General features: G+C 58.1%; 41 protein-coding genes (1 of these 41 running past the window's edge). 21 read left to right on the forward strand and 20 right to left on the reverse strand.

The features are described from left to right. The 3 genes from BV390_RS21845 to BV390_RS21855 form a co-directional block, all read left to right on the forward strand. Positions 1 to 1,868: the 3' portion of a TonB-dependent receptor gene (locus tag BV390_RS21845; RefSeq protein WP_085397332.1), read on the forward strand. Its footprint begins 256 nt before the window's first position; the window shows 1,868 of its 2,124 coding nt (coding positions 257–2,124); its start codon lies off the left edge, out of view; its stop codon occupies positions 1,866 to 1,868. Between the two features lie 8 nt (positions 1,869 to 1,876). Continuing rightward, positions 1,877 to 2,890 (forward strand): ABC transporter substrate-binding protein, encoded by a 1,014-nt coding sequence (locus BV390_RS21850; protein WP_032699874.1) that lies wholly within the window; start codon positions 1,877 to 1,879, stop codon positions 2,888 to 2,890. Positions 2,891 to 3,220: 330 nt separating this feature from the next. Beyond that, a complete protein-coding gene (locus tag BV390_RS21855; RefSeq protein ID WP_085397333.1) occupies positions 3,221 to 4,630 on the forward strand; it encodes an MFS transporter in 1,410 nt (469 codons plus the stop codon). Between the two features lie 140 nt (positions 4,631 to 4,770). On the opposite strand, the gene BV390_RS21860 is transcribed toward BV390_RS21855, so the two are convergent. Then, positions 4,771 to 5,652: a LysR family transcriptional regulator gene (locus BV390_RS21860; RefSeq protein WP_032687767.1), complete on the reverse strand. Its 882-nt coding sequence runs from the start codon at positions 5,650 to 5,652 to the stop codon at positions 4,771 to 4,773. A 186-nt stretch (positions 5,653 to 5,838) separates the two neighbouring features. Between BV390_RS21860 and BV390_RS21865 the strand changes: the two genes are divergently transcribed. Both BV390_RS21865 and BV390_RS21870 read left to right on the forward strand, forming a co-directional pair. Then, positions 5,839 to 6,639 carry a helix-turn-helix transcriptional regulator gene (locus BV390_RS21865; RefSeq protein WP_064793771.1) on the forward strand — a complete coding sequence of 267 codons (801 nt, stop codon included), beginning with the start codon at positions 5,839 to 5,841 and terminating at the stop codon, positions 6,637 to 6,639. 83 nt (positions 6,640 to 6,722) lie between these two features. Continuing rightward, positions 6,723 to 7,343 (forward strand): LysE family translocator, encoded by a 621-nt coding sequence (locus tag BV390_RS21870; protein WP_080718635.1) that lies wholly within the window; start codon positions 6,723 to 6,725, stop codon positions 7,341 to 7,343. Positions 7,344 to 7,389: 46 nt separating this feature from the next. Here BV390_RS21870 and BV390_RS21875 read toward each other — a convergent pair whose 3' ends face one another. From BV390_RS21875 to BV390_RS21895, 5 genes are all read right to left on the reverse strand, one after another. Next, positions 7,390 to 9,690 (reverse strand): FdhF/YdeP family oxidoreductase, encoded by a 2,301-nt coding sequence (locus tag BV390_RS21875; RefSeq protein ID WP_085397334.1) that lies wholly within the window; start codon positions 9,688 to 9,690, stop codon positions 7,390 to 7,392. A gap of 214 nt (positions 9,691 to 9,904) precedes the next feature. Further along, positions 9,905 to 10,822, reverse strand: a complete 918-nt coding sequence (locus BV390_RS21880; RefSeq protein ID WP_032699878.1) for a bestrophin family protein — start codon at positions 10,820 to 10,822, stop codon at positions 9,905 to 9,907. Positions 10,823 to 11,178: 356 nt separating this feature from the next. After that, on the reverse strand, positions 11,179 to 12,135 hold the full coding sequence (locus BV390_RS21885) for a Dyp-type peroxidase (protein ID WP_047664879.1): 957 nt from the start codon (positions 12,133 to 12,135) through the stop codon (positions 11,179 to 11,181). A 209-nt stretch (positions 12,136 to 12,344) separates the two neighbouring features. After that, the gene (locus tag BV390_RS21890) at positions 12,345 to 13,214 is read right to left on the reverse strand and encodes an oxygenase MpaB family protein (RefSeq protein WP_032696230.1); all 870 of its coding nucleotides are present in this window, start codon (positions 13,212 to 13,214) and stop codon (positions 12,345 to 12,347) included. A 127-nt stretch (positions 13,215 to 13,341) separates the two neighbouring features. Further along, the gene (locus BV390_RS21895; RefSeq protein WP_049264374.1) at positions 13,342 to 13,773 is read right to left on the reverse strand and encodes an OsmC family protein; all 432 of its coding nucleotides are present in this window, start codon (positions 13,771 to 13,773) and stop codon (positions 13,342 to 13,344) included. A gap of 340 nt (positions 13,774 to 14,113) precedes the next feature. Between BV390_RS21895 and hpaD the strand changes: the two genes are divergently transcribed. The 4 genes from hpaD to BV390_RS21915 all read left to right on the forward strand — a co-directional run bounded on the left by hpaD (position 14,114) and on the right by BV390_RS21915 (position 18,887). Further along, entirely contained in the window at positions 14,114 to 15,127 is a 1,014-nt protein-coding gene (gene hpaD / locus BV390_RS21900; protein WP_049264375.1) for a 3,4-dihydroxyphenylacetate 2,3-dioxygenase, read from the forward strand. A gap of 88 nt (positions 15,128 to 15,215) precedes the next feature. Next, positions 15,216 to 16,451, forward strand: a complete 1,236-nt coding sequence (locus tag BV390_RS21905; RefSeq protein WP_049264376.1) for an MFS transporter — start codon at positions 15,216 to 15,218, stop codon at positions 16,449 to 16,451. A 54-nt stretch (positions 16,452 to 16,505) separates the two neighbouring features. Beyond that, positions 16,506 to 17,795 (forward strand): FAD-dependent monooxygenase, encoded by a 1,290-nt coding sequence (locus BV390_RS21910; RefSeq protein ID WP_085397335.1) that lies wholly within the window; start codon positions 16,506 to 16,508, stop codon positions 17,793 to 17,795. A gap of 45 nt (positions 17,796 to 17,840) precedes the next feature. Further along, complete coding sequence (locus BV390_RS21915) at positions 17,841 to 18,887, forward strand: amidohydrolase family protein (protein ID WP_032687778.1); 1,047 nt, start codon at positions 17,841 to 17,843, stop codon at positions 18,885 to 18,887. Between the two features lie 72 nt (positions 18,888 to 18,959). On the opposite strand, the gene BV390_RS21920 is transcribed toward BV390_RS21915, so the two are convergent. The 8 genes from BV390_RS21920 to BV390_RS21955 form a co-directional block, all read right to left on the reverse strand. After that, positions 18,960 to 19,808: a DUF2218 domain-containing protein gene (locus tag BV390_RS21920; protein WP_032687780.1), complete on the reverse strand. Its 849-nt coding sequence runs from the start codon at positions 19,806 to 19,808 to the stop codon at positions 18,960 to 18,962. 131 nt (positions 19,809 to 19,939) lie between these two features. Next, entirely contained in the window at positions 19,940 to 20,320 is a 381-nt protein-coding gene (locus tag BV390_RS21925; RefSeq protein ID WP_032687782.1) for a RidA family protein, read from the reverse strand. Between the two features lie 67 nt (positions 20,321 to 20,387). Then, the gene (locus BV390_RS21930) at positions 20,388 to 21,566 is read right to left on the reverse strand and encodes a hypothetical protein (protein ID WP_227517243.1); all 1,179 of its coding nucleotides are present in this window, start codon (positions 21,564 to 21,566) and stop codon (positions 20,388 to 20,390) included. 318 nt (positions 21,567 to 21,884) lie between these two features. Next, positions 21,885 to 23,108: a DUF3500 domain-containing protein gene (locus BV390_RS21935; RefSeq protein ID WP_032687784.1), complete on the reverse strand. Its 1,224-nt coding sequence runs from the start codon at positions 23,106 to 23,108 to the stop codon at positions 21,885 to 21,887. After that, complete coding sequence (locus BV390_RS21940) at positions 23,108 to 23,977, reverse strand: fumarylacetoacetate hydrolase family protein (protein ID WP_064793768.1); 870 nt, start codon at positions 23,975 to 23,977, stop codon at positions 23,108 to 23,110. Before BV390_RS21940 ends, BV390_RS21935 begins: the two co-directional genes overlap by 1 nt. A gap of 10 nt (positions 23,978 to 23,987) precedes the next feature. Next, positions 23,988 to 24,365, reverse strand: a complete 378-nt coding sequence (locus BV390_RS21945; protein ID WP_032696237.1) for a nuclear transport factor 2 family protein — start codon at positions 24,363 to 24,365, stop codon at positions 23,988 to 23,990. Continuing rightward, on the reverse strand, positions 24,362 to 25,144 hold the full coding sequence (locus BV390_RS21950) for an SDR family oxidoreductase (RefSeq protein ID WP_085397336.1): 783 nt from the start codon (positions 25,142 to 25,144) through the stop codon (positions 24,362 to 24,364). Before BV390_RS21950 ends, BV390_RS21945 begins: the two co-directional genes overlap by 4 nt. Positions 25,145 to 25,392: 248 nt before the next feature. Beyond that, complete coding sequence (locus BV390_RS21955; RefSeq protein WP_085397337.1) at positions 25,393 to 26,277, reverse strand: LysR family transcriptional regulator; 885 nt, start codon at positions 26,275 to 26,277, stop codon at positions 25,393 to 25,395. Positions 26,278 to 26,390: 113 nt separating this feature from the next. Between BV390_RS21955 and BV390_RS21960 the strand changes: the two genes are divergently transcribed. Then, positions 26,391 to 27,242 carry a Vmh family MBL fold metallo-hydrolase gene (locus BV390_RS21960; protein WP_032687790.1) on the forward strand — a complete coding sequence of 284 codons (852 nt, stop codon included), beginning with the start codon at positions 26,391 to 26,393 and terminating at the stop codon, positions 27,240 to 27,242. Between the two features lie 63 nt (positions 27,243 to 27,305). On the opposite strand, the gene BV390_RS21965 is transcribed toward BV390_RS21960, so the two are convergent. Both BV390_RS21965 and BV390_RS21970 read right to left on the reverse strand, forming a co-directional pair. Beyond that, positions 27,306 to 28,604, reverse strand: coding sequence for a glycoside hydrolase family 28 protein (locus BV390_RS21965; protein WP_032687791.1), 1,299 nt, complete (start codon positions 28,602 to 28,604; stop codon positions 27,306 to 27,308). Further along, on the reverse strand, positions 28,601 to 30,052 hold the full coding sequence (locus tag BV390_RS21970) for an MFS transporter (protein ID WP_077267074.1): 1,452 nt from the start codon (positions 30,050 to 30,052) through the stop codon (positions 28,601 to 28,603). The genes BV390_RS21965 and BV390_RS21970 overlap by 4 nt, the downstream gene beginning before the upstream one ends. A 464-nt stretch (positions 30,053 to 30,516) precedes the next feature. Between BV390_RS21970 and sra the strand changes: the two genes are divergently transcribed. The 3 genes from sra (at position 30,517) to BV390_RS21985 (ending at position 34,577) form a co-directional block, all read left to right on the forward strand. Then, a complete protein-coding gene (sra, locus tag BV390_RS21975; RefSeq protein WP_004861775.1) occupies positions 30,517 to 30,657 on the forward strand; it encodes a stationary-phase-induced ribosome-associated protein in 141 nt (46 codons plus the stop codon). 172 nt (positions 30,658 to 30,829) lie between these two features. Continuing rightward, the gene (locus BV390_RS21980; protein ID WP_085397338.1) at positions 30,830 to 32,527 is read left to right on the forward strand and encodes an NAD-dependent malic enzyme; all 1,698 of its coding nucleotides are present in this window, start codon (positions 30,830 to 30,832) and stop codon (positions 32,525 to 32,527) included. A 337-nt stretch (positions 32,528 to 32,864) separates the two neighbouring features. Continuing rightward, on the forward strand, positions 32,865 to 34,577 hold the full coding sequence (locus BV390_RS21985; RefSeq protein WP_085397339.1) for an ABC-F family ATP-binding cassette domain-containing protein: 1,713 nt from the start codon (positions 32,865 to 32,867) through the stop codon (positions 34,575 to 34,577). Positions 34,578 to 34,641: 64 nt separating this feature from the next. Here the strand turns inward: BV390_RS21985 and BV390_RS21990 are convergent, their stop codons facing one another. Together BV390_RS21990 and BV390_RS21995 are read right to left on the reverse strand one after the other, a co-directional pair. Further along, entirely contained in the window at positions 34,642 to 35,619 is a 978-nt protein-coding gene (locus BV390_RS21990; RefSeq protein WP_085397340.1) for a bifunctional helix-turn-helix transcriptional regulator/GNAT family N-acetyltransferase, read from the reverse strand. A gap of 201 nt (positions 35,620 to 35,820) precedes the next feature. After that, complete coding sequence (locus BV390_RS21995; RefSeq protein WP_032696241.1) at positions 35,821 to 36,420, reverse strand: inorganic diphosphatase; 600 nt, start codon at positions 36,418 to 36,420, stop codon at positions 35,821 to 35,823. Positions 36,421 to 36,676: 256 nt separating this feature from the next. Between BV390_RS21995 and adhP the strand changes: the two genes are divergently transcribed. The 7 genes from adhP to BV390_RS22030 all read left to right on the forward strand — a co-directional run bounded on the left by adhP (position 36,677) and on the right by BV390_RS22030 (position 45,008). After that, entirely contained in the window at positions 36,677 to 37,687 is a 1,011-nt protein-coding gene (gene adhP / locus BV390_RS22000; RefSeq protein WP_004861757.1) for an alcohol dehydrogenase AdhP, read from the forward strand. Positions 37,688 to 37,892: 205 nt separating this feature from the next. Continuing rightward, positions 37,893 to 39,515, forward strand: coding sequence for a TIGR04028 family ABC transporter substrate-binding protein (locus tag BV390_RS22005; protein ID WP_085397341.1), 1,623 nt, complete (start codon positions 37,893 to 37,895; stop codon positions 39,513 to 39,515). Positions 39,516 to 39,525: 10 nt separating this feature from the next. Continuing rightward, positions 39,526 to 40,470, forward strand: a complete 945-nt coding sequence (locus tag BV390_RS22010) for an ABC transporter permease (RefSeq protein WP_032696243.1) — start codon at positions 39,526 to 39,528, stop codon at positions 40,468 to 40,470. Then, a complete protein-coding gene (locus tag BV390_RS22015; protein ID WP_046852544.1) occupies positions 40,467 to 41,318 on the forward strand; it encodes an ABC transporter permease in 852 nt (283 codons plus the stop codon). The genes BV390_RS22010 and BV390_RS22015 overlap by 4 nt, the downstream gene beginning before the upstream one ends. Then, positions 41,315 to 42,919, forward strand: a complete 1,605-nt coding sequence (locus BV390_RS22020; RefSeq protein ID WP_085397342.1) for a dipeptide ABC transporter ATP-binding protein — start codon at positions 41,315 to 41,317, stop codon at positions 42,917 to 42,919. The genes BV390_RS22015 and BV390_RS22020 overlap by 4 nt, the downstream gene beginning before the upstream one ends. Next, on the forward strand, positions 42,916 to 43,905 hold the full coding sequence (locus BV390_RS22025) for a putative FMN-dependent luciferase-like monooxygenase (protein ID WP_032687801.1): 990 nt from the start codon (positions 42,916 to 42,918) through the stop codon (positions 43,903 to 43,905). The genes BV390_RS22020 and BV390_RS22025 overlap by 4 nt, the downstream gene beginning before the upstream one ends. 8 nt (positions 43,906 to 43,913) lie before the next feature. Beyond that, a complete protein-coding gene (locus tag BV390_RS22030) occupies positions 43,914 to 45,008 on the forward strand; it encodes an alkylhydroperoxidase domain protein (RefSeq protein ID WP_032699912.1) in 1,095 nt (364 codons plus the stop codon). Here BV390_RS22030 and araJ read toward each other — a convergent pair. Continuing rightward, entirely contained in the window at positions 45,005 to 46,174 is a 1,170-nt protein-coding gene (araJ, locus tag BV390_RS22035) for an MFS transporter AraJ (RefSeq protein ID WP_032687803.1), read from the reverse strand. The genes BV390_RS22030 and araJ overlap by 4 nt on opposite strands. A gap of 218 nt (positions 46,175 to 46,392) precedes the next feature. Then, a complete protein-coding gene (locus tag BV390_RS22040) occupies positions 46,393 to 46,725 on the reverse strand; it encodes a glycine zipper domain-containing protein (protein ID WP_085397343.1) in 333 nt (110 codons plus the stop codon). A gap of 300 nt (positions 46,726 to 47,025) precedes the next feature. Here BV390_RS22040 and ppk2 point away from each other — a divergent pair, with 300 nt between their 5' ends. Continuing rightward, complete coding sequence (gene ppk2, locus BV390_RS22045) at positions 47,026 to 47,820, forward strand: polyphosphate kinase 2 (RefSeq protein WP_085397344.1); 795 nt, start codon at positions 47,026 to 47,028, stop codon at positions 47,818 to 47,820. Positions 47,821 to 47,923 lie beyond the last annotated feature (103 nt).

Genomic DNA, 47,923 nt, shown 5'->3' on the forward strand with positions numbered 1-47,923 from the left:
AAGATGTCTACCGCTATCTGCCCTCCGTCCAGGGCGACGGCGTTCGTCCGCAAACCCGCGGTATGCAGGGCAGCGTGGTGCAGAACAGCATGATTGATGGCCTGAACGTGGTGTCGACCACCGAGTATCCCGCTGAACAGTTTCAACGCATTGAGGTACTGAACGGTATGGCCGGCGCGCTATACGGCCCGGCAAACCCGGCGGGCATGTTTAACCTGGTCTCGAAACGGCCTACCGATGTGCCGCTACGCAGGGTGACCGTTGGCGGCGGGACTGCGTCCGGCGCGAATGCCGCACTGGACCTCAGCGGCCCGCTTGACGCGGCCGACAGAGTAAAATATCGCCTCAATCTGTTGGATCAGGACGGCAGCAGCTATACCCACGGTAGCCGTCAGCGCAACCAGTATGCCGGTCTGGCGCTCGACTTCCAGCTGACCGACCAGACGGTGCTGGAGAGCAACTTCAGCTACTACCACTTCTATCAAAAAGGGCTGCCCGGCTCGTTCGCTCTGGCAAAAGGGACCCATTTCCCGTCGCCGCTGGATCCCACTAAAAGCCAATATGGTCAGTACTACGCCGGCAACGACGACACCACCACCACCGGCAGCCTGCATATTAAGCATGATTTTGACGGTAACTGGCTGCTGGACGTCGGCGTGCTGCGCCAGATAGCCGACCGTGAATCGACCACCGTCACCAATACGCTGACCGATAATCAAGGTCATTACGCCACCACGACCGCCAACTCCGCCGCCAGCCGATTTACCATCAACAGCTACCTGGTTAACCTCACCGGCAGCGTTGATAGCGGCTGGTTACAGCATGATCTGGCGGTTGGCATGCGCGGTTTCGTGTGGAAAAACAACAACCCACGCAATGGCGGTACGCAAACGCTGGGCAGTTCTTCGCTGGAGGAGAGCCCGGATTACGCCCGCCCCGCCTATCCGGATTTTACCGACCGTTACCATTCCGCCACCACCACGCAGCACGTCTTTCTGCTGAGCGATACGCTGACCTTTAATCCCCGGTGGAGCCTGCTGCTCTCCGGTAGCGAAAATCTGTTTACCGTAGACAACTACAGCAAAACCGGCAGTCGTAGCAGCAATCATGACGATCGGGGGGCCAGCGGTTCCGCCAGCCTGATGTACAAACCGGTGGAGAATGTGACGCTCTATACGACCTGGGCCAATAGTATGCAGCAGGGAGATACCGCGCCTGCCGGAGCCAATAACGCCGGCGAGGTCCTTGACCCCTACCGCAGCCATCAGGTGGAGGTCGGCGCGAAATACGCCCCGCATAAGGATCTGCTGCTTACCGCGGCGTTGTTCCAGGCCGAACGCCCGTTCGCCTATACCAATGCCAGCGGTGATTTTGCCCAGGACGGAACGCAGAAAAACCGCGGGCTGGAGCTGATGGCCGATGGTCACGTCACCCCGAACCTGCGTCTGTTCGGCGGCGGCAGCTGGCTCGACCCGCGTTTGCACAACACTTCGAGCGCCGATGCTGACGATAAGCAGGTAGTCGGTCTGCCGCGCTTCACCGCCAGTATGCTGGCGATTTACAGCATCGATCCGCTCCCTGGGCTTGATGTTAACGGTACGCTTCGCTACGTCGGTCGTCGCCCGACCGATAACGCCAACGATAGCTGGGTGGGCAGCTATACCACGGTGGATATCGGCAGCAACTACCGCACCCGGCTGTTTGGCACCGATACCACATTTAGGTTAGCAGTGACTAACGTCACTAACCGCCGCTACTGGAGCAACGTCGTTCCTGGCGCGCTGACCGGTTACACCGGCGCCGGGTACGCCAGTGCGCAGCTGGGGGCACCGCGCGAAGCGACTGCCTCGGTGCAGTTTGATTTCTGAGGACGATGATGAACAAGATTGCCGCTGGCTTACTTACGCTTTGCCTCGCCATTCCGGCGCTGGCCGACCGCCAGGTCACCGATGACGCCGGACATCGCGTCACCCTACCGGACACGGTAACGCGGGTGGCTGAAGGATGGTTCGCCCACCACTCGCTGCTGATGACCCTCGGGGCCGGCGGCGATATCGTGGCGACGGTCAACCGCCCGGACAGCCGCCCGTGGATGTTCCGCCTCGATCCGCGGCTGAATCACGCGCTGATCGGCCGCGGCCCGCACTTTACCAGCGAAGCGCTGCTGGCGCGCGGCGCTCAGGTGGTCTTTGTCGCTCAGGGAGACGGCGATGCCGATGCCTATCGCCAGGCCGGTCTGCCGGTGATGGAGATGCGTTTTAGCGACTATCCGTCGCTGGCCCGCGCGGTGGAAACCACCGCAGAGGTTATCGCTACGCCGCAGGCGCGGGCCCGCGCCCAGGCGTATAACCAGTACCTGCAACAGGTCATTGCGCGCGTCGGCCAGCGAAACGCCGCGCTCACCGACGCGGAACGCCCGCGGGTGCTGCATATCCAATCGCTGAAGCCGCTGAAGGTTGACGGCAGCCATACGCTGATCGATACCTGGATCCAGCTGGCGGGAGGACGTAACGCGGCGCAGGGCATCAGCGGCAATATGCAGGAGATCTCTGCGGAGAAAGTGCTGGCCTGGCAGCCGGACGTCATTATCCTCGGTGCGGGGTGCGGTGACCTGCAGCACTCGGCTTATGGTGAACTGTTCTCAGCGCTGCGGGCGGTTAAACAAGGCCGGGTGCTACAAAACCCGGCGGGCGTTTTTCCGTGGGATCGCTACGGCAGCGAAAGCGCGCTGCAGATTCAATGGGCGGCAAAACAGCTTCAGCCGCAGCGCTTTGCCGATGTCGATATGATCGCCGTCACCCGCGACTTTTATCAGCGCTTTTTTGCTTATTCGCTGAGTGAACCGGAGGCCAGGCGGATTTTGCAGGCGCTCCCCCCGCAGGAAAAATAGCGGCCGGAGCCAGTCACAATGGCCCCGCTATACGCCGGGGCCATTTTATACGTTCTTACTTCATGATTGCCGTCCCCACCGCCACGCTAAGCGTCCCCCTTAGCAGCTTCGCCAGCCCCTCCTTTCACCCATTCATGAAGAGCGTGCCTGGTTGTTTACTTCAAATCCGTCGGCGGCCTGGCGCAGAAAGCAGTGAGTTCCTCATGTCTATGACTTAAGCACGATATTTTTACCTGTAGAAAACCGACAGGAAGAGGAATTAAAAATTTAAAACCATTAACAATCCAATAACATTAGCAGGCAAACATTTCATCTGAGGAAAATAATAATATGTCTACCACCCAGGTTCTGGGGGATGCGCCCTTTGCACCCGCAGAACAACCCCACGCCAGCTTAACCCGCCGCATCGATGCCCTGCCTGCCTCTGTCGGCCTGTGGTCGTTTATTACTTTGCTGGCGCTGGGCGGCTTCTTTGAGCTCTACGATCTTTTTCAAACCGGTTATATCAGTACCGGACTGCTGGCAGAACATATTTTCCATACCGACCAACAGGGCATTTTTGGCATCTCCGATCAGGCCTCATTTGCCTCGGCCACCTTCTTCGGATTGTTTATCGGCGCCAGTCTGCTGGCGCCGCTGGCGGACAAGCTGGGCCGCCGATTGACCTTTATGTTTGCGCTGGCCTGGTATGGCGCATTTTCACTGCTGATGGCTTTCCAGAACAGCGCCGAAGGGGTCATCTTGTGCCGCTTTCTGGTCGGTATTGGGCTGGGAATTGAACTGGTGACCATCGACACCTATCTGAGCGAATGGGTCCCGACCCATCTGCGCAACAAAGCGTTCGCCTTTGCCTTTTTTATCCAGTTTCTCTCGGTTCCCGCCGTGGCGCTGATGTCATGGATGCTGGTCCCGACGACGCTGTTCGGCCTGACCGGCTGGCGCTGGGTGATTATCTTTGGCGCGCTGTGTTCGCTGATCATTTGGGTGATTCGCAAAAAACTGCCGGAATCGGCCCGCTGGCTGGAGGTGAAAGGTCGCCATGCGGATGCGCACGCGGTGATGTGTGAGATGGAGCGGCGCTGTGGCGTCACGCCTTCGCCGCAGCATGTCCCGGACACCCGGGAAGCGCAGCGTAAAAGCGGCACCTTTAAAGAGATCTGGGCGCCGGAATACCGCAGACGGACCATCATGCTGATGGTGATGAACTTCTTCCAGGCGATCGGTTTTTTCGGCTTCGGCAACTGGCTGCCGGCGCTGCTCTCCGGCCAGGGCGCAAGCATTACCCACAGTCTGCTGTACGCCTTTTTTATCACTCTCGCCTACCCGCTGGGCTGCTTGTTCTGCACCCGCTTTGTCCACCGGTTTGAGAATAAGTGGCAGATCGTGCTCTCCGCGCTGATGACGGTGGTGTTCGGCACCCTGTTTGCGCTGCAGAATAACCCGGTGATGCTGGTTGTCTGCGGGTTTATGATTACCTGGTCCAACGCCTGGTTGACCATCAGCTATCACGCCTACCAGGCGGAAATCTTCCCGACCCGGATTCGCGCCAGAGCCGTGGGCTTTTGCTACTCCTTCAGCCGCCTGTCAACGGCGCTCACCAGCATTCTGATCGGCCTGATTTTACAATACGCCGGCACCCCGGGGGTAATTAGCTTTATCGTGGCCAGCATGCTGATGGTGATGCTCTCGGTGGGTATTTACGGCCCGAAAACCCGCGGTATCGAGCTGGAAAATATCTGACTGTCCTCTGCGCCGCCGGGTTATTTCGGCGGCGCCGTCCGACATGGCGGTCAATCGTCATCGCTCAGCGCAGTAAGCCGTTTTCTGCAAAAAGAATACGCTATTGAGACCCAGTAACGCCTTCCCATCCCCCGACCCGGTTAATTAAAAATCACCTGCGCATCGGCAAAACATTTTTCCGCCAGCGACGAGACCGGCTGCTGGTTGCGCATGATCAGCGCCAGCATTGACTCCACTTCGGTTTCGGCGATGGGAATAATCTCCAGATTGTCGCTTAACGCCTCCAGACCATTGTTAAGCGGCATAATGGCGCAGCAAATTCCTGCCTGCACCGCCTGGATAATCTGGAAGGTCGAATCGCTCTCAAAAACATATTTCGGCGTTAACCCTTTGCTCTTAAAACTCATCTCAATGGATTCACGGTAATGCATTCCTTTGGTGAGAAAACCAAGCGGTAATGCGGCCAGCGTTTCCCAGTCCGGCGTACCTTCGGCAAACTGAAAATGGCGTTTATCATGCAGCAACCCCATTCGCGTTGCCGGCAGCCGCTTAACGTTGAAAAGCTGGCTATCGACGTGGTGAAGGTAGCAGATGCCCAGATCGAGCTGATTACGGCTGACGCCATCGATAATCTGCTCCGAGGTGAGAGAAAGCAGGCTAAACTGCAGCTCCGGGTACTTCCCGGCCAGCGGTTTAATCAGCTGCATCGGGTTAAGGCTTGCCAGCGGCACCATCCCTACCCGCAGTTGCCCCACCATCTGGCCGCGACAAATCGCCGCTTCCGCCTCCAGCCCGTCATGAGCCGCCAGCAGCGCCCGAGCCCAGGCCAGAATGCGTTCGCCTTCGGCGGTAAACCCCTCAAACCGCTGCCCGCGCTGAATCAGAACAAGATTGAGCTCCTCTTCCAGATTGCGGATGCGCATCGAAAGCGTCGGCTGAGTGATATGGCACAGCGCCGCGGCCTGGCCAAAATGACGCGTTTGATCGAGTGCGATCAGGTATTTGAGCTGTTTAATATCCATGGTTAATCCAGTGTGTTGCCATTCGCTATAGGCGAACGCCGGCGCGATGCAGACACCCCTCGCCCGGTCAAAAAATATGTTAGTTAAATGTTACGTTCAGCATCGGACAAATACAAGCCGGTGCGGCGCTTGCGGAAATGACGATCGCCGGACTACACTCGCACAGAACCCCTTCGGGAGGAGCACATGGCGCCCCGCATCCATCACGTCCAGCAGCATCACTTGCCTCTCCCCGGCCTCGAGGCCATGTCGTTGCTGACCGAACAGCACTTCTCACGCCATGCCCACGAGCAGTTTGGCCTTGGTATTTTCACGCGCGGCGCCCAGCGCTCGTGGAGCCATCTTGGCCAGGTTGACGCCTCGGCCGGGCAGATCATTATGGTCAACCCGGGAGAAATGCACGATGGCGTACCGCTGAACGGTCCCCGCAGCTGGCAGATGCTCTACCTCGATCCGCAGCTCGTCGCCGATGAATTTCAGGGCGAGGTCAAAAGTGAGGATATTCTGCTGCGCCCGGTGGTCGATGACCCGCCGCTGCGCCTGCTTATGCAGCGACTGTTCGCTGAAATCACCGCCCGCACGGGCGATGAGACGGCGCTTGAAGAGGTGCTGCTGCTCTGTCTGTTGCGGGCAACCGGCTGCCATCGTCTCGTGCGGACGGCGCCAGTACGTTATTCCCCAACCATCGCGCGGGCCAAAGAGTATCTTGACGATGCGCCGGAGGAAAAAACCTCCCTCGACATGCTCGCGGCGCTGTGCGGCATGAGTCGTTTTCAGCTGATCCGCGGCTTTGCCCGCGAAACCGGCATTACTCCGCATGCCTATCTGGTACAGTCCCGGGTACGGCTGGCGCGTCGGCTGTTAAGCGCCGGGCATGCCCCCGCCGACGCCGCACAGATGGCTGGCTTCGCCGATCAAAGCCATCTGACGCGCGCCTTTCAAAAACAGTTCGGCACCACCCCGGGCAGCTATCACTCCGTCCGCTAACCTCCCCTGCAATTTTATTCAAGACGCGCCCGCGGTGTGGCGAAATACTCAGTGCGACCGATTTCTCTCACAGGAACACCGCCATGTCGTTCATCAGCCCTGAATTTCTACTGACCTCTTTGCTGGTTGTGCTCGCCCCCGGCACCGGGACGCTCTACACCATCGCCACCGGCCTCAGTGCCGGAAGAAGCAGGAGCTTCGCGGCCGCTTTCGGCTGTACCCTTGGTATCATTCCGCATCTGCTTGCTGCCGTCACCGGCCTGGCGGCGCTGCTCCACCGCACCCCGGAACTCTTCGGCGCGATCAAATATCTCGGTGTGGCCTGGCTGCTGTACATGGCATGGACCACATTTGCTCAACGGGGCGCGCTAACGCCAGAGCGCCGTGATGAGGCCGGTTCACCGCTGAAAATCATCACCCATGCCGTGCTGATTAACCTTCTCAACCCGAAACTGCCGCTCTTTTTTTTCGCCTTTCTGCCGCAGTTTATCCGCAGCGATGTCGCCTCCCCGGCGCAAGCGATGCTGACGCTGAGCGGGATTTTTATGCTGATGACGCTTCTGGTCTTTATGTTGTACGGCGCCTGCGCGGCCGCGATGCGCGGCTATGTGCTGACCCGTCCCAGGGTGTTGCAGGGGCTGCGGGTCGCTTTTGCCGCCGGTTTCGTCGGCCTTGGCATCAAGCTGGTACTGACGCCAGAATAGCGAAAGTTCGCTGCCGGCGCTGAGGCCGGCAGCGGGCGCGGGCAGATTAGCGCAGGCCGGAGACCGGCAGAATCTCTTTCGAGCGCAGGGTCAGGCGAATCGGCACGGATTTATAAGAAGGCGTGCCGCTCTCTTCGTCAATGTAGTCCAGCGGAACCAGGACATTGGCTTCCGGATAATAGGCGCCAACGGTGCCTGGCGCGATGTTGTAGGCCACCAGCGTAATATCCTGCAGACGCAGGTTGCTGTCCGGCAGCGCGGTGGTGATATCCACCCGGTCACCGTGCTCGAATCCCTGACTGGCCATATCCTGCTCGTTCATAAACAGCACGTCGCGACGGCCAAAAATACCGCGGTAGCGGTCATCCATGGCATAGATGGTGGTGTTGTATTGATCGTGGCTGCGCAGGGTGACCAGCCGCAGCACCTCCTCGCCCGCAACATGAACGTTCTCATGTACGCCGTGGAACACCGAGAACATGGCTTTACCGGTTGGCGTTGGCCAGATGCGCTCCGTCGGCGGCAACGGCATGCGAAAACCGCCCGGGTGACGAATACGCGCGTTGTAGTTATCAAAACCGGGAACGGTGCGTTCGATCAGATCGCGGATACGGTCGTAATCCGCCACCAGTGAGAGCCAGTCGACTTTAGTGTTGGCCAGGGTCGCCATCGCCATTCCGGCGACAATCGCCGGTTCTGAACGCAGCAGCGGCGAGGCCGGCTTCAGTTTCCCTGACGAGGCGTGCACCATCGACATGGAATCTTCCACGGTGATCGACTGCCGCCCGCTCTCCTGCAGATCCAGCTCGGTGCGGCCCAGACACGGCAGAATAAACGTCTCTTTTGCCACCAGCAAATGCGAGCGGTTGAGTTTCGTCCCGACGTGCACGCTGAGATCCAGCCCGCGCATCGCCGGGAACGCGCGCTCAGGGTCGGGCATCGCGACCGCAAAGTTACCACCAAGACACAGCAGAGCCTTCGATTTGCCCTCGATCATCGCCTGCAGCGCTTTTACCGCATCATGGCCATGTTTCTGCGGCGGCGCGAAACCAAACACCTCCTGCAGCTTCGCCAGGAAGGCAGCGCCCGGCTTCTCGGTAATCCCGACGGTGCGGTTGCCCTGGACGTTGGAGTGACCGCGCAGCGGACAGATCCCGGCGCCGGGTTTGCCGATATTCCCGCGCATCAGCAGCAGGTCGGCGATCAGCCGCACATTTGACGTCCCCTTATTATGCTGGGTGATCCCCATACCATAGGTCACGATCGTGGCATTCGATTTGGCGTAAGCCTCGGCAACCCGCTGCAGGTCAGCGCGGGTAAGACCAGATTCGCGTTCGATATCTTGCCAGGAGGTCTTCTGCAAATCGTCGGCAAACGCCGGGAAGTTCTGCGTATGCTCGTTAATAAATGGGCGATCGAGAACGTCACCCTGCTCTTCTTCCATCTGAAGCAGCGCTTTGGCAATGCCTTTCAGCGCCGCCGCATCGCCGCCGGCCTTCACCTGAAAATAGGTGGAGGCGATATTCGTCGAGCGCAAGGTCGCCATCTCGATAACATTCTGCGGGTCGGCAAAACGCTCCAGCGCCCGCTCTTTCAAAGGGTTAAACACGATAATCGGTACGCCACGACGAGCCAGTTCGTGCAGCGTCCCCATCATACGCGGGTGGTTGGTTCCCGGATTATGGCCGATGGAAATCACCAGCTCGGTTTTGTCAAAATCATCCAGCGACACCGTTCCCTTCCCGATGCCGATCGACTGCGGCAGCCCGACGCTGGTCGATTCATGGCACATATTGGAACAGTCCGGGAAATTGTTGGTGCCCAGTTCACGGGCAAACAGCTGGAACAGCCACGCCGCTTCGTTGGAGGCGCGCCCGGAAGTATAGAACTCGACCTCGTCCGGCTGCATGCCGCTGACCACTTCGCCGATACGCGCAAAAGCGCTTTCCCAGCTGGTCGGGCGCAGCGTGTCGCTGGCGCGATCGTAGACCAGCGGATGGGTTAACCGACCGTAGCCTTCGAGCTCAAAGTCGCTTTTGGCCAGCAGCGAGGTGACCGTGTTCGCCGCCAGAAATTTCGGCGTAACGCGTTTGCTGGTTGCTTCCCAGGTCACCGCTTTGGCGCCATTTTCGCAAAACTGGAAGGTGGATTTGTGCTCTTTATCCGGCCAGGCGCAGCCGGGGCAATCAAAGCCGTCAGGCTGATTGGTGCGCAGCAGAGTGACGGGCGCTTCCAGGGCATCCATTTGTGTCCGCACGGCGATGGCCGTTGCTTTCAATGCGCCCCAGCCGCCGGCAGGGCCATCATAAGGATGCACGCCAGGTACTGAGCGTCTTTTCATATTCATATCTACTCCAGAATGCGCCGTCGATAAGCGAGAACGACATGCCAAATCACCTTATCCGGGCGATCCGCAACGTGAAAAAGTTCGTCCGCCGGAGAAAGCCGCGGCGGACGTTTTTTGTTAACGAAAGCATAACAATCAGGATCGGAACTGTATAATCAATGTTATCTATCACGCGTTAGATTTAACTTATTTAACAGTTACGCAGAGAGAATCATCAGGTCAGATTGTAGTAGCGGTCAGGCTGCAGCGTTTCCGGCAGCGGGTGCTGTCCGGTCATATCCAGCAGGTTGCGTTCGATGGTGTTGCACATGGCGTTGAGGGGCAAATCGTTCGCCGCGGTACCAAACGGATCTTCCAGCTCTTCCGCCAAAGAATCCCACGAGAGAAACGTGTACGAGATAAAGACCGACACAAACGGCGTCATGTAGTGCAGATCGCCGACCAGCGCAAAAGGCAGCAAGGTGCAGAACAGATAGACCGTGCGCTGCAGAATCAAGGTGTATGCAAACGGTACCGGCGTGCTGGCCAGGCGTTCACATCCGCCCAACACGTGGGCCAGCTCGTCGAGCTTATTGTCCATCAGCCCATAGGTAATATCGCTCACCTTCCCCGCTTCGCGCAGCTGGCCCAGTTCATGGCCGACCAACAGCAGGATACGGTTGGTCGGCATCGAGCTGCCGAGGATCTCCGCGACGGTATCGGGGGGCAGCAGCCGGTTAAGGTCATCCCCGGGATGGGTTTTACGTAACTGATGTTTCAGGCTCCAGCTAAAAGCAATCAGGTAGCTGGCGATTTTTTGATGCGTTTGGTGCTCCGTCGGAAGAATATTTTTCAGCTGACGCATCAAGGTGCGCTCGGCAATCAGTACCGTCCCCCAGAGATTACGGGCTTCGACAAAGCGGTTGTAGCTGGCGCTGTTGCGAAAACCGAGGAAAATCGCGATGGCTATCCCCAGTAAACTAAAGGGCGCCACGGTGAGATGGATACCCAGCTGCTCATACCATTGATAGCTGATGATGGCGACAATCGACATCAGGACGTTAAGCAGCAGTCGAAAAATGATTTTTGACAGCACGGAGCCGTGCCAGTCAAACAGACGAAGGAACCAGTGTTGTTCTGGCCGGATGATCATGGTATTACTTCCTGAACGCCCATTCTGGTTATATACCCGTCATATTTCAAACTGCTTGTGCGGTGGCTGCATTCGATCATCCCAGTCACTTACCTGGGCTGCTCTCACTTGCCGCTTTCCTGCAACTCGAACTATTCAGGATATAGAGAATATCTATTAACCGAGTGGATTATTTTATTGGACATACGCGCGACAATGCGGTTGCTATTGACCATTAATTAGCGATGAAATAATGGCCGCGGAATTATGTTCCCTTTTTATTTATCAGGCAATATGCCAGCCGGGCGCGGCGATGAAATAAGATGAAATAAAGTGCGGGGAAATTGCTTTCCCCGAATTTCAGCAGGGTTATTCTGTTACTGCCGTGACTGATTGCCGCTGCGGGAGGATAACGACGCCATCAGCGTGGCCGACGGGACAAAGAACAGGCTACCGGTCACCGGGCGGCTGTAGTCGAGCAGACGGTCGTAATTGCCAGCCGGGCGGCCGACAAACATGTTTTCCAGCATCTGTTCAATCGGCGCTGGCGAACGGGCGTAGCCGATAAAATAGGTACCAAACTCCCCCATCCCGGGCTTACCGAACGGCATATTGTCACGCAGGATTTTCACCTCCTCGCCGTTCTCCTCAAGCGTGGTTAACGAGCTGTGCGAACAGGAGGGTTTAACGTCGGCGTCCAGTTCAATGTTGCTCATTTTTTTGCGGCCGATAATGCGCTCCTGCTGCTCGACGGTCAGGGCGTTCCAGCCGGCCATATCATGCAAATACTTCTGAACAATCACATAGCTGCCGCCAGAAAAATCGGCATCTTCATCGCCGATGAGGGTGAAATCCGCCGCCGCCCGCCCCTGCGGGTTCTCGCTGCCGTCGACGAAGCCAATCATCGCGCGTCGGTCGAAATAGCGAAAGCCGTGGACTTCATCCACTACCGTCACCGCGCTGCCCAGTTTTTCCATCAGCTGCGCGGCCAGCTCGAAGCTTAGCCCCATATCGTCTGAACGGATGTGCAGTAGCAGATCGCCCGGCGTTGAGACGGCCACGCGTTCGCCGCTGCCGACGCTGCGAAACGGATGCAGCTGCTTCGGCACCGGCTGACCAAACAGCTGAGGCCAGATATCGGCGCCGAAACCGCAGATACAGGACAACCCGGCCTGGGGCATGCGGGTACCGACCGAGCGTACCACGGCGGCAAAATCATCGCACCAGTCGCGAACCCGCGCGAGACTTTCCGCCGAGCGCGCAACCGTGGCGACGATAAAAATCGCCGTGCGCGGCAGCGGTAAGGTTATAGCCTGAGGTTCATTAATCTGCATGGAGTCCCACCCTATTTGCGAAAATGAAAACGCGCGGCGGATTTAACGCTGCGCCGTTGCTGCATATAACCTATAAATAATGAGGGAATGTCAAGAAATAGAAAAAATTAATCGATATGGCGTCGATAAGCAGGCTGGAAATATAAGCGGAGTGGGTATTTTCGCGCTGAATAATGGCCGGGACGGTTTCCGACCAGCGTCGCCGTGGGTTAATTGGCCGCCATCCGCCGCATCGCGCAATGATAGGCGCCGTTGCGCACCGAAGCGCGCAGCACTCTCGCCACGCCGTGGACCGCCAGACGGGCGGTATGCCGTTGTAGAGGGCTCAGCGACAGAGACAGCATCGCTTGCGCCCAGGGCGGCAGCAGATCAATCCCGGCGCGCATCATCAGATGCCCGACGGGCCGGCTCAACCGACCCGGTAAACGGGTCGTCAGCAGCACGGTCGCCACCTCCCGCGTGCGGTCATCGCAGCGCAGACGCGGGCGCATATCGTGTAAATACTCCGCAATCTGCTGCGGGGTTACGGGGATATCCCGCGCCCCCAGACGACGGGCGATCTCCCCCGCCTCGTGGAAATATTGTTCCTGACGGGCCTGAGTCACTACCGTGCGCTTATAGCGCAGATGTGAAGCCATAAAGCTGCTGCATTCGGCCACGTGAACCCAGGTGAGCAGCTCCGGATCGCTGGCCGCATAAGGCGTGCCGTCCTTATCCTGCCCGCTGACCCGTAAGTGAATCCCCTGCACTTTGGCAATCAGGCGCTCGGCGTCGACGGTGGTGCCAAAGGTGGTGGCGGAAATAAACTGGCTGGTGCGCCGCAGGCGGCCAAAGATATCTTCACGGAAGTTGGAGTGGTCCCAGACGCCAGCCAGTGCCAGCGGATGCAGCATCTGCAAGAGCAGCGCGCTCACGCCGCCGCAGAGCATCGAGGTGAAATCGCCATGCACCTGCCAGATGGCTGACTGCGGGCCAAACAGTCCCGGCTCCCCTTTCGGATGTTCAAAGTCGATCTCTTTCAGCGCCATGCCGGTTAAGCCCAGTACCTGAGCTTCTATCATTCCACGTATGCGGGTCATTGCTGTGCCTGATTCTGTCCGTGACAGCAAAACATACCATTATTCGGCGCCGGACTCATGTGCCAGAGGTGACTTTATCGCTATAAACGGCGGATGGGAGTGCCCGTCGTTAACGGGCACCGGACGATCAAGGATTAAGCTGATAATCGAGGCTAATATCGGCTTTTAACACCTGCGAAACCGGGCAGCCGGCTTTGGCTTTCTGAATGATGCCGTCAAAGACATCGGTATCGATGCCCGGAAGCACAATCTGACTCTGCAATGCCACTTTGGTGATCGCAAACCCGCCGCCGGATTTGTCCAGAGTGACAACGGCCACCGTATCAATCGACGTTGCCGTGTAGCCCTCTTCGCTGAGCATCAGCGACAGCGCCATGGAAAAGCAGGCGGCGTGGGCGGCGCCGATCAGCTCTTCCGGGTTGGTGCCCTTCACCCCTTCAAAACGGGTATTGAAACCGTAGGGCTGCTGGCTCAGCGCCCCGCTCTCCGTCGAAACCGTCCCCTTACCGCTTTTGAGATCGCCTTCCCAGTGCGCCTGACCTTTCTTATGGATTGCCATGTAATCGCTCCTGTTGGTATGTCGAACCCAGAGTATAGATGGTGAGGCGCCTTTCGGCGGTGGATTAGGAAAATCCCCTATAAAACAAAAAATTATCAGACGGCGTCGCCTGTCGTTATTTTTAACACGAAAATGACAATGGTTAACATTCGCGCAACAGATCACATTTTCATCATCGCGGCATAGCGAATTTTTTCCGCTCATCTACTATCACTCCATAACACGATATATCGTGATAAAAGATATATCTCAATTGAGCTTTGTCATGATCAGAACAGGCGGCCGCAGAGCCGCCACGTATCCGATACCTGTAGCGATGACTGAAAGAGAGAACCCTACAATGCAACAAATCAATGAGATAGTCGGCCAGCCTCCTTTTAACGTGACCCGGGCCAGCCATGTCGTCCTGAACGTACGGGACCTCGAGGCAAGCAAACATTTCTATCGCGAACTGGTGGGTCTGATCGTCAGCGACGAAGATGCCTCCACCGTCTGGCTGCGAGGTCTGGAAGAGCGCGGTCACCACAGTCTGGTGCTACGTAAAAGCGCACAGCCTGGCTGCGCACGCATCGGTATGCGGGTCCACAGTGAAGACGACGTCAAACGGGCACGGGATTATTTCGCCGCCCAGGGAGCGAACGCCGAACTGGTGGAGGTCCCCTGGCAGGGTCTGACGCTGCACGTCAGCGACAGCATCGGCGTGCCGCTGGAGTTCTGCGCGACCATGGAACCGCGCGAAAGAATGTTTAAACAGTACCATCGCTATCGCGGCGCCTGCGCTCAGCGTCTCGATCATTACCAGCTGCAGGCCAGTAACGTGCGCACCGCTTTTGACTTCTATCAGCGGCTGGGATTTCGCACCAGTGAATACACCTGGTCTGAACTGGACGGAGAAGAGCAGCTGTGGGGCGTGTGGATGCAGCGCAAAGGCAATCCTCACGATATCGTTTTTACAAACGGCGTCGGTCCGCGTCTGCACCACTTCGCCTATACCATCCCGGATACTAACGACATGATTCGCGCCTGCGATGTCGCCGGAGCCCTGGGCTATGCGCCACAGCTGGAACGAGGCCCCGGACGCCACGGCATCAGCGGCGCGCTGTTTATCTATTTCCGCGATCCGGACGGTCATCGCATCGAATTGTTCAACACCCATTACCAGCATATCGATCCCGAACCTGCCGTCGGTTGGGATCTTGCCGATCCGAAACGGGCCGATCAGTGGGGGCTGCCGGCACAAAATAAGTGGTTTACCGAAGCCACCCCCTTCGTCGGCGTGACGCCGCAGCCGCCCGCGCTGCGGGTCGATCCGCCGGACCTGGAACGCTTCCTGGCCATGGCGAATGACGCCTGATATTGCACATCGTTACGCGCTGTACCTCATCGCTCCCGGTACCGGCTACGGTCCGCGAGCAAATTTAACAGCATTCAGGAGTACGATTGTGGCTACATTTTTACAAAATGCTTACCTCAGAATTCTGGTGACCTACGCCCTTGGCGTCATGGCGGCGATGACCGTCAGTGAAGCGGTTACCGAACTGGGGGCCATTGCCAGAGATTTTCATATCACCGGCCACGGCCAGGTGGGACTGGTGATGTCACTCCCTTCGTTGATGGTTGCCCTCGGCGCGCTGCTGGCCGGATATACCGTCGACCGCATCGGCGATCGGGTGGTGCTGCTGATTGGCGCGATAATCATCGTCTCTGGCGATCTGCTGGTGATTGCCGCGCCAACCTTTAAGCTACTGCTCATCTGCCGCGCCATTACCGGCGTGGGCTATGTTCTGACGGCCGTCGCCGCCGTCACCCTGCTTATTCGCATCACCACCGGTAAGCAGCGCACGATGGCGATGGCGCTGTGGTCGACCTTTGTTCCCGCCAGTTTTTTGCTGCCGTTCCTTTCGGCCGGTCTCGCCGACCACTTTGCCGACTGGCGGGCGGCATTCCTCGCCCACTCCGTATTGACTCTGCTGCTGGTGGTACTGGCGCAGCTGTGCCTGCCGCGGCGGAGCGCGGAGGAAAAAGTCATGTTCTCCCGCACCCGTGGCCTGCGTGACGTGCTGAAAAGCCCGCTACCGTGGCTGCTGGGTATCTCCTTCGGCGCCGATGCCTTTCTGCAAACCGGCGTCATCACCACCCTCGCCCCGTGGCTGGCAAAAAGCTACGGCGTGGATGCGCTGGTGGTTTCGCGCTGGAACGTGGTGGCGATGGTCTGTAACGGCATTGGCTGTCTGATGGTGGGCGCCCTGCTCAACCGCGGCGTCAGGGCGACATGGATCGGGGCCTCAGGCATCGTCCTCACCGGGATTCCCGCGCTGGTTATTTTTAGCCTGCAAATAGGGCTGTGGCCGTCACTTGTTGCGTCGTGGATCTTCACCTTCGGCAGCGGATTGCTGGTGGGAATGTGGGCGCTGGCTCCGATCGTCGCTCCCTCTCGTGACAGCATCGGCGCCACCAGCGGGCTGATCACCCAACTGACGCTGATTGGCGTCTTTCTTGGACCGCCGCTGTTTTTCCATGCATTGCAAAACCACACCGGCCACTCGCTCTCTCTGCTGGTGCTGGCGGGGCTGGCGGTCTGTCTGGTCGGCATTCCAGTCTGGCTACGGGATCCGAACCATAAACCGGCGGTTGAACAGCGCGCCCCGGACGGCGCAGCATCAACAAATCGTCCGTGAACTAAGCATGACAGGCCATCGGGCCTGCCGATAAAACAATCTGAGGAAGTCATTATGTTGGATATCGTCATTATTGGTGCCGGTCCGGCAGGGCTGGCTGCGGCCCTGCGACTGCACCAGCAGGGATTTAAACCACGTTTATTCGAAGCCGTTCAGGAAATTAAGCCTCTTGGCGTCGGGGTAGATATCAAACCTTACGCGGTGAAAGAGCTGACCGAACTCGGTCTGTACGACGCCTTCTGCGAGATCTCCGTCGAAGCGCAGGAATCTATTTTTTATACCGGCTACGGCCAGCAGATTTTCGCCGAACAGTGCGGCCGTCACATGGGCTATGAACATGACCAGCGCTTCGTACATCGCGGTCATCTGCAAATGATGCTCTACCGTGCCGTTCAGGAGCGTTTGGGTCCCGATGCCATCACCCTCGGCTGTCGCTGCCTGAGCTTCAGCCAGGACGATCATGGGGTAACCGTCACGTTTGATAACAGCCTGAACCCGGCGGCCCCGCAGCAGGTACGGGCCGACGTGATGGTTGGCGTTGACGGCATTCGCTCCGTGGTGCGCAGTCAGCTGCTCCCGGCCTCTCAGCGTAGTCACTTTTCCGGCCTGACGCTGTATCGCGGCGTCACCGTAATGCCGCCGATCAAAACCGGCGGCTCGATTTTGCACATCGGCGATCCGATTCGTCAGGGCACCCTGATCGTCTACCCCATCCAGGACAACGTCGATGACCAGGGAAATCAGCTGGTCAACTGGGTGATTGAGCAGGCCGAAAAACCGCAAAGCGAAGAGGACTGGAATCAGGAAACCGGCGTCAAAGAGATTGAGCATGTTTTCGATGATTGCCAGCTCGGTTTCCTGGATGTCAGCGACATGATCCGCCGCGCCCGCGAATGCTATCTCTTCCCGTTGATCGATCACGATCCGCTCGAACGGTGGTCTTTTGGCCGTATCACCCTGTTGGGCGACGCCGCGCACGCCATGTATCCGCGCGGCGGCAACAGCGTTTGTCAGGCCTTTGTCGACGCCCGCGTGCTGGCTGAGAAGCTCAGCACAGTGGCCGATCCGGTCGCGGCGCTGCGGGCCTACGAGGAAGAACGACGCGAGAAGGTGAACTGGCTGGTGATGGCTTCACGCGGCGAAGGCCCTGAGGTGGTGCGCCGGATTGTCGAAGAGCGCAGCGGCGGGAAACCGTTCGACGATATCGAGGCCATTTTCCCCCACGAAGAGGCGCTGGCTATCTTCAGCGAATACCACGCCAAAGCCGGGATGCGGATTCCCGGAAATAAGGAGAGCGTAGCGCCCGGTAAATATAAGTCCGTTTTTGCCACCGAACAGAAATAGCCCCACACAAACCAACATGACACCAAAAACAAAAGGAAAGAACGCATGAGTAAAATTATCGATGCCAACATGCACTGGCTGCCAGGCGACCTGTTCTCTGACGCCAAACTGTTGAATGCATTTCTGGATTGCGTGCCGAAACAGTACGGGGTCCACACCCGGGTGGAGCAGATTGAAGGCAAACCGCTGCGCCAGCTGATCATCGAACAGCCGAAAGGCTATGTGAACCTCAACTACGCCGAAGGTCAGTACACGCTGGAAAGCCAGCTGGCAGACATGGAAAAAGCCGGCGTCGACCACGCCATTTTCCGTCTTCCGGTATGGCAGGAATGGCTGGATCTGGAGACCTGCAAAAAGGTCAACGACCGCATGGCCGAATACGTTAAGCGCAGCGGCGGAAAAATGTCGGCGCTGGCGGTCGTTCCGCCGTGGGGAACCGAAGAGTGTCTGCGCGAAGTCGACCGCTGCCTGAATCAGCTCGGCTTCCGCGGCGCGCAGATTGTCGCCCATTACGGGCAGATCTATCTCGACGATCCGGCCTTCCGCCCTTACCTCAACTACCTGAACTCGCTGGAAGTTCCGGTTGTGGTTCACCATACGCCGCTGCCGGTGGATTTTAACTCCGTGCTGCCGTACACCAACCAGCGCCGCCAGTTCGGGCGCTGCATCGACCAGGCCACCGCCGTCGGACGCGAGTTGTTCAGCGGCATGTTTGACGAGCTGCCGAACCTGCGCTTTATCCACTCCATGCTGGGCGGCGCGTTTTACGCCTTCGCCGATATGCTGGTACCGCCGCAGCATCAGTTCAACGATGCGGTCGACCGTTTCCAGACCGGCACCGGCAATCTGCGCGCGCAGTTAAGCAACAACATCTTCTTCGATACTTCCGGCGCGCCGCAATGGGGTAAAGCTCAGCTGGAGGCCGCGGTGAAGGTGATCGGCGGGAAAAATATTCTCTACGGTAGCTCCTACCCGATTCGCAAGGACTGGTTCTTCCAGGGGGTGGACACCATTCAGAGTCTGGATATTTCAGCGGAAGATAAGGCCAATATTCTCGGCGGCAACGCCGCACGGATGTTCCATCTCGACTAACGAAATCGGCCCCGCTAAACGTCAGATTACCGGGGCCAAAAGCGATAAACCGGCAGCCCTCTGCCGGTTTTTTTACGTCCGCTGCCAGCGGATATCTAACGTTTCACGTACCGCTGCTTCCGCCAGATGGCGCTCCACGATGGTTTCCATCTCAGCCAGATCGTCGGTTTCCGTGGCGCTCAACGTAACCTGCAACAGGTTATCCTGCACATCCAGCCGGACCTCACCGATGCTCAGTCGAAACTGCCCGCTGTGCTCATCGCTGACAACCGGCGTGCGATGTTGGAAATGGCTGCACAGGCGGCGCATAAATCGCGAAGCATTGGGCGTACTGATGCAGGCGATACTGGTGTGCACGCCCTCTGCCGGAGCCGGCGTGGTCAGCAGATGTTCAATGCGTTCGGCGGCGAGATGAATCGCCTGCGCCAGGCTAACGACCATACCGGCAGGCAGCGGTTCATATTTCAGCCGCAGGCTCAGCGCCCGCTTCAGGTGGTCCATTGCTTCTACCAGCACCGCCGGCGATTCCCGGTTAGCCTGCGGCGCGACCCGCGACTTGAGCATATCCATGACCGCCTGATTAGCCGTCAGCCATGCCCGGCCCTCTTCGGTAATGCTGTAGCGCTTGCGGCCGCCCTTTTCCAGATCGATAACCGCATAGTTGCGGTCATACAGCCAGGTCAGGGTCGGATAGATTACCCCCGGGCTGGGCTTATACAACCCGCCAAAACGTTCTTTAATGTCATGAATGAGTTCGTACCCATGGCTCGGCTGTTCAGACAGCATCGCCAGGAGCAGCACGCGTAGCTCACCGTAATCGAATACCCGCCCACGACGCCCGGACTGACCCGCATTCTGCGGGACAGCCGTCGCGTTGTCGTTACCGGCGGATTTTTTTCCGGAGCGTTGTGTTTGTTCCATCGTCGACTCCTTTATCATCCACTGCAACATAACTAAACTTTAAATATATCTTAAAGAGATGGCGCAGGCCTGAATTTTGTTCGCCAACGGAATAAGCGCGGGAAAGCGGAGAAACGATCGCGAAAAGTGGGTTAAAGGACGGCGATAAAATCACACTGTATGCGAATATTGCCGCTCAGTTTGGCATCGATGGCGTACCTGGCCGGACGCGATGCCGGATCAGGGAAATAGCGGATCCAGTGGCGGTTCACCGTTTCGCGTTCGTTTCTGTCCGCCATCAGCAGCGTCAGTCGGGCAATGTTGTCCAGCGTCCCGCCGGCGTCCTCAATCAGCGTTTTGATATGGGCAAACATCAGCGCGCACTGGCCATCAAGATCGTCCGGTACCTGCCGGGTCTGCGGATCGCGGCCATAAATCACACCGGAAAAGACCATATTGCCAATCCGACAGGCGGCAGGCACGGGATTGGCGTGAACAAAGGCCTCGCTGTAAATACTTTTTCTGTTACTCATATTTGTCTCCAGTCAGGATCTACCGCCGGCAGACCCTGATACTCATAAAATGACAATATCGTCACGATTAATATTCACTGTCCGGCATCATCGCGCCGAATTTATAAACCAGGCGTAGACGTTCCGCATGATAATCACCGGTTACCGGTGACGGGGAGTCAATATAGTCAAATTCAAATTCAGCATGTAATCGCGGAGTCAGGTTATAACCCAATATCATAAATCCGGCATTAATATCCTTAGCGGCAATCGGATAATAAATCCCGCTGGAGTCTTTTAAATTCAGACGCGTATAGCCTAATACCGCCAGCGCGTTTTGATTATGATAAACATAGCGCAGCGCCAGCGCGTCGCCGGGCTGATTGCTGGTGATCATCGATGCCAGCGGTTGCCCGGCCTCAATCGGCGTGGTGTCATAAATACCGAAATTATATGGCGCGAAATAGGCGCCATTTAAAAACGCCCCGTCCTTGCTGGGAACATGAGTGGCAATCACCGAGAAACTATGATTACGTGAGCGCATCCCCACTCGCGCAGAATAAAGATCGGTGTCGATATTTTTATACGGCCAGGACTGATCCGATGTATCCCATTCATGCAAATACTGTGCGCCGAAAAATGGCGTCCAGTGTCCCACGCTTAGCCCATGTACCGGCAGTTCGCCGCCGACAAAAGCCATCTGCGCACGTTTATCAAAGTGATAATACCAGGCCTCGGCCTGGGCATCGTACAGCTGGCCATAGCGCAGACCGAAGGTGGAGAAACCATCGCTGTCGACCGAGGGAATCGTCGTATCATCGACCTCGGGCGCCCCGGTATCTCCCTTACCAAAGGTATCGGAACTGAAGGGTTTGAAACGATAGATTCGGTAGCCATACAGCTTTAACGGCTGCTTATCCAGCAAAGAGTAATCGCCGCCAAACCCCTCATATAAGGCAGGAATCATGGTACGACCTTCGCCACCGTTGGCGAAAGGCGTATCGAGCGCAATTCGTCCCCCCTGCAAATTAAATCCATAGCCCCGATAGCGCAGATAGGCCTTGCCCAGAACATTGATATTATCCGCCGGCAGATAAATTTCCGTCTTTTCACTGTTATCGGGATTGAGGCCTAAATTCCACGAAGCATAATCTGCGACACCAAAACTAAAACCATAAAGTTCCGGGCTGACATATTGAATATCACCGCCAAAGGCGTGCGTTTGTTTATCCGCGACGGTACCGTTAAATTCTTTAAAAAAATGCATAGTTTTGACTTCGCCGTAAATATTCCCTTGCGAAAGCCAGTCGTTGAATGAATCAGAGTCGCCACCCGTGGATACCGTATTTGCGTAACAACTGCCGCACATCAACGCCAGCGGAAATAACGCCAGCGTTGAGACTCTGAATGAACAGTTTAATTCCATTGCCAGATAACCTCATTGTAGGAGACAGAGATATTTTTTTATTTACCGCCCGGAGCCTGTTCAGGCAGGCTCATAGAGAATGGCGCGTCAATGCGCCCACCCGCGCTACGCCCCAGGGTTCGCGACGGGTGATATCAACAGAAATTAAAACCAACTGATTTATTTGCGCGTTTGCGCCAATAAGGCCTTGCCGTAATCATTGCCATTCGGAATCCGCGTAATCGTGTGAATATGAAAACGCGCCGGCTGCTCATTGGTCAGCCACATGCCGCTATGGTGATCGAACTCCAGCATCACCACCGGACTTTGAATACGGTAATAAAAGACATCGTCATCGCCGCAGCCGCCAATCCAACACCACCAGGTTTCCTCAAGATGCTGTTCAATGCACGCCAGCCGCCGCTGTCGCGGAGCATCGGGCAAAAAATCGAGGAAGCAGGCAATCGTCGCCATTAACATCTTGCGCTGCGCCGGACTGAACTCCGCCACACAAATTCCCTCATAAGGAATCATGCGGTTATCCTGAAACGCCCCGCCCAGGTGGCGCTGATCGGCAAAGTTAAAGCGCTCTGGCGGCATGGCCGGATCTTCCATCTGCTGGAAAATCGTTGCTCGTTTTTGCTGACGCGGAGTCAACGCCTGCATTAACGCCAGACCGCAGCGCTCTTCGTCGCTAAACAACGTCGCGTCACTGTCATCGCCGCGATCGATAACGTTTGGCTCCACGCCCATAAACGTGGGGGCGATAGTCAACTGACGTCCGACGATAAAGCAGCAAAACGCGACATGATGGCCGTAGATACTCCACCCCCAGGGCCGATCCGCAGAAGGCTCGCCGAACAGCATAAAATGGAAGCTCCAGCGGTTCATGATGTTATTCAGGTCATACAGCTCACCAAGGAAATGGTTGGCATCCATCAGGCGCGACACTTTGCGAAATCCCTGCTCGCTGGTGCAGGCCCTCAGTAACCCGAGAAACGCGTCGCGCGTCGCCGGAGAGGTCGCTTCAAGGCGCACGCCGTAGTCATTGAACGGAATTTCCGGGTTATACCAGGCTCGCCACTGCGGCGCATCTATCGGCTGGCAGACGCGCTGGTGCTGCGACGGCTCCAGCGTCAGCAGCAGCGCCCTGGCGACGGCGACCGCCTCGTCGACGGCAAACCCTTCATCGGCTAACGCGAAAAGCCCATCGCGTACCCTGCCGTCAGTGGTGATCCCGCGAAACGTTTCATCCAGGCTGGCCTGCCACTGGGCCTGTAGGTCACGCGCCTTTTCCGTCGCCAGCATCCGGGCGCCATAGGTGGCGACATCCACGTTGCGCGCGGCCAGAATACGTGGCGCGTCGGCGGGCAGAAGATAATCACGAAAAGAGTTACTGCTCATCACGCCTCCCACGCTATAGCGTCGTCTTCTGCCACCACGCGATGTTCTATCGCCCCGAGGCCGTCGATGGTCAGATGCAGCAGATCGCCCGGTTGCAGGAAGCGCCCGGTCGGCGCGCCAATCCCGGATGGTGTTCCGGTAGCGAGCACGTCGCCCGGCTCCAGGGTCATCACCGATGAGAGGTACTCAATCTGTTGATATATGTTGTAAATCATATCGCCGGTAGAGGCGTGCTGACGTTGTTCACCGTTCACCGTTAGCGTCATCTGTAGCGCCAACGGGTCGGCAATTTCATCGCAGGTCGTCAGCCACGGTCCCAGCGGCCCGTGCGTATCGAATGATTTACCGAGCGTAAAGGTCGGCGATTTTTTCAGCCAGTCGCGCGCGGAGAGATCGTTGACGATCAGATAGCCGGCAATCACCGCGGGGGCATCGCCGGCACAGACGTGGCGACAGCGGCGACCGATAACCACACCGAGCTCGATTTCATAATCCATCTGCTCGCTGATGCGCGGCTTAACAACCGGATCAAAGGGCCCGCTGATGCAGGAAACCTGCTTGTTAAACCACATTTGCGATGACGGGATCGCGATCCCCGCCCGGCGTGCCTCCTCGGCATGCTGGCGATAGTTCATACCAATGCCGAGAAACTTCTGCGGGTCGTGAATCGGGGCCTCCAGGCGGACCTCCTCTAGCGCAATGGCCGGCCCGGCGACCCGCTCAAGTCGTTCGCGAAGCGCCGGCAGATCGTTGAGCAACTGGCGCATGGAGTGGTCGATGCCGGTGATTTCTGATAAATCAATGACCGTAGAATCAACCACTTTGCCAAGCCGGGTACGTCCGTGGTGGGTGTAGCGCACGAGCTTCATAGCACTCCTTCTACGCCGCAAAGGGCGTCATTTGTGACAATATAATTTGCCAGCCCTGTGGGGAACGACGCAGAACCAGCGTGGAAAAACCGTGGCGAACCCTTTCGGCGCCATCGTGCAGTGAACGGACCACGTTGCGCGTTTCGCCGCTGATGAGGGCAATATCGCCCAGCAGACGAATGTCAGGCGTTGGCCGTTCGATAGCCACAAAGCCGCCCATTTTCACCACGTGTTCGAGAAACCCGGCTTTACCCTGTACCATTCCGGTGCTGTGAATATGAACAAGATCGTCGGCCAGGAGCGCCGCCAGACGCACGCTATCACCGGCCACCAGTGCCTGCTGACGCTGCGTCTCAAGCGTCAATAGCGCCAGGACATCCGCATTCATAGCAGCCCCTCATAGGAACCGCCGTCGAGCTGCAGGTTTTGTCCGGAAATATAGGAAGCCTGCTGGCTACAGAGAAAGGCGCAGGCCGCAGCGAACTCCTCCGGGCGGCCAAAGCGCCCGGCGGCGATTGTCGCCTCATTGCGTCGGCGCGCCTCTTGCAGACTGATACCCTCTTTATCCATCAGCCGCTGCAGCATAAATGCCTGGCGTGGCGTATCGATCCGCTCCGGAAGCAGATTGTTGATAGTCACATTGTCGGCCACCACCTCACGGCCGATCGCTTTGCTGATGGCCGTCAGCGCCGTCCGCGCCGAGGTGGATAGCCCCATCATGTAGTGCGGCGCTTTGACCATGGCCGAAGTGATATTGACGATCCGCCCGAAGCGCTGCTGCTGCATCGCCGGCAGCCAGGCGCGAATCAGCTGTACCGCTGGAATAAAATTGGCCGCCATCGCTCCCAGCAGCGCCTCCTCGTGCCAGTCGGCAAGTACGCCGGGCTGAGGCCCGGCGTTATTCGTCACCAGAATGTCGATTTTCGGCCAGGCTGCCAGGATCGCCGCGCGCCCCGCCGGCTGCGTCAGATCGGCAGTGACGGTCGTGACGGCAACCTGAGGAAAGCGCTGACGCAGCGCCGATGCCGCCTGCGCCAGCTTCTGTTCATAACGCCCGTTTAGCGTGATGTTCACGCCTTCTGCCGCCAGAGCCGTCGCACAGGCCAGACCGAGCCCTTGCGATGATGCGCAGACGAAAGCCTGTTTTCCGCCAATCCCCAGATCCATTCTCCGCTCCTGAATGTTAATTATTGGTAAAATAATGTACATATATTGATATATCTCAAATTACGATATGTCTAGATATCAACCAGAGGATTAGATGAAAGTCGGAGATGGCTCACGAAAGCGGCCGCTGTCGGCGGGAACCAGAAATCGACGTGCGGGCGCCGCCCTGTATCAGGTAGCGAGGGGGGAGATGGCAGGAGCACGCGCGCCCACAAGGCGCGACGCAGGATCAGCGGGACGAAAGTGCGCTAGCTAAGCTGCGCCAGCTGCTGTTGAATCTCATCGAGGAACAGCGGTAGCGCGCTGGGCTGATAGTCGCGCGATAAATAGATGCCGTATACGCTGAGCGCTTTCGGCGTCCAGCCCGGCAACACCGGCTTCAACGCCCCGCTGTTGAGCGCGCGCTGCGCTTCCAGTTCCGGCAACATCGCGATACCGCATCCGGCTACCGCCGCTTCCAGCAGTAATGAGGAGATCCCGGCGCTGAGGTTGCCGGAGACCGCCACGGAGACGGCTTCGCCCTGCGAATCGCTGAACTGCCAGGTCGGCGTGGCGAAATGGCTGTAGTGCAGACAGTTATGTGCGCTGAGCTCCGCCGGCGTCTGCGGCTGGCCATGTAACTGTAGCCAGCGCGGCGATGCGCACAGCACCGAACGGCAGACCCCCAGCCGACGGGCAATCGCTCCTGGCTCCGGGTTATCGGTGATACGAATCGCCACGTCAATACGCTCGCCGATCAGGCTCACCGGATGGTTATTGATATCCAGTTCCAGACGCAGCTGGGGATAACGGGCGAGAAAATCGGGTAACAGCGGCGAAATCAGCTGCATGGCCGTAAAGTGAGCGCAGGCGACGCGTAGCGTGCCGCTGGGCACCGCCCGCTCGGTCTGCCCGGCAATTTCATCCGACAGTTGCGTCAGGCTGCGGGTTTTTTGCAGCACCTTCTCCCCGGCGGCGGTTAAGGTTAATTTACGCGTCGAACGGTGAATCAGGCGGGTACCCGCCCAGTGTTCCATCTGTTCCAGATAGCGACTGACCATCGGGCGCGACATCCCCAGCGCCCGGGCCGCGGCGCTCAGGCTCCCCAGTTCGCAGATCCGCATGTAGACCTGCGCGGCAATAATTCTGTCCATCTTTCACTTCCATCTGCACGTTTTATGAAACTCAGCATCTCTTTTTTCAGGAATTTTCGCAAATCAGGAAATCCGTAAAATAGCGTTATTGATCAGACACAGAGAAAACCACCATGAAATTATCCGCCCTTGCCGTTGCCACCGCACTGTTCAGCTCCGCTGCCTTTGCCGCACCTTTAACATTGCAGACCTATAACCCGCAGGATAAAGGTATCTTCGCCGTCAACTCGACGCTGGCCTCCGGTCCGCATGAGGCGGTGCTGTTTGACGCGCAATTTAGCGTTAAAGACGGCGAGAAGCTGGTGGAGATGATCCGTAAAAGCGGCAAAAAGCTGACCCGCATCGTCATCACCTCCGGCGACCCGGACTTTTACTTTGGCCTTGAGCCGCTGGTGAAGGCCTTCCCGCAGGCAAAAATCGTGGCGACCTCCGAGGTGGTTAAGCATATTGAGGCGACCAAATCGGCAAAACTGGCCTTCTGGGGCCCGCAGATGAAAGACGGCGCGCCAAAGCAGCTTTATACGCCGCAGGTCATTGAAGCTAACACCTTTACTATCGACGGCGAGAAAGTCCGCATCCTCCAGCCGCAGCACTACGCGGCCTTCGTGTGGATCCCGGCGAATAAAGCGATCCTCGGCGGCACCGGCGTGGCCTGGGGCATGCACGTGTGGACCGCCGACACCCAGAGCGCGGAAAGTCGTCAGCAGTGGCGCACCACGCTCGACGATATGGCCGCCCTGCACCCGCAGCAGGTGATTCCGGGTCACTATCTCGGGACGCCGCCGGCCGGCGATCGCGCGATTACCTTCACCCGCGACTATCTGCAGCAGTTTGAGCAGGCGCTGAAAGCCCATAAAGATTCCGCCGGAGTGATTGCCGAAATGAAGCAGCGCTGGCCAAATCTGGCGGAAGAGAGTTCTCTCGAGCTCAGCGCGAAAGTGAATACCGGCGAGATGAAGTGGTAACAAGCGTCGCCTGCAACTGAACCGGGGCCTGACGATGTTCAGGCCCCGGGTTGAGGCACGGGGTTACTGAATTTTCACGTTTCGGGCGTTAATCACCTTAATACCGCGATCGTCGTCGTGAAAATGTCCTTCCGTGGGTTCCGTATTCCAGGTCTCCAGCAGCCGTTCTTCAGGCGCCAGCGCATAGCTAAAGTTTCGGATGCTCACATTGTCGATCGGCGCTTCCGGTAGCCCGACAATAAACGCGGCGCTGGAGAGCACGTTGGTCGCCAGCACATTCTCAATCAGGATATCGCGGATGTGCGGCGTCATTGCGCTCAGCGGCTGCGGCTGTTCGGAAAGCGTTACGTCGCGTTCATGCGCCAGCACGCCAGGGGCAAAATATTGACCGATCACAATCGGACACCAGCAGCCATCCATCGTCAAATCGCGCAAAGTGATGTTTTTAATCGTACCGCCCCGCCCACGCCGCGATTTCAGGCGAATCGCCCGCTGGGTGCCTTCGAAAACGCAATCGCTCACCGACACATTTTCAATGCCCCCTGCCGTTTCCGAACCAATAGCGATGCCGCCATGGCTGGCGAGAATACGACAGCGGCGCGCCGTGACGTTGCGGGTGGGTCTGTTGATGCGCAAGCCGTCCGCCCCCGAGCCGGATTTTAAGGTAATCGCATCGTCACCCACATCAAACAGACAATCCTCGATAGTAATATTCTCGGAAGAATCCAGATCGATGGCATCGGTATTGATGGCATCGGCCGGATTGAGGATTGTCACTCCGCTGATGACGATATCACGGGAATAGACGGTATGCAGGGTCCAGAACGGTGAGTTCTGCAAGGTGATCCCCTGCAGGTGAATCGCCGAGCATTTCCAGAACTGAACCAGCGGCGGGCGCAGGAACTGGGTCTGAGGACGCCCGCCGCCGCCGGGGCGAGAACGATAATCCGGATTCAGCGCCGCCAGCTGCCGCTCCCAGCTTTCCCGCGGCGCCTGACGGTCCTCCTCTTCAATCTGACGGAACGTATCCCACCACCACTGGCCCGCCCCCTCAATCACCCCCGCCCCGCGAAGAGTAATGTTGCAGGCATCCGCGGCGTACAAAAGCGGGTGCAGCGCATAGCATTCGATCCCCTCCCAGCGTGTCCAGACCGGCGGGTAGAGCTGCGGGTCGGCAATAAAGCGGATCGTTGCCCCTTCTTCCAGGGTCAGCGTCATATGGCTGTACAGAGTCAACGGCCCCGTCAACCAGGTGCCCGGCGGAAAGATAATCTCTGCGCGATGTTCCTCGCTGGCCGTACGGGCAGCCTCGTTAATCAGGGTCTGCAGGTCGGTATTGTCGCTGGCAATATAGGTGGTCATTTTTTTACATCCCAAATTTCATCATAAGCGTAGCCGGTGAGATCCTCGACGATGGCCCGGGTTTTCGGGTCCACATCCTCTTTGGCGCCCCCCTGCTGCAGGCGGTCCATCTCGGCCTTAACGACCTTGTGGGTTTGCGGGTTCAAATTGAAGGTGCGAATCAGATACAGGGAGTAAATCAGGCAAATGAGCGGAATAAAAATAAATGCGATCATGATAGCGATTTGTGCCGCAGGTATTTGTACCGCCAGCGATTTATCAAATCCGCCGAAGGCGAGGATCCAGCCAATAATCGCCGAGCCAATCGCGCCAGTTAATTTTCGGGTAAAGGTCTGGCAGGCGGCAAAGGTTCCTGCCCGCAGTTTGGTGGAAACCAGAGTATCGACATCCGGCACCAGCGGAATCACGTTCCACACCGTATATTCCATCGTCTGGCGGCCAATCTGGAATAAGGCTGACAATATCAGAATGGTCACAAATGCCGCGCTATCGGAGAGCTGAATATGAAAGACATATAACCCCAGATAATAAATGAGGACGGCGATCATCAGTGAGAATGCCATTGACCACAGCCATTTCGGCCCAAATTTAAACATAAAAAAGGTGGCGATCGGCACCACGATCAATCCAATAATAGAGAGCGACGAAGCGGTCTGCGCCATCCCCTGCGACAGACCCAGGATAAATACGACGTAGAAGAAAAAGGCGGTATTGAAACAGTCCTTCGCGAAGTAGGAGACAAAATAGATAACACAGGTTCGGCGGCAGGCTTTCGTTCTCATCACATGAAGATATTCATTGATAGAGTAAATAATATTTTTCGGCCGCTGCTCTTTAGCGCTGTTCTCAAACGCGTCAACATATCCCGGGGAAAACTCCCAGGTTGTCAGCCACGTAATGATGGTACCGGCAAACAGCACAATGCCAAACACAATCCCGGAAATGGTATAGGCCTGGGGGCTATCGCTGCCCAGCATCACCAGCAGCAGCGCCGGCAAACCGGTGACGGCGAAGGTCCCGAAGGCGGAGACAAACATCCGCACGGAGCTCAGCTTCACCCGCTCGTGCGCTTTATCGGTCATTTCCGTGGCAAGCGTTTCATAGGCAATATTATTAAACGACTGGGCGGTATCAAGCAGGAACAGCACCACGAAATACCACAGCCAGGAACCGACATGGACCGTAAACAGCAGCGGGAAACAGATTAAGGTGAGCGTCGCGCCGATCAAAAATAAAATATGTCGCCGCCCTAATCTGCGCCCAATTGCCGTGCGGAAGAGTTGATCGGAAACGCCGCCAATCACGCCACAGACGATCATATCCAGTATTTTCAGCGCGAATAACATGGTACCCACCACCCCGGCATTTAACCCCGCCCAGGTGCTGAGGAATATCATCAGGTAAGAGCCGACCAGCGTTCCCCATGCCGACCCGTTGAGATCGTTCATGGCATAACCTAAGGAACGCAGCAGCGTAATCGGTCTTTTTCTATATACGCGCAACTCCTCATAATTAATTTTTTTCAATTTATTGTCCTTTTTATTATATTCCCCATTAAATAGCGCCCGGCAAGCGCGCTCGATGCAACACTCATCAAGGTAATATTTATGCGCATTATCACAATTACGTAATTTCACTAACTGGTTGTGAAAATTAATAATTGTGCGGGAGATAACAAAAAGCCGGCGCGGAGAATGGTGATAAATTTCGTCGGGTTAAGGGCAGCCGCGGGCCTTATTTCTCGCTCGATAATGGCGGTCCCGGCATAATATTTTGCCGCATAAGGTTGCCATTGGCGGAAAAATAGACCACGATAGATAGCACGGTCGCGCTAGCGCGCCGTTCTTAGGGTTACATTTCGTCCGGCCACGCCGGGCTTGTCCTTGAAACAGAACTGGATTAAGGAGTAAGAATGAAATCGAACCACCAGGCACGTCATCTTCTCGGTCTGAACTATAAACTGTCGCAGCAGAAAAAAGTGGTGCTGGACGGCGATGTGGAAACGACAATTAACCACGCTCATGCCACCGGCCGTAAGCGCCGCGCGGGTTAATTTCTCAGCTGAATGATGATAAAAACACCGTCCTTTCGTCAGGATGGTGTTTTTTTAATACAATTTCCCCTCTTTGATAACATCTGCTCTATACTGCTCCCGCTGCATTCCCTGCCAGCCCGCACGCTTATCGCCGCGCACGGTCTGAAGTGAACATCAAGGAGTTAGTGCGATGCAATTCACCCATAAGAAAAACCGTTCCCTGTATATCCCCTACGCTGGCCCCGTTCTGCTCGAATTTCCCCTTCTCAACAAAGGTAGCGCCTTCAGCATGGAAGAGCGCAGCAGCTTTAACCTGCTCGGCCTGCTGCCAGAAGTTGTTGAAACAATTGAGGAACAAGCTGAACGTGCATGGATCCAGTACCAGGGGTTTAAAACTGAGATCGACAAACATATTTACCTGCGCAACATTCAGGACACCAACGAAACCCTCTTTTATCGCCTGATTGGCAACCATCTCGATGAGATGATGCCGGTCATCTATACGCCGACCGTTGGCGCCGCCTGCGAGCGCTTCTCTGAGATCTACCGTCGCTCGCGCGGGGTGTTTATCTCCTATCAGAACCGGCACAACCTCGACGATATCCTGCAAAACGTCCCGAACCACAACGTTAAAGTGATCGTCGTCACCGACGGAGAGCGTATTCTGGGTCTCGGCGACCAGGGCATCGGCGGTATGGGGATCCCGATCGGTAAGCTTTCGCTGTACACCACCTGCGGCGGTATCAGCCCGGCCTATACGCTGCCGATCGTGCTGGACGTCGGGACTAACAACCAGCAGCTGCTCGACGATCCGCTGTATATGGGCTGGCGCCATCCGCGTATTACCGACGATGAGTATTATCAGTTTGTCGATGATGTTATCCAGGCCATTAAGCACCGCTGGCCGGACGTTCTGCTGCAGTTCGAAGACTTCGCGCAGAAAAACGCCATGCCGCTGCTCAACCGCTATCGCAATGAGATTTGTTCATTCAATGATGATATCCAGGGCACCGCCTCGGTGACCGTAGGCACGCTGATTGCCGCCAGCCGCGGTGCGGGCAGCCAGCTGAGCGAGCAGAAAATCGTCTTCCTCGGCGCCGGCTCCGCCGGTTGCGGGATTGCCGAACAGATTATCGCCCAGATCCAACGCGAAGGATTAAGCGAAGAAGAAGCGCGCCAGCGCGTGTTCATGGTTGACCGTTTCGGCCTGCTGACCGACGCCATGCCGAACCTGCTGCCGTTCCAGAACAAACTGGTGCAGAAGCGTGAAAATCTCCAGCAGTGGGATACCACCAACGAAGTGCTCTCCCTGCTTGACGTTGTGCGAAATGTGAAACCGAATATCCTGATCGGTGTTTCCGGCCAGCCGGGTCTGTTCACCGAAGAGATTATTCGCGAGATGCATAAGCACTGCCCGCGTCCCATCGTAATGCCGCTGTCGAACCCGACCTCTCGCGTCGAAGCCACGCCGCAGAACATTCTCAGCTGGACCGACGGCGAAGCGCTGGTTGCCACCGGCAGCCCGTTCGCGCCGGTCACACTGAAAGGTAAGCAGTACGTCATTGCCCAGTGCAATAACTCCTATATCTTCCCCGGTATCGGCCTCGGCGTAATCGCCTCCGGCGCATCGCGAGTCACCGATGAGATGCTGATGGCGGCCAGTGAGACGCTGGCGAAGCACTCACCGTTGGTCAACAATGGCGAAGGCCCGGTTCTGCCGGAACTGAAAGATATCCAGACCGTATCGCGCGCGATCGCTTTCGCGGTCGGTAAAGTCGCTCAGGAACAAGGCGTGGCGGTGAAGACCTCCGTCGAGGCACTGTTGCAGGCGATTAGCGATAACTTTTGGCTGCCGGAGTATCGCAACTACCGCCGCACCTCGATCTGATTAACCGACATCGCAAACGGGCCTGACAACGGGCCCGTTTTTTTGCCGCCGCCCCACTATCTTTAGTCGCTAGCCAAATCGCCGCCCACCTCCTACACTGCTTTCACCTGTCAACTCACTCAATGAAAGGAGGACCCCATGCTGTTATGTGAAATATCTATATTTTCACTGACATTTGGTAATCGTCCCTGCTCAAGCGTTATCGGTATCGTGCTGCGATAACTTCAGCTTGAGCGAAGACACCCCAGACTAATTCCCTTCCCTCGGGCTTACCGGGTTATCGTCAGCGATGTTTGACGAGGCGTTTTTACGCCTGTAACTCTTGAGTAAGTTCACGATGAGTACATTATTTAGCGCGCAATCTCTGCATGTTGAAACGGCATTCGGGCCGCTTTTCACCGACCTCTCCTTTACCCTGAAAAAAGGCGATCGCATCGGCCTGATCGGCCATAACGGCTGCGGCAAAAGTACCCTGCTGCAGGTGCTGGACGGCACGCTGACGCCCGGTGCCGGCAGCGTGGCGCTGGCGCACCATTGCCTGATGGCGCGGGTTGAACAACACCTGCCGGATACCCTGCTACAACAATCGCTGATCGAGGTGGTTCTGGCGCGGCTTGCCGCCAGCGGGCGTGAACAACAGCGCTGGCAGGCAGAACGTCTGCTGGCGGAAATGGGGTTTACGACGACGGAATTCACGCAGCGTGCGGCAACGCTAAGCGGCGGCCAACATACCCGACTGCTGCTGGCCAGAGCGTTAATTCAGCAGCCGGATCTCCTGCTGCTGGACGAACCCGGCAACCATCTCGATCTGCCGACCCTGCTGTGGCTGGAAAGCTTCTTGCAAACCTGGCAGGGGAGCTTCGTACTGGTGTCACATGACCCCCTTTTACTGGATGCTGTAACTAATGCCAGTTGGATCCTGCGCGACAAAACCCTGCACGCCTTCTCCCTTCCCTGTAGCGCGGCGCGTCAGGCGCTGGCGGAACGGGACGAAAGCGATGCCCTGCGTCATAAAGCCGAGCAGCGAGAAATCGACCGCGTCACCACCAGCGCTAAACGGCTGGCGACCTGGGGACAGGTGTACGACAACGAAGATCTTTCGCGCAAAGCCAAACAGATGGAGAAACAGGTCGCACGCCTGAAGGAGAGTCAAACCGAGCTGACCGCCGGCACGCCGTGGCGGCTGGCGCTGAACGGTGACGCCCTGCGGGCCGATCGTTTACTCGAAATTGAACAACTGCCGGTTCCCCCGGCTCCGGGATTACCAGCCCTGTTCACCGCCGGGCTGGCGCGTCTGCGCAGCGGCGACCGGGTGGCGATAATGGGGCGCAACGGCGGCGGGAAATCATCGTTGCTGCGCCTGCTGTGGCGGCAGATGCAGCAGGCGGCGCCGGATGTCGGACTGCGCCTGCATCCCCGATTACATCCGGGCTACTACGACCAGTCGCTGCGTCAACTGGCGGATAACGCCACGCTGCTGGAGGCGCTGGAGAGCTTCGAACCCGCCGCAGAGCGCCGTAAGCGGGCGCTGATTTCCGCCGGTTTCGGCTGGAGCCGTCACGGGCAAAAGGTCAGCACCCTCAGCGGGGGTGAACGTTCCCGACTGCTGTTTGTCGGGCTGTCGCTGGCGAGCTATAGCCTGCTTCTGCTGGATGAGCCCACCAACCATCTGGATATGGAAGGCAAAGAGGCGCTGGCTGCCTCGCTGCGCGAGTATTCCGGTGGTCTGCTGCTGGTCAGTCATGACCGTCAGCTGATAAGCCAGAGCTGCAACCGCTTCTGGCTGATTGATGATAACGGGCTGAGCGAGTGGCATACCGCCGATGAAGTCTACACCCGCCTGCGCAGCGGGGCGCCCCAGGCCGGGAGGCGCGCCGAAGTTGATGCGACGGCCACCGCCACCGATGACCATGACGCCCTGCTGGAACGGCTGATCGATCTGGAACAACGGCTGGCGGATGATATATCGCGTAAACCTAAGCACCAGAAACCCCACCTGCAGGCGCAGTGGCGCGAGGAGATCGCCGCCATTACTGCCAGACTGAGTTAAAGGAGACTAAATCCCCGCGAAGGTGGCGACACCTTAGCGGGGTGTCCGCGAGCAAGGACCGCGGTTATGTCGAAGCAGAATCCGCCGGGTATCGGCTGAACTGCTGTTCGGTCATCATCATCCCCCACTGATCGCCCTGCCACTCTTTATGCAGCGTAAAGCCGAATGATTCGTACAGCGCGCGCGCGGCGTGCAGCCCGCTGAAGGTCCACAGCTGGACGGCAGAAAAAGCGCGACGGTCGCAAAAAGCCATCGCCTCGGCCAGCAGGCGTCGGCCAACGCCGCTGCCCCGACAGCGGTCGTCGAGAATAAACCAGCGTAGATGCGCTTCGTTATTGCCCAGATCTTCACCATCGATGGCCACGGAGCCGACGATGTTGCCCTCCAGCACGGCCAGCCAGATGTGATTGCACTCGGCGTCAAGTCGGGCAGAAAACTCCGCCAGCCCGCTGGCGACCTTACCTTCGAAAAAGTGGCCGAACCCGTGGTGCCGGGCATAATATTCGCCGTGCATCTGCGCGATGCGGCCAATCATACCCGGCCGGTATCCGCTCACAATCGACACGTTGTTTGCCGCGGCGGGCCTGGGGACATCGCGGCATTTCGCCAGCGCCTGCGCGTACGCGGTCAGCCCCAGCGCCACGTTTTGTTGTTCTCCGGCGTCGAGATGCGTGAGCGCATCAACGACCCGCATCGCCCCGTAATCGTTAATCCGGCTGACCGTCCCCCATCCCTGTTCCGTCAGTTCGAGTCGCTTAAAGCGGGCATCTTCGCCGTCGGGTTTTTCCTGCAGCTCGCCGGCGGCCAGCAGACGGGACAACATACGGCTGACGCTCGATTTCTCCAGACCCAGGATCTGAACCAGCTGTGCGGCGGTCATCGCCCCGTTGGCGGAAATTTCCAGCAGCGTATGCACGGCGGAGGGAGAATAGTCGGTGGCTGCCAGGGTGGAATTCATGAAGCCGAGTTCACGAACCATCAGGCGGGAAGCGCGGCGTATTTCATTGATCAGCGATTCGTTAATAAGCGATGGATGCGTCATGGCGATCGGTGCAGGTGAGTTAATAGTTGTACAATACAACCATTATTGCGTTCTCTCTGTCAATCCGCGCCGCCCTTCGGCCCGCTGGCCCGGATGATATTTCCTGCCGGCTAACCCGCTCTTTGCCAGGATTAAAAACGGCCGCAGCGGCTCATTACCCGGCTAAAAAAGCACAGGCGCCGTGCAGCGCCTGTTTTTATCTTATTGTGGATTTTTTGCTTTCCAGGCATCCCATGCCTGCTTGATCTCTTGTTTCGCCGCGTCGGCATCGTTAAAGCCGTTCAGCTCGACCTTTTTACGTCCATCAGGCAGCTGCTTATAGACGCGGAAAAAGGCCTGCAGCCGCTCCTGCTCAATATGAGGCAGGTCGCTGATATTCTTGATGTCATCATAGGTCGGGTCGATTTTGCTCGCCGGCACGGCAATAATCTTATCGTCCTTTTCCCCACCATCGATCATTTTCAGGACGCCGATCGCCCGCAGCTTAATCAGCGTCCCCGGCGCCATCGGTGCGCGGGTGTAGAACACCACATCCAGCGGATCGCCATCTCCCGCCAGCGACTGGGTCAGCGAACCGTAGTTAGCCGGATAGGCGACCGGCATCGACTGGAAACGATCGGCTATAATAAATCCCGTTTTGGCGTCAGTTTCATATTTGATGATACCGCCCGTCGGAATTTCCGTGACCGCGTAAAACTCTTGCGGATTGTTCTCCGGCTGCGGAAAGTCCAGTACGTTATGGGCCTGAGCGGCGGCAGACAGAAACAGCGATGCGGCGAGAACAGTTTTTACCAGATGCATTGTAGTATCACTCTGTTGTTATAAGAAATTTGCCTGTAACAGCCTGCCGGTTAGCAATGAACAGAATATGACGACCTCATTTCATAATTATTAACAGCCAAAATTCACATAAATGTTCGAATTTTGCGCCATTAGTGCTGCTTCAGACCACATATTTCACTAGCACCCTTGCATTCCTGACTATTAGGGTTAATCCTTAATGAGTATTATTTAAGAGTAAACACCCCCTTTTTTCTTCAAAATTCAAGGAGTAAACATGAAGGCAGCCGTTGTTACCCACGATCATCAGGTTGATGTGACGGAAAAAACACTGCGTCCCCTGCAACATGGAGAGGCGTTGTTGAAAATGGAGTGCTGTGGCGTATGCCATACCGACCTGCACGTGAAAAACGGCGATTTTGGCGATAAAACCGGTGTAATTCTGGGCCATGAAGGCGTGGGCGTGGTACAGCAGGTCGGTCCGGGCGTCACCTCCCTGAAACCGGGCGACCGCGCCAGCGTGGCGTGGTTCTTCGAAGGCTGCGGGCACTGCGATTACTGTAACAGCGGCAACGAAACGCTCTGCCGTTCGGTAAAAAATGCCGGTTACAGCGTAGACGGCGGCATGGCTGAAGAGTGCATCGTCACCGCTAACTATGCGGTCAAAGTGCCGGACGGCCTCGACTCTGCCGCCGCCAGCAGCATCACCTGCGCGGGTGTGACCACCTATAAAGCGGTGAAAGTCTCCCATATTAAACCGGGTCAATGGATTGCCATCTACGGTCTTGGTGGTCTCGGCAACCTGGCGCTGCAGTATGCGAAAAACGTGTTCAATGCCAAAGTCATCGCCATCGACGTTAACGATGCGCAGCTGGCGCTGGCGGCCGAGATGGGCGCAGACCTGACCATTAACTCCCGCAACGAAGATGCGGCGAAAGTGATTCAGGAAAAAACCGGCGGTGCTCACGCAGCCGTCGTCACCGCGGTGGCCAAAGCGGCGTTTAACTCCGCCGTTGACGCCGTACGCGCCGGTGGCCGCGTGGTGGCCGTTGGCCTGCCTCCGGAAGCCATGAGCCTCGATATTCCGCGTCTGGTGCTGGATGGCATCGAAGTGGTGGGCTCCCTGGTCGGCACCCGTCAGGATCTGACCGAAGCCTTCCAGTTCGCGGCCGAAGGGAAAGTGGTTCCTAAAGTGACGCTGCGTCCGCTGGGCGATATCAACGCCATCTTTAAAGAGATGGAACAGGGGCAAATTCGCGGCCGTATGGTTATCGATTTCCGCCGCTAAGCCTCGCGCCTCTCCCGCTCCGGGAGAGGCCGTTTCATTACGCTGGCCGCCCGGCATGCTCCCGTTTCGCCAGCTATCTCCCGCATAGAATATTTCCCCGTCGCGGCAAATGCCTTTTCCGCAAATGCTTAGCGCAATTCGTTGGTTCCTTTGTTTATATCCCCGCCCGATGATGGCAACACAATAGATAACAAAGGAATTCACCATGCAAAGCCGTTTTCGTCTGCCCGCGTTGGCAGCCCTTTTTTTAACCGGCGCTTTTTCCGCCTGGGCCGCCGATACGCCGGTGAAAGGCGGGACATTAATCTATCTGGAGCAGCAGCCGCACACCAATCTCTATCCACCGGCCGGAGGGTTCTATCCCAACGGCGGCATTCTCAATCAAATAACCGATAAATTAACCTGGCAAAACCCGAAGACGCTGGCGGTTGAACCGTGGATTGCAGAGAGCTGGGTAACGAACGCCGACAAAACCGAATACACCTTTACGTTGCGTCCGGGCATCACCTTCTCCGACGGCACCCCGCTGGATGCCAACGCGGTGGCCAAAAATTTTGATACCTACGGTCTCGGCAATAAAGCCCACCGGCTGCCGGTTTCTGAAGTGATCAACAACTACGACCATAGCGAAGTCATCAATCCGCTGACGGTGAAGTTTTACTTCAAAAAACCGTCGCCCGGTTTTCTGCAGGGCACCGCGACCATTGGCTCCGGGCTGGTCTCTCTCAGCACCTTGCAGCGTAATTTCGACGAACTCGGCGACGCGCGCAATATTATCGGCTCCGGGCCCTTTGTCGTTAAAGATGAAAAGCCGGGTCGCGAGCTGACGCTGGTCGCCCGTAAGGATTACCAGTGGGGGCCGAAAAACCTGGCTCAACAGGGGCCGGCCAACCTCGACGGTATTACCTTTATCGTCACCCCGGAAGACAGCGTGCGTATCGGGGCGTTACTGGCGGGTCAGGCCGATTTTATCCGCCAGGTTCAGGCCTACGATGAAAAACAGGCGACCGACCAGGGATTCAGGATTTATGCCGCCCCTACTCGCGGCGTCAATGACAGCCTGAGTTTCCGCCCGGATAACCCGCTGGTGTCCGACCTGCGCGTCCGCCAGGCGCTGCTGCATGCCACCAACGCAAAACAGGTGGTGGATACGCTGTTCTCCGCCAATTACCCGCAGGCGACCTCGGCTATCGCCAGCACGGCGGCAGGTTACGTCAATCTGAGCGACAAGCTGGCCTTCGATCAAGCCCAGGCCAGACAGTTGCTTGATGAAGCCGGGTGGAAACCGGCCGCCGACGGGATCAGAGAGAAAGAGGGCCAGCGCCTGGCGCTGACGGTCTATGAATCGCTGCCGCAGCCGCAAAACAAAGAGGTGCTCCAGCTGATTGCTCAGCAGTGGCGCCAGGTGGGGGCGGCGCTGAGCGTAAAAGCAGGCGATGCCGGTAGCCGGGTTATTGATAACCTCGATCCGCTGAAGACCCCGCTGACCGTTTCAGAAGTGGGACGCGCCGACCCGGACGTGGTGAAAAGCATGTTCTTCCCGACCAACCGCGACGCCCTGCTGCAACAGGGCGGTTCCAGCGACAAAGTGCAGCACTTTCGCGACGATAAGCTTAACGATCTGCTGACTGCGATTTCCGCCGAAGTCGATCCGCAAAAACGCCTGCAGCTGACCGGCGATGCCCAGCGTTATTTGCTGGATAACGCCTACGTGATCCCGATCTTTGAAGAGCCGCAGGTCTTTGCCGGTGCGCCGTGGGTGAAGGGCGTGAGCTTTGAAGCCGTCGGTCGTCCGTCGTTCTACGGCACCTGGCTGGAAAAGCACTAAGGAGCATGGGATGAGCCATAACCTTCTGCGACGTCTGGGCCAGAGTTTACTGGTGCTGTGGGCGGCCTTCACCCTCTCCTTCGTGCTGCTGCAGGTGCTGCCGGGGGACGCGGTGCTGATCAAGTTCCAGAACCCGGATCTGGGTCTCAGTCCGGCGCAAATCGCCGATATGCGTATCGCCTACGGCGCAGACAGCCCGATCTGGAAGCAGTATTTCCACACCTTAGCAGCGATGCTTCAGGGGGATTTTGGCTACTCGTTACAGGCAGGTATTGCGGTCAGTACGCTGCTGGCCAGCAACCTGCCGGATACCCTCAGCCTCGCGATCCCGGCGTTTATACTGGCTATCGCGCTGGCCTTTAGCCTGGCCTTCGCCTCGCGCTTGCCGGGGCTGCGCTGGCTGAGCAATACCTTACAGTCTTTGCCGGTGCTGTTTATCTCGCTGCCGACGTTCTGGTTAGGCATTGCGCTGATTCAACTCTTCTCCTTCCAGCTGCGCTGGATCCCGGTGATCAACCCTGGCCCGCTCCAGGGGCTGATACTGCCGATCATCGCCGTCGCGGTGCCCATTTCCGCCCCGCTGGCGCAGATCCTGATGCGCAGCATGGACCAGGTGGCGGCCCTGCCGTTTGTCGCCGTTGCCCGCGCCAAGGGGATGAGTGAAACCGGCGTCCTGTGGCGACACGTCACCGGCAACGCCCTGCTACCGGCGTTGAATATCGCCGGGCTGCTGCTGGGAGAGCTGATCGCCGGCGCACTGATTACCGAAACCGTCTTCGGTCGCGGCGGTCTGGGTCAGCTGACCCAGCAGGCGGTCAACAATCAGGATATTGCCGTATTACAGGCGGTGGTGATGATCTCCGCCCTCGCATTTGTGCTGATTAACCTGCTGGTGGATCTGTTGATGCCGCTGTTCGATCCACGCCTGAAAACAGTGACCGGAGGCGTGGTATGAGTCTCGTTGATTACGCCACCGCCGCTCGCCGACGGGCGCCAGGTCGTCGACCGCTGCGTTTCCAGCCGGGGCTATGGCTCGCCTGGAGCATCATGATCATCGCGCTGTTGATGGCGCTCGCCCCGCAGCTGTTCAGCGGCTATAACCCGCTCGAAGGTACCGCCGGCGCACAGCGTCTGGCGCCGCAGGCCGGCCACTGGCTGGGAACCGACCAGCTGGGACGCGACCTGTGGACGCGGATCGTCTATGGCGCGGTCCACTCTCTTTCCGCCGCGCTGGCGGCCGTCGCTATCGGACTGTTGGTCGGCACCGCGCTCGGCACGCTGGCCGGCGCCGTTGCCGGACGCGTCGAGTCGCTGGTGATGCGCCTGGTTGACGTCCTGCTGGCCATCCCGTCGCTGCTGCTGTCATTAACGGTGATTATCCTGCTCGGTTTCGGCACCGTGAACGCCGCGGTGGCCGTGGGCGTCGCCGCCATTGCCAGCTTTGCCCGCCTGGCGCGAGCGGAAGTGGTCCGCGTGCGGCACAGCGACTACGTCGAAGCGGCCTTTGGCAGCGGCGGCACTTTCTTCGCCGTCTTCTGGCGGCATATTTTACCTAACTCACTCACCGCCGTACTGGCCTTCGCCACGCTGCAGTTTGGCCAGGCGATTCTCGCCCTCTCTACCCTGAGTTTTCTCGGCTACGGTACGCCGCCGCCGGTGCCGGAATGGGGGCTGCTGATCGCCGAGGGACGTAACTATCTCTCAACCGCCTGGTGGCTGACCACCTTTCCCGGCGTGGCGGTCGTCGCGGTAGTGCTGGCGGCCAACCGCATCAGCCGTCAATTTAGCGGAGAGCGCTCATGAACGTATTACGGGTGGAAAACCTGCGCATCAGCTACCGCTCGCAGCACCGCTGGCAGGAAGTGGTACATAACGTCAGTTTCAGCCTGCAACGCGGCGAAATGCTGGCATTTGTCGGGGAGTCCGGATCCGGCAAAACCACCACCGCCCAGGCCATTATCGGCCTGCTGGCGAACAATGCCCGACGCGACAGCGGACGCGTGGAGATTAACGGCGAGGATATCAGCGGCTGGTCGGGGAAACGACTTGATAGTCTGCGCGGCACGCGTATCAGTCTGGTCCCGCAGGACCCGGGCAACTCCCTGAACCCGGTACAAACGATCGGCGCCCAGGTTGGCGAAATTCTGCGTCTGCACCAGAAAGCGCGCGCTGCCGTACGCAAGCAGCAGGTACTGGCCCTGCTGAGCAAAGTTGGCCTCAGCCACCCCGAACAGCGCTTTTATCAGTATCCGCATCAGCTCTCCGGCGGCATGAAGCAGCGGGTGTTAATTGCTATCGCCATTGCCCTGAAGCCGGACCTGATCATTGCCGACGAGCCGACCAGCGCCCTCGATGTCACCGTACAAAAACGCATTCTCGACCTCCTCGATACCCTGCGCCGGGAGTCCGGAACGGCGGTGCTGCTCGTCACCCACGATCTGGCGCTGGCGGCGCAGCGTGCCGACCGGCTGCTGGTTTTTCGCCACGGAGAAATTCAGGAACAGGGCATCACGGCGGATCTCATCCGCGCGCCGCAACACGCCTACACTCGTCAGCTGCTGAGCGATCTGCAGGGAACCCAGCCCACAATCGGAGCAGCGCCGCGCCACCATCCGGCGACGGCCGCTATCCGGGTCGCGGATATCAGTAAACGTTTTTCGCTGGGCGACGCCGGGCTGCAGGCGCTTGACGCCGTCAGCTTTGAGGTGAAACGCGGCACGACCCATGCGTTAGTTGGCGAGTCAGGTTCGGGCAAAACCACGCTGGCGCGGATTCTGCTCGGATTTGAACAGGCCGATAGCGGCCATATCGCCATCGATGGTATCGATGCCGGTCATTTAAGTCGCGAGGCGCAGCGTCAGCTGCGGCGTAAAATTCAGTTCGTCTATCAGAACCCGTTCGCCTCGCTCGACCCGCGTCAGACCCTGTTTGAGATTATCGAAGAGCCGCTGAAAAATTTCGAACCGCTGAGTCCGCTCACCCGCCGTGCCCGCGTCGAGGCGGTTGCCGCCCGGGTCGCGCTGGCTCCGGAGCTGCTGACGCGGACCGCTCGCGAGCTTTCCGGCGGCCAGCGCCAGCGGGTCGCCATTGCCCGGGCGCTGGTGCTGGAGCCGACGATTCTGGTTCTTGACGAAGCCACTTCCGCGCTGGATGTCACGGTGCAGGCGCAGATTCTCGCCCTGCTTGAGCAGCTGCAGCAACAGCTGGGGCTGACCTATCTGTTTATCACCCACGACCTGGCGACGGTGCGCCGCATCGCGCAGAGCGTCACGGTACTGCGCGCCGGTCAGGTTGTGGAATACGGCGAGGTCAACCGCCTGTTTAACCAGCCGCAGCACGCTTATACCCGTGAACTCATCGCCGCCATTCCCCACCTGTCCACCCTGAGCAAGGAGATCGCATGACGCGTAAACGCCTGGGTTTTTTCACCCGCCTGCTGGACTCTGCCCCTGCGCAGCAGCGCTACCGGCTGGCAACCGAACAGATTCGCCACGCCGAACGACTCGGTTTTGACAGCGCGTGGATTGCCCAGCATCACTTCCACGAGCATGAAGGCGGGTTGCCGTCACCGCTGGTCTTTCTCGCCCACGTGGCGGCACAGACCGAACGGATTCGCCTCGGTACCGCCATTATTACGCTGCCGATGGAGAACGCACTGCGGGTTGCCGAAGATGCGGCGGTGCTGGATCTCCTGGCCAACGGGCGTCTTGAAGTCGGCTTTGGCTCCGGCGGTACGCCAACCTCATTTCTGCCGTTTGGCCTAACCAGCGAACAGCGGGGAGCCGCCTTTGCCGATAATCTGCATGTGATCCAGAGTGCCTGGCGCGGTGATTCACTGGCCCATCCTGACAACCATCTCTACCCGCCGGCGCCGCAGCTGGCTGAACGGATCTGGATAGCGACGTTTTCAATTGATGGTGCCGTTCGCGCCGGCCAGGCCGGTCACGGCCTGATGCTCTCCCGGACGCAGCCGCGCCCGCACGGTCAGCCGTATTTAGCGCTTGATGCCATCCAGAATCCGCTGATCGATGCCTACCTCGCGGCGCTGCCCGCCGGCACAGCGCCAAGGATCCTCGCTTCGCGCACCGCTTTTATTGCCGACAGCCAGGAGTACGCCCTGCAGGTCGCCGCCCCCGGATTACGCCAGCAGGCGGCGGCACATCGCGCCGCCGGGCATGACATAATTGGTGACACTGTCACCGATCATCTACTGCAACTGGATGCCCACGTCGGTGATGTCGAACACGTGCAGGCCTCTCTGGCGCGGGACAGCGTGCTGGCCCGCGTCACCGATATTTCGTTCCAGGTACACTCCGTTGAGCCCTCGCACCGTGACACGCTGCGTTCCCTTGAGCTGATCGCTCAGCATATCGCCCCGCAACTAAGGTAGGAGTCACCATGACACTGAGTCAGGATATTTTGGCAGAGCTGGCAGAGATTTCCCCGGATTCCCCGTTAGCCGAGGCCCGGGCCGTGCGCGACGCGGCGACCCGCCACGCACAGGGCAGCTATGAGGTGCTGTTCAGCCAGCAGGATGAGGATTTCCCCCCCGATGAGCGTTTTGCCGTCGCCGCCAAAGTGGCGAAGCTGCATCAGGCCGATGCGCTGGCCGCCCACTATGCCGGTTTTGGCCTGGCCGACCCGACCTCCGCGCGGCTGACCCCGGCGCTGGCGTTTGCCCGTCTGTTAACCTTCAGCCCGGTAGAGGCCACCCCTTCGGCGCTGCAGGCGCTCACCCGCGCCGGCTGGACCCCGCGCGGGATAGTCACCCTCGCCCAGCTGATAGCCTTCGTCAGCTTCCAGAGCCGGTTACTCAACGGCCTGCGGTTATTGAACGGAAAACCCTTTGCCAGCGCCGATACGCCGGTGGCGGCCGGTTTCTGGCATACCACCCGGCAGACCGTAAGCGGTAAGCCGGCCCCAGGGCATTTCACCCGTGATGAACTGAACTGGGAGCCCTGGCTTGAAGCCAAAGCGCTGGACGCCTTCAACGACGATGAACGGGCGATTCTGGCAAAATTTGGCCATACGGATTCCCCCTATTTTCGGCTGCTGGCGCGCAATCAGCCGGTACTGGAGCAGCGTACGCTGACCGACAAAGGCATCTTCTACACCCCCGGCGGTCTGCCGCGCGCGGAACGAGAGCTGGCCGCTACGGTCGCCAGTAAGGTCAACGGCTGTATTTATTGCGCATCGGTGCATGCCCGCAAGGCGGCGCAGCTGGCAAAAGATGAGAGTGCGATAGAAACGCTACTGGCGGTGACGCCGGGGGAAATCTTGAGCGACGGCCAGTCGCCGCGCTGGCGGGCGGAAATAGACTTTGCCGCCGCCCTGTCCGTCACGCCGCCTGCCCTGACCGCCGCGCATCTTGATCGCCTTGAAGAGCAGGGTCTGGACACCCTGGCCCAGCTCGATTTACTGCAATCGGCGGCCTTTTTTGCGTGGGCTAACCGCCTGATGTTGACCCTTGGCGAACCGTGGGAAACGGATTAATCCACCGCGCCCGCGGCGATGCGGTTCCGCTGGCCGCGGGCGTAAATCAACAGGGATGTCATCGCCAGGAAGGAGAGCAGCGCCGCCGGGAGCGCAATCGCATTCCAGCCAAAGCCGGTGGTAATCATCATCCCGCCGCAAAATGCACCGATCGCGCTGCCGAGGTTGAAGGCTATCTGCCCGCCAGCCGCCCCCAGCATCTCTCCACCCCGGGCATTCTGGAGCAATAAGATTTGCAGCGGCGCCGCCAGCGCAAAGAGTCCGGCACAGCACAAAAACGCCAGCAGCAGCGATGCCGTTTTGTGCTCGCCAAAGAGAAAGATCAGCAGCATCACTACCACAATGGCGCCGTCGGTGGCGGCCGCAATGCGCAGCGGACTGTAGCGAGCGGAGATTTTTCCGCTCAGCAGATTACCGATAACCATCCCTAGCCCTACCAGCATCATGATGGCGATCATCGCGCTTTCGGAAAATCCGGAGACATGGATCATAAACGGTTTGATGTAGCTGAACCACGTAAATACCCCGGCGTTGCCAAACAGGGTCGCGGCAAAAATCAGCCACGGCGCAGGCGACGATAAGAAGTGAAACTGCTCCCGCAGCCGCGTCGTGGATCGATCAAAGACGGTCGGAACCCACCAGAGAATCGACATCAGCACCGCCACGTTGAAGATAGCAATCCCCAGAAAGGTATAGCGCCAGCTGAACTGATGGCCAAGCCAGGTCCCGGCGGGGACGCCGACCAGATTGGCCACCGTCATACCGGCAATCATCCCCGCCACCGCCGCGGTCACTTTACCCGGCGGCGCCACCTTCGACAAAATAATCGCCCCGACGCCGAAAAAGGCGCCATGCGGGAAGCCGGACACCAGTCGCCCGGTCGCCAGCATGAAATAGCTGGAAGAAAAGGTAAACAAGGTATTCCCGACAATACAGAGCGCCGCGAGGAACAGCATCACCGACTTTAATGAAAAGCGGCTGGAAAACAGCGCCATTACCGGCGCGCCAATCACCACCCCGAAGGCATACCAGGCGATCATGTTGCCGGCGACGGGAATGGAGACCCCGACATCGCGAGCAATTTCCGGCAGTACGCCCATAATGCCAAATTCCGCCATGCCCAGGCCAAACGTGCCCAGCGCGAGCGAAAAAATCGTCTTTTTCATTCAGTTAATCACGTATTTTGCATTTTCGGCCGGCATTATTGACCATTCAGGATCGGCAAACCAGACAAAAACGCCCGCTGACCCGTTTGTCCATAAAATAGCGCGATCCGTTTATGTGAGCCAGGGGCCGGGAGGGATGAATCAGAGAGGAAGAGCGCAGCGTCGGCGTGACGTAGAGGCAGTCAGCCGTATCGCAGCGCAATACGGCTGGAGAAGTGTTAGCGGCTGGCTTTCCCGATCATGCCGCCCGCCCCGGCGCCCAGCGCCGCGCCCTGCAGCACGCTGTTGCCGGTAACGGCTGCGGCACCCGCTCCGACTGCGGCGCCGATGGCCCCGCCGGTACGCGCGGCTTTGCCTTTGTCGCCGTGTTCAGTCATGGCGCCGATACCGCCACCGACGACCGCGCCTTGTACCGTAGAGCGCACGCTTTTTCCGCTTAACGCGCCCACGGCGGCCCCCGCCACGGCGCCACCGGCCGTTTTATCCATCGCGCTGACGGAAAAGGTCAGTGTGCAGCCCAAAAAAATGGCCATACCGTTCGCTGTTTTCATCGGTCAATTCCTTTTTATTTCGCTCCCGCAGGTGTTAACGCCAGCTACACGGGCAATCCTCGGGAGCCAGACCTGGCGGTCTGATGGTAAAGAGTCCGCACACGGTATGCGCTCGCTGGCGCAAAGAAAAGAGCAAACCTGTCCAAATCTGGACAAGTTTTTCTCCTCATGGCGCGTGACGCCTCGTCGACTTCGCCTGTTAACCCGCGGAATTGTCATAATGTCCGCCACTCTTGCCCGGGATGATTACACTTTACGGTACACAAGTTCCCTTTCCCCTCTCAGAACGGAGCGATAGCCATGGGAAACAACAAGAAGGTCAAGGGTGTAGCGGGTTCGAGCAAAATGAAGCCGCTTGGCGATAAAGAGTATGAAAAAGCGCTGCGCAAACTCCACGTCGAGCTGGTTAAATTGCAGCAGTGGGTGGTCAGTCAGGGACTGAAGGTGTGCATTGTGTTTGAAGGTCGCGATGGCGCCGGTAAAGGCGGCACCATCAAAGCGATCACCGAGCGGGTCAGCCCGCGCGTATTCCGGGTGATCGCCCTGCCGGCCCCGACCGACAAGGAGAAGACCCAGCTCTATTTTCAACGCTATATCCCGCATCTGCCGGCCGCTGGCGAAATCGTTATTTTCGACCGCAGCTGGTATAACCGGGCGGGCGTTGAACGGGTGATGGGATTTTGCAGCGCCGACGACGTGGAAAAATTCCTTGCGGGGGCGCCGCTGGTAGAGCGGTCGATGGTGGAGTCCGGCATCATCCTGCTCAAATACTGGCTCGAGGTGACGCCGGAAGAACAGGAGCGCCGGCTGCGCGATCGTATCGATGACGGGCGCAAAATCTGGAAACTGTCACCGATGGATATCAAGTCGTTTAACCGCTGGGATGAGTACACTCAGGCCAGGGATGCGATGTTTGCCGCCACCGACACCTCCTGGGCGCCGTGGTTTGTCGCCCGTTCGGAAGAGAAGAAGCGCGTGCGCCTGAATATCATTACTCATCTGCTGTCGCAGATCCCCTATAAGAGCGTCCATACCGAACCGGTAAAATTACCCAAACGTAAAATCGGCAAAGTGAAAACTGCCGATTACCCTTAATGAGATGGTCACTCCCTCCTTCCCAGTACTATGCTGAGGACAGGCTTTCATTCGGAGAACCATCATGGAAAACATTGCGCTTATTGGTATCGATCTGGGTAAG

The sequence above is a fragment of the Klebsiella sp. YJ genome, assembly GCF_002108615.1.
Taxonomy (GTDB): Bacteria; Pseudomonadota; Gammaproteobacteria; order Enterobacterales; family Enterobacteriaceae; genus Klebsiella; species Klebsiella planticola.

Bases quoted from the DNA above. Each gene is read 5' to 3' on its own strand.
- BV390_RS21895 (WP_049264374.1), bottom strand. From the start codon at position 13,773: ATGGCAATCCATAAGAAAGGTCAGGCGCACTGGGAAGGCGATCTCAAA.
- BV390_RS21960 (WP_032687790.1), top strand. From the start codon at position 26,391: ATGAAATTATCCGCCCTTGCCGTTGCCACCGCACTGTTCAGCTCCGCT.
- BV390_RS21855 (WP_085397333.1), top strand. From the start codon at position 3,221: ATGTCTACCACCCAGGTTCTGGGGGATGCGCCCTTTGCACCCGCAGAA.
- BV390_RS21940 (WP_064793768.1), bottom strand. From the start codon at position 23,977: ATGAAGCTCGTGCGCTACACCCACCACGGACGTACCCGGCTTGGCAAA.
- BV390_RS22015 (WP_046852544.1), top strand. From the start codon at position 40,467: ATGAGTCTCGTTGATTACGCCACCGCCGCTCGCCGACGGGCGCCAGGT.
- BV390_RS21920 (WP_032687780.1), bottom strand. From the start codon at position 19,808: ATGGAACAAACACAACGCTCCGGAAAAAAATCCGCCGGTAACGACAAC.
- BV390_RS21930 (WP_227517243.1), bottom strand. From the start codon at position 21,566: ATGCATTTTTTTAAAGAATTTAACGGTACCGTCGCGGATAAACAAACG.
- BV390_RS21890 (WP_032696230.1), bottom strand. From the start codon at position 13,214: ATGACCCGCATACGTGGAATGATAGAAGCTCAGGTACTGGGCTTAACC.
- ppk2 (WP_085397344.1), top strand. From the start codon at position 47,026: ATGGGAAACAACAAGAAGGTCAAGGGTGTAGCGGGTTCGAGCAAAATG.
- BV390_RS21965 (WP_032687791.1), bottom strand. From the start codon at position 28,604: ATGACCACCTATATTGCCAGCGACAATACCGACCTGCAGACCCTGATT.
- BV390_RS21925 (WP_032687782.1), bottom strand. From the start codon at position 20,320: ATGAGTAACAGAAAAAGTATTTACAGCGAGGCCTTTGTTCACGCCAAT.
- BV390_RS21885 (WP_047664879.1), bottom strand. From the start codon at position 12,135: ATGCAGATTAATGAACCTCAGGCTATAACCTTACCGCTGCCGCGCACG.
- BV390_RS21990 (WP_085397340.1), bottom strand. From the start codon at position 35,619: ATGACGCATCCATCGCTTATTAACGAATCGCTGATCAATGAAATACGC.
- BV390_RS21945 (WP_032696237.1), bottom strand. From the start codon at position 24,365: ATGAATGCGGATGTCCTGGCGCTATTGACGCTTGAGACGCAGCGTCAG.
- BV390_RS21865 (WP_064793771.1), top strand. From the start codon at position 5,839: ATGGCGCCCCGCATCCATCACGTCCAGCAGCATCACTTGCCTCTCCCC.
- BV390_RS21980 (WP_085397338.1), top strand. From the start codon at position 30,830: ATGCAATTCACCCATAAGAAAAACCGTTCCCTGTATATCCCCTACGCT.
- BV390_RS21970 (WP_077267074.1), bottom strand. From the start codon at position 30,052: ATGAACGATCTCAACGGGTCGGCATGGGGAACGCTGGTCGGCTCTTAC.
- hpaD (WP_049264375.1), top strand. From the start codon at position 14,114: ATGCAACAAATCAATGAGATAGTCGGCCAGCCTCCTTTTAACGTGACC.
- BV390_RS22025 (WP_032687801.1), top strand. From the start codon at position 42,916: ATGACGCGTAAACGCCTGGGTTTTTTCACCCGCCTGCTGGACTCTGCC.
- BV390_RS21910 (WP_085397335.1), top strand. From the start codon at position 16,506: ATGTTGGATATCGTCATTATTGGTGCCGGTCCGGCAGGGCTGGCTGCG.
- BV390_RS22010 (WP_032696243.1), top strand. From the start codon at position 39,526: ATGAGCCATAACCTTCTGCGACGTCTGGGCCAGAGTTTACTGGTGCTG.
- adhP (WP_004861757.1), top strand. From the start codon at position 36,677: ATGAAGGCAGCCGTTGTTACCCACGATCATCAGGTTGATGTGACGGAA.
- BV390_RS21875 (WP_085397334.1), bottom strand. From the start codon at position 9,690: ATGAATATGAAAAGACGCTCAGTACCTGGCGTGCATCCTTATGATGGC.
- BV390_RS21955 (WP_085397337.1), bottom strand. From the start codon at position 26,277: ATGGACAGAATTATTGCCGCGCAGGTCTACATGCGGATCTGCGAACTG.
- BV390_RS21935 (WP_032687784.1), bottom strand. From the start codon at position 23,108: ATGAGCAGTAACTCTTTTCGTGATTATCTTCTGCCCGCCGACGCGCCA.
- BV390_RS21870 (WP_080718635.1), top strand. From the start codon at position 6,723: ATGTCGTTCATCAGCCCTGAATTTCTACTGACCTCTTTGCTGGTTGTG.
- BV390_RS21995 (WP_032696241.1), bottom strand. From the start codon at position 36,420: ATGCATCTGGTAAAAACTGTTCTCGCCGCATCGCTGTTTCTGTCTGCC.
- BV390_RS21880 (WP_032699878.1), bottom strand. From the start codon at position 10,822: ATGATCATCCGGCCAGAACAACACTGGTTCCTTCGTCTGTTTGACTGG.
- BV390_RS21860 (WP_032687767.1), bottom strand. From the start codon at position 5,652: ATGGATATTAAACAGCTCAAATACCTGATCGCACTCGATCAAACGCGT.
- araJ (WP_032687803.1), bottom strand. From the start codon at position 46,174: ATGAAAAAGACGATTTTTTCGCTCGCGCTGGGCACGTTTGGCCTGGGC.
- BV390_RS21950 (WP_085397336.1), bottom strand. From the start codon at position 25,144: ATGGATCTGGGGATTGGCGGAAAACAGGCTTTCGTCTGCGCATCATCG.
- BV390_RS21915 (WP_032687778.1), top strand. From the start codon at position 17,841: ATGAGTAAAATTATCGATGCCAACATGCACTGGCTGCCAGGCGACCTG.
- BV390_RS22030 (WP_032699912.1), top strand. From the start codon at position 43,914: ATGACACTGAGTCAGGATATTTTGGCAGAGCTGGCAGAGATTTCCCCG.
- sra (WP_004861775.1), top strand. From the start codon at position 30,517: ATGAAATCGAACCACCAGGCACGTCATCTTCTCGGTCTGAACTATAAA.
- BV390_RS21850 (WP_032699874.1), top strand. From the start codon at position 1,877: ATGAACAAGATTGCCGCTGGCTTACTTACGCTTTGCCTCGCCATTCCG.
- BV390_RS22020 (WP_085397342.1), top strand. From the start codon at position 41,315: ATGAACGTATTACGGGTGGAAAACCTGCGCATCAGCTACCGCTCGCAG.
- BV390_RS21985 (WP_085397339.1), top strand. From the start codon at position 32,865: ATGAGTACATTATTTAGCGCGCAATCTCTGCATGTTGAAACGGCATTC.
- BV390_RS22005 (WP_085397341.1), top strand. From the start codon at position 37,893: ATGCAAAGCCGTTTTCGTCTGCCCGCGTTGGCAGCCCTTTTTTTAACC.
- BV390_RS22040 (WP_085397343.1), bottom strand. From the start codon at position 46,725: ATGAAAACAGCGAACGGTATGGCCATTTTTTTGGGCTGCACACTGACC.